This window comes from Pseudoalteromonas sp. Ps84H-4, from assembly GCF_024124645.1.
GTDB classification, from domain to species: Bacteria; Pseudomonadota; Gammaproteobacteria; order Enterobacterales; family Alteromonadaceae; genus Pseudoalteromonas; species Pseudoalteromonas lipolytica_C.
Map to the genome: position 1 here is coordinate 229,900 of NZ_JAMXSK010000002.1, position 57,671 is coordinate 287,570.

General features: G+C 41.3%; 51 protein-coding genes and 1 pseudogene (2 of these 52 only partly in view). 28 read left to right on the forward strand and 24 right to left on the reverse strand.

The genetic code is table 11. The features are described 5' to 3' along the window. From NH454_RS03515 to NH454_RS03545, 7 genes are all read left to right on the forward strand, one after another. Positions 1 to 2,299 carry the 3' portion of an EAL domain-containing protein gene (locus NH454_RS03515; RefSeq protein ID WP_135926141.1) on the forward strand. The gene continues 17 nt to the left of window position 1, outside the view, so only the last 2,299 of its 2,316 coding nucleotides appear in the window; its start codon lies beyond the left edge, outside the window; the stop codon is at positions 2,297 to 2,299. Next, positions 2,286 to 3,119: a DUF3034 family protein gene (locus NH454_RS03520; RefSeq protein WP_138557024.1), complete on the forward strand. Its 834-nt coding sequence runs from the start codon at positions 2,286 to 2,288 to the stop codon at positions 3,117 to 3,119. Before NH454_RS03515 ends, NH454_RS03520 begins: the two co-directional genes overlap by 14 nt. Before the next feature lie 2 nt (positions 3,120 to 3,121). After that, complete coding sequence (locus NH454_RS03525) at positions 3,122 to 3,538, forward strand: group 1 truncated hemoglobin (RefSeq protein WP_135926319.1); 417 nt, start codon at positions 3,122 to 3,124, stop codon at positions 3,536 to 3,538. Between the two features lie 86 nt (positions 3,539 to 3,624). Then, positions 3,625 to 4,692, forward strand: coding sequence for a CDP-glycerol glycerophosphotransferase family protein (locus NH454_RS03530; RefSeq protein WP_135926139.1), 1,068 nt, complete (start codon positions 3,625 to 3,627; stop codon positions 4,690 to 4,692). Then, on the forward strand, positions 4,689 to 5,081 hold the full coding sequence (locus tag NH454_RS03535; protein WP_135926138.1) for an adenylyltransferase/cytidyltransferase family protein: 393 nt from the start codon (positions 4,689 to 4,691) through the stop codon (positions 5,079 to 5,081). Before NH454_RS03530 ends, NH454_RS03535 begins: the two co-directional genes overlap by 4 nt. Before the next feature lie 77 nt (positions 5,082 to 5,158). After that, the gene (locus NH454_RS03540; protein ID WP_199527356.1) at positions 5,159 to 6,322 is read left to right on the forward strand and encodes a capsular biosynthesis protein; all 1,164 of its coding nucleotides are present in this window, start codon (positions 5,159 to 5,161) and stop codon (positions 6,320 to 6,322) included. Beyond that, a complete protein-coding gene (locus tag NH454_RS03545) occupies positions 6,322 to 7,161 on the forward strand; it encodes a sulfurtransferase (RefSeq protein ID WP_253038227.1) in 840 nt (279 codons plus the stop codon). Before NH454_RS03540 ends, NH454_RS03545 begins: the two co-directional genes overlap by 1 nt. Here NH454_RS03545 and NH454_RS03550 read toward each other — a convergent pair. From NH454_RS03550 to NH454_RS03560, 3 genes and pseudogenes are all read right to left on the reverse strand, one after another. Further along, positions 7,136 to 8,674 carry a tetratricopeptide repeat-containing sulfotransferase family protein gene (locus NH454_RS03550; RefSeq protein WP_253038228.1) on the reverse strand — a complete coding sequence of 513 codons (1,539 nt, stop codon included), beginning with the start codon at positions 8,672 to 8,674 and terminating at the stop codon, positions 7,136 to 7,138. The two genes, NH454_RS03545 and NH454_RS03550, sit on opposite strands and share 26 nt — an antisense overlap. 108 nt (positions 8,675 to 8,782) lie before the next feature. After that, positions 8,783 to 11,216, reverse strand: a pseudogene (locus NH454_RS03555) (TonB-dependent receptor). 184 nt (positions 11,217 to 11,400) lie between these two features. After that, on the reverse strand, positions 11,401 to 11,751 hold the full coding sequence (locus tag NH454_RS03560) for a DUF5522 domain-containing protein (protein ID WP_135926133.1): 351 nt from the start codon (positions 11,749 to 11,751) through the stop codon (positions 11,401 to 11,403). A gap of 44 nt (positions 11,752 to 11,795) precedes the next feature. Between NH454_RS03560 and NH454_RS03565 the strand changes: the two genes are divergently transcribed. The 6 genes from NH454_RS03565 to NH454_RS03590 all read left to right on the forward strand — a co-directional run bounded on the left by NH454_RS03565 (position 11,796) and on the right by NH454_RS03590 (position 18,436). Beyond that, positions 11,796 to 12,113, forward strand: a complete 318-nt coding sequence (locus NH454_RS03565; RefSeq protein WP_138557018.1) for a hypothetical protein — start codon at positions 11,796 to 11,798, stop codon at positions 12,111 to 12,113. 131 nt (positions 12,114 to 12,244) lie between these two features. After that, entirely contained in the window at positions 12,245 to 12,886 is a 642-nt protein-coding gene (locus NH454_RS03570; protein WP_135926318.1) for a tRNA-uridine aminocarboxypropyltransferase, read from the forward strand. 838 nt (positions 12,887 to 13,724) lie between these two features. Continuing rightward, positions 13,725 to 14,729: a Fe(3+) ABC transporter substrate-binding protein gene (locus tag NH454_RS03575; RefSeq protein WP_253038229.1), complete on the forward strand. Its 1,005-nt coding sequence runs from the start codon at positions 13,725 to 13,727 to the stop codon at positions 14,727 to 14,729. A 71-nt stretch (positions 14,730 to 14,800) separates the two neighbouring features. Further along, on the forward strand, positions 14,801 to 16,435 hold the full coding sequence (locus NH454_RS03580; RefSeq protein ID WP_253038230.1) for an iron ABC transporter permease: 1,635 nt from the start codon (positions 14,801 to 14,803) through the stop codon (positions 16,433 to 16,435). Continuing rightward, on the forward strand, positions 16,432 to 17,475 hold the full coding sequence (locus tag NH454_RS03585; RefSeq protein WP_253038231.1) for an ABC transporter ATP-binding protein: 1,044 nt from the start codon (positions 16,432 to 16,434) through the stop codon (positions 17,473 to 17,475). Before NH454_RS03580 ends, NH454_RS03585 begins: the two co-directional genes overlap by 4 nt. A 61-nt stretch (positions 17,476 to 17,536) precedes the next feature. Continuing rightward, positions 17,537 to 18,436 (forward strand): Dyp-type peroxidase, encoded by a 900-nt coding sequence (locus tag NH454_RS03590; RefSeq protein WP_135926128.1) that lies wholly within the window; start codon positions 17,537 to 17,539, stop codon positions 18,434 to 18,436. Here the strand turns inward: NH454_RS03590 and argR are convergent. After that, positions 18,433 to 18,900 carry a transcriptional regulator ArgR gene (argR, locus tag NH454_RS03595; protein WP_138557014.1) on the reverse strand — a complete coding sequence of 156 codons (468 nt, stop codon included), beginning with the start codon at positions 18,898 to 18,900 and terminating at the stop codon, positions 18,433 to 18,435. The genes NH454_RS03590 and argR overlap by 4 nt on opposite strands. Positions 18,901 to 19,126: 226 nt before the next feature. On the opposite strand from argR, the gene mdh reads away from it, so the two are divergent. Next, a complete protein-coding gene (mdh, locus tag NH454_RS03600; RefSeq protein WP_135926127.1) occupies positions 19,127 to 20,062 on the forward strand; it encodes a malate dehydrogenase in 936 nt (311 codons plus the stop codon). Positions 20,063 to 20,149: 87 nt separating this feature from the next. Here the strand turns inward: mdh and ispB are convergent, their stop codons facing one another. Further along, positions 20,150 to 21,121, reverse strand: a complete 972-nt coding sequence (ispB, locus tag NH454_RS03605) for an octaprenyl diphosphate synthase (RefSeq protein WP_135926126.1) — start codon at positions 21,119 to 21,121, stop codon at positions 20,150 to 20,152. A 410-nt stretch (positions 21,122 to 21,531) separates the two neighbouring features. On the opposite strand from ispB, the gene rplU reads away from it, so the two are divergent. The 5 genes from rplU to NH454_RS03630 all read left to right on the forward strand — a co-directional run bounded on the left by rplU (position 21,532) and on the right by NH454_RS03630 (position 24,442). Next, the gene (gene rplU, locus NH454_RS03610; protein WP_036965957.1) at positions 21,532 to 21,843 is read left to right on the forward strand and encodes a 50S ribosomal protein L21; all 312 of its coding nucleotides are present in this window, start codon (positions 21,532 to 21,534) and stop codon (positions 21,841 to 21,843) included. Positions 21,844 to 21,859: 16 nt separating this feature from the next. Beyond that, complete coding sequence (gene rpmA / locus NH454_RS03615) at positions 21,860 to 22,117, forward strand: 50S ribosomal protein L27 (RefSeq protein WP_054551015.1); 258 nt, start codon at positions 21,860 to 21,862, stop codon at positions 22,115 to 22,117. A 154-nt stretch (positions 22,118 to 22,271) separates the two neighbouring features. Continuing rightward, the gene (cgtA, locus tag NH454_RS03620; RefSeq protein WP_135926125.1) at positions 22,272 to 23,426 is read left to right on the forward strand and encodes an Obg family GTPase CgtA; all 1,155 of its coding nucleotides are present in this window, start codon (positions 22,272 to 22,274) and stop codon (positions 23,424 to 23,426) included. 67 nt (positions 23,427 to 23,493) lie between these two features. After that, entirely contained in the window at positions 23,494 to 23,985 is a 492-nt protein-coding gene (gene folA, locus NH454_RS03625) for a type 3 dihydrofolate reductase (RefSeq protein ID WP_253038232.1), read from the forward strand. A 79-nt stretch (positions 23,986 to 24,064) separates the two neighbouring features. Continuing rightward, a complete protein-coding gene (locus NH454_RS03630) occupies positions 24,065 to 24,442 on the forward strand; it encodes a DUF3718 domain-containing protein (protein ID WP_135926124.1) in 378 nt (125 codons plus the stop codon). 155 nt (positions 24,443 to 24,597) lie between these two features. Here NH454_RS03630 and NH454_RS03635 read toward each other — a convergent pair whose 3' ends face one another. Together NH454_RS03635 and rsuA are read right to left on the reverse strand one after the other, a co-directional pair. Then, positions 24,598 to 26,172 (reverse strand): methyl-accepting chemotaxis protein, encoded by a 1,575-nt coding sequence (locus NH454_RS03635; RefSeq protein WP_253038349.1) that lies wholly within the window; start codon positions 26,170 to 26,172, stop codon positions 24,598 to 24,600. Between the two features lie 154 nt (positions 26,173 to 26,326). Continuing rightward, positions 26,327 to 27,025: a 16S rRNA pseudouridine(516) synthase RsuA gene (gene rsuA / locus NH454_RS03640; RefSeq protein WP_235383326.1), complete on the reverse strand. Its 699-nt coding sequence runs from the start codon at positions 27,023 to 27,025 to the stop codon at positions 26,327 to 26,329. 58 nt (positions 27,026 to 27,083) lie between these two features. On the opposite strand from rsuA, the gene zapE reads away from it, so the two are divergent. Further along, on the forward strand, positions 27,084 to 28,196 hold the full coding sequence (gene zapE, locus NH454_RS03645) for a cell division protein ZapE (RefSeq protein ID WP_253038235.1): 1,113 nt from the start codon (positions 27,084 to 27,086) through the stop codon (positions 28,194 to 28,196). A gap of 60 nt (positions 28,197 to 28,256) precedes the next feature. Here the strand turns inward: zapE and NH454_RS03650 are convergent, their stop codons facing one another. After that, positions 28,257 to 31,277, reverse strand: a complete 3,021-nt coding sequence (locus tag NH454_RS03650; protein WP_253038237.1) for a TonB-dependent receptor — start codon at positions 31,275 to 31,277, stop codon at positions 28,257 to 28,259. A gap of 330 nt (positions 31,278 to 31,607) precedes the next feature. Here NH454_RS03650 and NH454_RS03655 point away from each other — a divergent pair, with 330 nt between their 5' ends. Beyond that, on the forward strand, positions 31,608 to 33,737 hold the full coding sequence (locus NH454_RS03655; protein WP_168246749.1) for a winged helix-turn-helix domain-containing protein: 2,130 nt from the start codon (positions 31,608 to 31,610) through the stop codon (positions 33,735 to 33,737). Here the strand turns inward: NH454_RS03655 and NH454_RS03660 are convergent, their stop codons facing one another. Together NH454_RS03660 and NH454_RS03665 are read right to left on the reverse strand one after the other, a co-directional pair. After that, positions 33,738 to 34,067: a 5-carboxymethyl-2-hydroxymuconate Delta-isomerase gene (locus NH454_RS03660; protein ID WP_054560998.1), complete on the reverse strand. Its 330-nt coding sequence runs from the start codon at positions 34,065 to 34,067 to the stop codon at positions 33,738 to 33,740. A gap of 10 nt (positions 34,068 to 34,077) precedes the next feature. After that, entirely contained in the window at positions 34,078 to 34,665 is a 588-nt protein-coding gene (locus tag NH454_RS03665) for an outer membrane beta-barrel protein (protein WP_135926119.1), read from the reverse strand. Positions 34,666 to 34,768: 103 nt separating this feature from the next. Between NH454_RS03665 and NH454_RS03670 the strand changes: the two genes are divergently transcribed. From NH454_RS03670 to NH454_RS03695, 6 genes are all read left to right on the forward strand, one after another. Then, on the forward strand, positions 34,769 to 35,239 hold the full coding sequence (locus NH454_RS03670) for a CreA family protein (RefSeq protein ID WP_135926118.1): 471 nt from the start codon (positions 34,769 to 34,771) through the stop codon (positions 35,237 to 35,239). Between the two features lie 3 nt (positions 35,240 to 35,242). Further along, positions 35,243 to 36,025, forward strand: coding sequence for a hypothetical protein (locus NH454_RS03675; protein ID WP_253038239.1), 783 nt, complete (start codon positions 35,243 to 35,245; stop codon positions 36,023 to 36,025). A 6-nt stretch (positions 36,026 to 36,031) separates the two neighbouring features. Beyond that, positions 36,032 to 36,652: a LysE family transporter gene (locus NH454_RS03680; protein WP_138557008.1), complete on the forward strand. Its 621-nt coding sequence runs from the start codon at positions 36,032 to 36,034 to the stop codon at positions 36,650 to 36,652. 7 nt (positions 36,653 to 36,659) lie between these two features. After that, positions 36,660 to 37,175: a gamma-glutamylcyclotransferase family protein gene (locus NH454_RS03685; protein ID WP_253038241.1), complete on the forward strand. Its 516-nt coding sequence runs from the start codon at positions 36,660 to 36,662 to the stop codon at positions 37,173 to 37,175. Next, positions 37,172 to 38,719, forward strand: coding sequence for a serine hydrolase (locus NH454_RS03690; protein ID WP_199527367.1), 1,548 nt, complete (start codon positions 37,172 to 37,174; stop codon positions 38,717 to 38,719). The genes NH454_RS03685 and NH454_RS03690 overlap by 4 nt, the downstream gene beginning before the upstream one ends. Before the next feature lie 68 nt (positions 38,720 to 38,787). Next, positions 38,788 to 39,708, forward strand: a complete 921-nt coding sequence (locus NH454_RS03695; protein ID WP_253038243.1) for a histone deacetylase family protein — start codon at positions 38,788 to 38,790, stop codon at positions 39,706 to 39,708. On the opposite strand, the gene NH454_RS03700 is transcribed toward NH454_RS03695, so the two are convergent. Continuing rightward, the gene (locus NH454_RS03700) at positions 39,705 to 39,998 is read right to left on the reverse strand and encodes a DUF4144 domain-containing protein (RefSeq protein WP_253038245.1); all 294 of its coding nucleotides are present in this window, start codon (positions 39,996 to 39,998) and stop codon (positions 39,705 to 39,707) included. The genes NH454_RS03695 and NH454_RS03700 overlap by 4 nt on opposite strands. Before the next feature lie 78 nt (positions 39,999 to 40,076). On the opposite strand from NH454_RS03700, the gene NH454_RS03705 reads away from it, so the two are divergent. Further along, positions 40,077 to 42,581, forward strand: a complete 2,505-nt coding sequence (locus NH454_RS03705; protein WP_135926111.1) for an EAL domain-containing protein — start codon at positions 40,077 to 40,079, stop codon at positions 42,579 to 42,581. Here NH454_RS03705 and NH454_RS03710 read toward each other — a convergent pair. The 13 genes from NH454_RS03710 to rsmD all read right to left on the reverse strand — a co-directional run. Next, positions 42,578 to 43,387 (reverse strand): DUF2797 domain-containing protein, encoded by an 810-nt coding sequence (locus tag NH454_RS03710; protein ID WP_135926110.1) that lies wholly within the window; start codon positions 43,385 to 43,387, stop codon positions 42,578 to 42,580. The genes NH454_RS03705 and NH454_RS03710 overlap by 4 nt on opposite strands. Positions 43,388 to 43,434: 47 nt before the next feature. Next, positions 43,435 to 45,936 carry an EAL domain-containing protein gene (locus tag NH454_RS03715; RefSeq protein WP_253038248.1) on the reverse strand — a complete coding sequence of 834 codons (2,502 nt, stop codon included), beginning with the start codon at positions 45,934 to 45,936 and terminating at the stop codon, positions 43,435 to 43,437. A 94-nt stretch (positions 45,937 to 46,030) separates the two neighbouring features. Continuing rightward, positions 46,031 to 47,317 carry a phosphoribosylamine--glycine ligase gene (gene purD, locus NH454_RS03720; RefSeq protein WP_253038250.1) on the reverse strand — a complete coding sequence of 429 codons (1,287 nt, stop codon included), beginning with the start codon at positions 47,315 to 47,317 and terminating at the stop codon, positions 46,031 to 46,033. Positions 47,318 to 47,332: 15 nt separating this feature from the next. Next, positions 47,333 to 48,154 carry a methyltransferase gene (locus NH454_RS03725; protein ID WP_253038253.1) on the reverse strand — a complete coding sequence of 274 codons (822 nt, stop codon included), beginning with the start codon at positions 48,152 to 48,154 and terminating at the stop codon, positions 47,333 to 47,335. 102 nt (positions 48,155 to 48,256) lie between these two features. After that, positions 48,257 to 49,843 carry a bifunctional phosphoribosylaminoimidazolecarboxamide formyltransferase/IMP cyclohydrolase gene (gene purH / locus NH454_RS03730; RefSeq protein ID WP_135926106.1) on the reverse strand — a complete coding sequence of 529 codons (1,587 nt, stop codon included), beginning with the start codon at positions 49,841 to 49,843 and terminating at the stop codon, positions 48,257 to 48,259. A 234-nt stretch (positions 49,844 to 50,077) separates the two neighbouring features. Continuing rightward, the gene (gene fis, locus NH454_RS03735; protein ID WP_002957804.1) at positions 50,078 to 50,368 is read right to left on the reverse strand and encodes a DNA-binding transcriptional regulator Fis; all 291 of its coding nucleotides are present in this window, start codon (positions 50,366 to 50,368) and stop codon (positions 50,078 to 50,080) included. A gap of 21 nt (positions 50,369 to 50,389) precedes the next feature. Next, a complete protein-coding gene (dusB, locus tag NH454_RS03740) occupies positions 50,390 to 51,361 on the reverse strand; it encodes a tRNA dihydrouridine synthase DusB (RefSeq protein WP_171040393.1) in 972 nt (323 codons plus the stop codon). 269 nt (positions 51,362 to 51,630) lie between these two features. Continuing rightward, complete coding sequence (gene prmA, locus NH454_RS03745) at positions 51,631 to 52,512, reverse strand: 50S ribosomal protein L11 methyltransferase (protein WP_135926104.1); 882 nt, start codon at positions 52,510 to 52,512, stop codon at positions 51,631 to 51,633. 65 nt (positions 52,513 to 52,577) lie between these two features. Further along, positions 52,578 to 54,434, reverse strand: coding sequence for an RNA polymerase sigma factor RpoD (rpoD, locus tag NH454_RS03750; RefSeq protein ID WP_135926103.1), 1,857 nt, complete (start codon positions 54,432 to 54,434; stop codon positions 52,578 to 52,580). 123 nt (positions 54,435 to 54,557) lie between these two features. Further along, positions 54,558 to 56,309: a DNA primase gene (gene dnaG / locus NH454_RS03755; RefSeq protein ID WP_135926102.1), complete on the reverse strand. Its 1,752-nt coding sequence runs from the start codon at positions 56,307 to 56,309 to the stop codon at positions 54,558 to 54,560. Positions 56,310 to 56,445: 136 nt separating this feature from the next. Then, positions 56,446 to 56,892: a GatB/YqeY domain-containing protein gene (locus NH454_RS03760; RefSeq protein WP_062568695.1), complete on the reverse strand. Its 447-nt coding sequence runs from the start codon at positions 56,890 to 56,892 to the stop codon at positions 56,446 to 56,448. A gap of 21 nt (positions 56,893 to 56,913) precedes the next feature. Further along, the gene (rpsU, locus tag NH454_RS03765; protein ID WP_002957797.1) at positions 56,914 to 57,129 is read right to left on the reverse strand and encodes a 30S ribosomal protein S21; all 216 of its coding nucleotides are present in this window, start codon (positions 57,127 to 57,129) and stop codon (positions 56,914 to 56,916) included. A gap of 145 nt (positions 57,130 to 57,274) precedes the next feature. Next, positions 57,275 to 57,671: the 3' portion of a 16S rRNA (guanine(966)-N(2))-methyltransferase RsmD gene (rsmD, locus tag NH454_RS03770; RefSeq protein WP_253038255.1), read on the reverse strand. 221 nt of this gene lie beyond the right edge of the window; only the last 397 of its 618 coding nucleotides appear in the window; its start codon lies beyond the right edge, outside the window — the gene reads right to left on this strand; its stop codon occupies positions 57,275 to 57,277.

Genomic DNA, 57,671 nt, shown 5'->3' on the forward strand with positions numbered 1-57,671 from the left:
AGGGCGCATCATTGCATTGTGTGTGAGCCTAGTCCTTTTGACTAGCTTAGTTAGCTTGGTAAGTTCCTGGTGGTCAGCGAATCGCTTTAATGATCAAAAGTTACTTGAAGACATTAATGTTGCTGAAAATGTTTTTAAACAGTATCTAAGTGCTAAAGAAAGTTTATTACTTACAGCTGCAAAAGTGTTGACCGCTGATTTTGGGTTTAAGCAAGCGGTTGCTACTCAAGACGCAGACACAATTAGTAGTGTGTTGAATAATCACAGTCGTCGCATAAATGCTGATGTGATGATGCTAATTGATTTATCTGGGCAATTAATTTCCGCAAATACTGATTTTAATCATACGCCTAGTGAATTTACCCCATTAATGAATCAGCTTATGGTCAATGCTGATCAATCGAACTTCATTGTGTTAGATAAAACGCTTTATCAGGTCATTTTATTGCCAGTTCGAGCTCCTCGTACTGTGGCATATAGTTTAGTGGGATTTGAAATCACGGACCTTGTGGCTGAAGAGCTAAAAAATCTCACCACGATGGATGTTAGTTTTATTGGCGAAGATGATGGTGTGGTTGAAACATCACTGGCAGAGCAGCCAAAAAATAACTCAGTATTAGCGCATTTTAATACGCAAACAACACAACGTATTTTTGGTGAAAAGCCCGTTTATCGTAATCGACTTGTGCAGTTACCTTCTCTACCAGGACATTTAGTTTCTGTATTGTTAAGTGCAGATCTTACTCATAGTTACCGAGAATTTGAGCAGCTGTTTTTTACTATTATTATTCTTGCTGCCATAACGGTTGTAATAGGTGTGCTTACTAGTGGCATATTAGCAAAAAACCTTACCACTCCCTTATCAAAGCTCACCTCACTGGCACAACAATTTGCGCTTGGAAACTATAAAGCTGAGTTTGTAGGTAATAAGCAAAGTACAGAAATCATTACCTTAGTTGATGCATTTAATAACATGGGTAATGACATAAAAGAGCGTGAGCGGCAAATAAGTTTTCAAGCAAGTCATGACTCTTTAACGGGCTTTTTAACCCGCTCTGCGATGTTAGAAGCAATGGAGTCATTATTTGAAGAAGGTGCAGAATACACGCTGGTTGCAATCGATATACGTGGCTTACGTCATATCAATGATAAGTTAGGACCACGTATTGGCGATGATTGTTTAAAAGCGGTTGCACAACGTATTGCCGAATTTGCAGCGCACTCAAAAGGAATGAACGCACGTATTGGGGGGGATGAGTTTTTAACCATTCTACCAGCAAGAGATACCGGGCAGTTTAAAGATGCTGTCATGAAGATGCTTGCACAATTACAAGCGGGTTATTTAATTCAAAGCTTAAACATCACGTTACGCTTTAGTGTAGGAGTTGTGCATTGCTTTTCACAAAGTGTCAGTCCTGAAGATCTAATGAGACGAGCATTGATTGCGGTTGACACCGCTTCTTGTGAGCACAAAGCCATTCATTATTACCAAGAAGGCGAAGATGAAGAACACCTTGAGCGTTTAGCGATTATTGATGAATTAAAGCAGGCATTATTGGATGATGACGGTCAGTTGTTTATGACTTATCAACCTAAGCTAAATATTAAAACACAGCGTATTGATAAAGTTGAATCGCTGATCCGTTGGCAGCGAAAAGACGGTCAATGGGTGTCTCCAGAGTTGTTTATCGACTTAGCAGAACAGTCGGGTGTTATTGTTGAGCTGACATCATGGGTTGTGAAGACCGTGGTTTCGCAAGTTGCACAGTGGCAACAGCAAGGGATTACGATGCAAGCTGCTATTAATGTTTCTGCACAAGATATTGCCTATCCTCACTTTTATTCGCACCTAGCAAAACAGCTAGAACAACATAATTTAAGTGGCCATTTGATCACGATAGAGCTAACAGAGCGCGACATGATCGAAAATGAAGAGCAAGGCATTAAAGCGCTAGAAAACTTAAAAACATTAGGTGTAAAAATATCACTTGATGACTATGGCGTTGGGCAAACCTCATTGGGGCGCTTGAAGCTACTACCTATTGATGAGTTAAAGCTGGATAAGTGTTTTATTTTACAACTCGATCAATCGAAGCAAGATCAATTTATTGTTGAGTCAACGGTGAACTTAGGCCACCAGTTAGGTTTTTCTGTTGTAGCTGAAGGTGTTGAAAATAAACCATCGCTAGACTTATTGATAGACATGAAGTGTGATTATGCACAAGGTTACTATTTGAGTAGACCACTAAAATCAGAGCAATTTTTGCAGTGGTTAGAGGTATACAATGAAGCATCTTAATGGGTTTTTTAGCTTAGTTCTTTTAGCCTTTGCAAGTACGGGACACGCAGCTTCAGGAAAATTATTAGCAACACCAGGCGTATCGCAAGTTGAAGGCAGCGCTGGCGGCGGTATCGTACCTTGGGCGCAACTTGCGGGCTATGCAAGCGATAACGAAATAGCCATCAATGGTTTTTGTAGCCGTGCAGATGTGAGTGATTACAGCTTAGATGTATGTGGTGCACAAGTTAACTTTTATGATCGTGTGGAGCTTAGCTACGCGGAGCAGCGCTTTGAAGTTCCAGCATTAAATACCGATATTGAGCAATCAATTACTAGCGCAAAAGTACGTGTCTATGGCGATATTGTTTACAGTAAATGGCCACAGTTGAGCGTGGGTGTACAACATAAATCATTGGATGATGGGAGTATTGCAAACCTATTAGGTGCAAAAGACACCAGCGGTACTGATATCTACTTAGCTGCCAGCAAGTTGCACTTGGGCGCTCTTGCAGGTTACAACTGGTTTTGGAATACCACCTTTCGCTACAGCGATGCGAATCAACTAGGTTTGTTAGGCTTTGGCGGTGCTGATAGCGATAAAGAGGTATTATTTGAAGCATCGACAGCGGTGTTTTTAACGCACCAATTAGCTGTAGGGGTTGAGTATCGTGAAAAATCCAACAACCTTGGCTTAGGGGAGCAAGATTGGCAGGATGTGTTTATTGCCTGGTTTCCTAATAAACATGTAAGTGTAACAGCTGCGTGGCTCGATTTAGGGCGTATAGCTGGTGCTGACGACCAAACTGGTTGGTATCTTTCTGTAACAGGGTATTGGTAATGATGAAACGTCTTTTTATTCTAGTGTGTTGTATTACTTTTCTTGGTTGTGCAGGCAAAAGTAATAACACCGTTTATCAGCAGATAGGCGGCCAACAAGGTATTGAAAGTCTGGTCGATAGTTTTATCAATCAAATAGGCCGTGATGCTGATATTTTGCCTTATTTTAAGCAAACGAATGTTGCACACTTTCGTCAAGGATTCATTATCCACTTGTGCAGTGTTACCAATGGCCCATGTGAGTATCAAGGTGATAGCATGGTCGATATCCATACTGGCATGCATATCACTGAAAAAGACTTTAATCGAGTTGTTGAACTATTAATAAACGCGATGGATGAGCAACAGATCCCGCAAACAGTGCAAAACAAGATTTTAAGCCGTTTAGCACCCCTTCGCCCTGAAGTCATTAATATTTAGCTTTTAACAAACTTTTTATTGATGGCTGAAACAAAAATGTAATTTATGTACAATGGCCGGCATTATCAACTATAAAGCTGTAAAAAATGCAACTATACTTTGATGTTCAACATCTTTATTACATTCCGCAGTACACCCCTGTATTAAAGGAGTTGTTATCAAATGGTCACCAAGTGTCGATGGTTTTCTATGAAAATCAAGATGCACGCAGTTTGGCTGCATGTAAAAGGTTTATAGAAGAACAGGGTATTAATGCGTTTTGGTTAACAAATAAAGAGGAAACCTTCTCTTTCTATCAAAACTCAGACGCAGATTGGGTTATTTTTGGTAATACCTTTGCCGGGGCTGAGCAGCTCAATAAGAAAACGGCGTTGATGCAACATGGTATTGGCCCCAAGCAGTGTTATTATGATGTATCGCATAATAAAACAACGGTACGTTTTGTTGAGGGAGAGCACAGGTTGCAGCGCCTCCAAGCGTTATACCCAGACGGTAACTTTGTTGATAGTGGCTACGCCAAATTAGATCCTATTTTCAACCAAACAATGAGTCATATTGATCTCAGTCGCTTAGGGTTAGACCCTAGTAAAAAAACACTTTTATATGCCCCTACTTTTTATCCAAGCTCGATAGAGTGTATGAGTGACAGTTTTCCTGCACACTGTGAGAAGTTTAATATCATCATTAAGCCGCACTTCTTTAGCTTGTTTAAACAAAAGTACAAAAAGCAGCGAACAAAACTTCAGCGATGGTCAGAGTTTAAAAATGTTTATGTAGCGAACGAGCATGACTTTGATCTAACGCCTTTTTTAGCAATCGCTGATATTATGGTATCTGATGCTTCATCAGCCATATTTGAATTTGCAGCACTTGAAAAGCCTGTCGTATGGTGTGATTTTTATAAGTTACGCTGGTCATATCGTGGTATTTTTTCATTCCGACTTAAATCTCGATTAGATGAAGATATTAAATACTTCAACAAGCTTTGCTCACGGGCAGGAGACTATAACGAGTTGCAAACTATACTTAACTCCGATTTTTGTGAGACAGCAGAGTTTAAAGAGTCAAGAAAACACATTATTAATAAACTAGCGGGTAAAACGGACGGTCGCTCAGCTAAAAGAATAGTATCTTATTTAGAGGAGCATAAATGAAACGTGTAATAACGTTTGGAACATTTGATATTTTCCATGTGGGTCATATTAATATTTTGGAACGGGCAAAAGCTTTGGGCGATTATTTAATCGTTGGAGTATCTTCTGATGAACTAAATCAAACTAAAAAGGGTCGTAAGCCTGTATATAGTGAATCAGACAGACTGAAAATTATTAGTTCTCTAAAGTGTGTTGATGAAGTGTTTGTCGAACACTCTCTTGAACTAAAAGGCGAATATATTAAAAATCATCAAGCTCACCTACTTGTTATGGGCGATGATTGGGCAGGACGCTTCGATCAATTTAAACATCTATGCGATGTGACTTATTTAACGCGAACCCCTTCTATATCGACTACAGAAATAATTGAGGTCGTAAGGCAGCCATAATACTGTCATCTAAAATTAACATAATAGCTATATGCACATTTATCTTCTTTCTAATTTAGGTTTTAAGATTTTCTCATATGGCTTTTATTTTTATCTCTCGCAGCAATGTACATGCACGCTATTATAAAAAATTAATTAAACAACTATCCTTCAATTGCACACTGCATATTATGGGCGTACCGCGATTAGGCGCTTTAAAATACCTAAAAATAGCGTCGCAAGTTGACTTTAATAAAGTTATTGCAAATCAACTATTACGCAAGCAGGCACGAAATAGCTTGTGGAGTAATGCAGTAATCATAAAAGTTTATACGATGTTTATGTTATGTGTAGAGCGCTGCCGCTTTGCTAAGTACTATGATTTACTTAAATCAGAGTCACCCGAAGCACTGGTGATTTGGAATGGTAATAAGCTGCCAAATATCACAGTATGTATGGCTGCTAAACAGCTAGGACTGACTACTTATTTTTATGAAAATGGGCTGCTACCGGGCACGACTAGTTTAGATCCGAGTGGTATTAACTATGCTGCATCTTTGCCAAGAAACAGTCAGTTTTATTTGAATTTCGACAAAGCTAACCAGCTACCATTTTCAGCTCCTGAGTTAATCCCTCGTATAAATCATAAAAAGCGTTGTCAATTTGATGCTATTGAGCTGCCTGAAAGGTATCTTTTTGTGCCTTTCCAAGTGCCTCATGATACACAGATAGCATGTTATTCACCTTGGTTAAAATCAATGGAAGCGTTATATGATGCAGTTGTGGCCTCAGTGAGAGAATTAGCAGATCCAAACCTTAAAGTTGTATTTAAAGAACACCCATCTTGGCATAAGCATTATGCGCACTTGTACGACAAAGACGACGTTGCAATTTTTGCAAATGGCAACTGTACTCGAGAACTCATTAATGGCGCTGAAGCAGTGATTACAATTAACTCGACAGTTGGCTTAGAGTCCTTATTACTAGATAAACAAGTGATTGCCTTGGGGCTTGCTTGTTACAACATTGATGAGCTTGTACTACACGCCAGTGATCAAGCTACTTTGATTAAGTGCTTAGAAAAACTACAAAATGGCTGGCAAGCAAATAGTATTGTAAGAGATAAATTTTTTACCTACTTAAAGCATGTGTATTGCTTGCCCGGTGTTTGGAAAGAATGTACAACTGAGCATGTTGAAGCGGTCGAAAAGCGCTTAACTCAGCAAGATACATTTGCACAGCTATCGCAAAAGGAAAGTTAATGAAAAACATTGTCTCGCCAGAATGGCTTAACGAGCATTTAAACAACGATAATTTGGTTATTTTTGATGCCGGAATGGTGCGTCCTGGCCTGTCTGGGGAATATGCGCCTAAAGCAATGCTACCTAATGCACAGCGTTTTGATTTTAAAAATACGCTGGCAGATAGCACTAACCCTGTACCAAGTATGATGTGCAGTAGCGAGCAATTTGAAGAGCAAATGCAGCTTGCGGGGGTTAACCAAGATTCACTGGTTGTAATTTATGAAGACCAAGGCTTATTCAGTTCAGCGCGTGCATGGTGGATGTTTAAAGCCATGGGGTTTGATAACGTAAAAGTTTTAAGTGGCGGTTTAGCTAAGTGGCAGGCACTTGGCTTTGCAACACAAGCAAGCTATTCAGCTGCTTCTGGGCAAGGCAATTTTGTTGCAAGCCCGCGCGCTGATTACTTTATTAGTGCTGAGCAAGTGCTTAACTCACTTGATGAGCAAAGCACACTAACACTCGATGCACGCCCTTATGCTCGATTTACAGGAGAGCAAGCTGAGCCGCGTGAAGGTATGCGCAGTGGTCATATTCCTAATAGTCGTTGTTTATCGCTGTCAACTGTATTGAATGATGGTGAGCTTAAACCGCTCAGCGAGTTGCAGGCATTATTTGATCAACATATAGCGCCGCATCATACCCAGTTGCAATTTAGCTGTGGTTCGGGTGTGACCGCTTGTGCAATAGCATTGTGTGCCGATGAATGCGGTTACGTTAACTTACGTGTTTATGATGGCTCTTGGAGTGAATGGGGCGCTCGTCACGACCTACCTATTGAAACAGGCCCGCATCAATAAACTCAGCGTAATTTTGCCAGCTGCCGATACTGTTTTTATTCAGTGGCTGGCGAATTTGCTTTTTACTCGCGGTGGCCGATGCTGCATTGTTTTTATAAAAAGTTAGGCAGTTTTCCTGCCAGCTTAAATCACAAAAAGCATAGAGCTTCTGAGTTTGTTGGGTTGGCTCGGCCACTAATTGCTCATAGCTTTGTAAAAAAACGTTTTCAGGATACTTGTTGGCAAAATGACTTACTAAAGCCAAGTAATCTTGATGGAATGAGGCTATATCTTCAAGTTTAAAGCTGTAGTGATGAAACACACTTTGCGGGCTATACATCTGCCTAAAATTGGCAATGCTGCAATCACGCCACTCCCGTTGCATACAAACGATTTTAGCATTAGGAAATGCCGCTAAAATAAAATCAATATAGTAAAAGTTAAATGGCTGTTTATCACAACTTATAAGGCCATCACTCAGCAGCTGTGCTCTTTGCTGATAGCTAGCGAGTGCTTTAGTTACAGCGGTTGATGAATAAGCTTTATCAAGCATTTCACTATCAATCACACGAGCTGATTGCGTGGCGTGTTGTATGTGTTGCGCAATATCATTTAATTCCCCAATACCTCGTAGCTGTGTACTTTGATTAAGGATTTTTTCAACTAAGGTTGTGCCAGAGCGGGGCATACCAACAACAAAAACAGGCGAGAACTCAGAGTCACTTCTTGCAAGTACTTGCTGCTTACTTTGCGTAATGAGCTTTTGACAAAAGCGGTGGTGTTGGCTTGCTTGATAGTTAAGTTTACTTGCTATGACTTGCTTACTTAGTGCAAAGTACTTAAATGCATTTTTGTAGTCATTGAGGTGCTCATAATTAAGAGCAAGACTATGAAAATACACTTGTTGTTCAACAATGCTTTTTTCTTTATCCGCCAAAGTTTGTAGTTTTTGAATATGTTGCTCTGCATCTAGAACAGTATTGAGTTCAGCCTGCGAATAGTGGGCTTGATAAAAGCGAGGTTGCTTTGTAGTTAGTTGCTGTAACAAGCTTTTAGCTTCATCGAACAGTCCGTGAATTTTATAACACACCGCCAAATTATAGCTAATTTGTAGGTTATCCTTGTTGCGTTGGTAGGCTGCTTTTTGCAAGTTAAGAGCGTCGTCATAATGCCCTAAACGGGTGGCAATATTAGCTAATGTATCAAAGTCAGCGGCGCTAAAGTCAGCTGTTTGCAACGCGCTTTGATAGTGCACAGCTGCATTACTTACTTTGCCTAATAGTACGTATAACTTGGCAAGGGCTAAATGGTAAATCGCAAAGGAGGCTAGGCTTAGCGCTTTTTCAAGGAGTTTAATCGCTTTGTTGATATCACCAGCTGCGGTGTTAACTTCGCTGAGTAAAAAGTAACAAACGTGGTCTTCAGGATTTTGCTTTAGGCGCTGCACAAGTAGGTGATGTGCATCGTTGAGTTGCTTGTTGCTTAACAACTGTTGGATATGAGCGCGAAGCGCTTGTTGGGTATCATTTAGCATAAGCGCATAGTATACCAATTCGCCATAATACTTAATTATTTTCAGGCTTATACCAATCCCAATAAAAGCCCTGCCTAAAAGTGGCAAGGCTTTTATGGGTATGTTTAATTACAGCTCAAAGTTGTAGCTAAACTTCATACCGATAGTGCGAGGCGCTGTGGTGTAGTGGCCATAAACACGCTGTAGCTCAGGTAGCTCTTTATTAAGCTCAGCATATTGCGACATACCAGCCCAAGACTTATCACGACGTACAGAAGTGAATGCATATTTATCGAATAAGTTGTCTACGTAAAGCGTTGCAGACCACATATCGCCAGTAATTTTGGCAGATAAGTTACTTAGTGCATAACCCGGTAATACTTCGCCGTCAGCTTTTAAGCCTACTTTGGTGATCACATCGCTTTGCGCTGTAATTCCGTAGTTTACGCTTAATAGTTTATCGCCTAGGATATCTTGCTCGTAACGAAGACCAAATGAGAATTGATGCTCAGGAGCACCCGGTAAACGGTCGCCTTTGGCACCATCATAGTAGCTTTGGTATTGCGCTAGGTCGTCGCCTAATACACCAAATAAGTAAGGCGCATCTTCGGTTAATTCAGCTTTTGCATACGCGTATGTCGCATATGCAGCCCAGTTATCACCAATCATTGCGCGAGTAGAAAGTTCAACACCTTTAGAATTAGCAGAGCCTGCGTTCGAGGTAATTAATTCTTGGCCATTTACAGTGCTGCTACCAACCTGCGCATCTTTCCAATCAACATTAAATAGCGCTGCATTGAAGTGTAGGCGGTTACGTAACCATGACGACTTAAAGCCTAGCTCATAGTTGACTGTTGTATCTGGCTTGTAATCTTCTTCGTTTGGTAGAGCGCAAACAATTTGTTGTTCAGGTAGTACATCAGGGCAAGGGGCAATACCGTTACCACCACCAATACGGAAACCCTCACTCACGGTAAAGTAAGCAAGCACACCATTATCGAATGTATAGTTAGCATTAAACTTAAATAAGTTTCCGTTATCGCTGGCGCTTACATTTTCCATAACTAGATTATCGAGTGAATCAAAATCCCCTGAGTAAAGCGGTGTTGCAGAACCTGATGTTGTTGATACATCGTATTCGTAAAAACGAGCACCCAAAGTTACATCAAACTGATCTGTGATGCTGTAGCCGATTTCACCAAAAAGTGCTTTTTCAGTGGTTTCACTATCTGAAATTAGAATGTACTCAAGGTCTTGTTCAACATTTGGAATGCCGCCACCCCAGTACTCAGTCAGACCCGGCGTGTACTCACGATCATCTGAGTAGCTTTCTACTTTGTTATAGAAGCCACCTACAATCCAGTTAAAAGCACTACTGCTATTTGAAACTAAACGAAGTTCTTGCGTAAACGTATCACGGTCTGAGGTGTCGTGTGTATAGCCAACAAAAGAAGGGAAGTCGGCATAACCTGACCAAATATCGTAAAGAAGATCAGTTTGATCGCGCTGACCAGACTGTTCATAGCTAGACCAACCAGATGCAGATACCAGCTCAGCAAAACCAAGATCTGCTTTTTACTTCTAAGCTTAATAAATCGTTTTCTTCTTCGCCAGGCTCAAGTACACGAGCTACGTTTTCGTACTTTCCTGGGATGCCTTGTAGCGCACTGCTATCAGCAAGTGAGCCGTATTGCGATGTTGAGTTACCGCCATTTTCTTGCTTTTGATAAAAGTAGTTAAGTGTTGCATCAACATCTTCGGTTGCAAGCCAACGCAGTGATAAACGTGCTGTGGTAATTTGCTCGTCGTTAACATCGCTTACTCTTTTTAAGTTGGCGTTTACATCGCTGCTGTCTGAAAAGTCAGGGTTCGGGTTTGACACTCCAGGCTCTTGAACAACGTGCGTATAGTCAATGTAACCAGGGTTATCGTAATAGTTTAAGCTGGCACGAAATGCGAGTTTTTCTTCAATAAGCGGAGTGTTGAATACCACGCCAAACTCACCGCCGGTGCCGTCGCTTTCGTTGATACTAAATACATCGCCTGTAACCTGACCTTCTGTTAGATCTAGATCGGGCTGCTTAAGTAAGTAACGGATCGCACCGCCTAAAGTTCCCGCGCCATAAAGTGTACCTTGTGGACCAATTAACACCTCTACACGGTCAACATCAGTTAAACGTAAGTCGATGCTAAGTGGAATTTCACCAACATAAGTGGCCACTGTGCCACTATCAGAAATACGATCAGAGGTATTTGTGTTTAAACCACGAACGATTATCGGAGAACCTTCACGGCCACCTTGATCAGAAATTGTTAAGCCTGGTACCCAGCGCGCGACATCTTCAAGATCACCAATGTTTTGGTCGCTAATTACATCGCCATTTAGGGCTGTGATATTAAGCGGTGCATCTTGCACTGAACCTGCACGTCGTGTTGCAGTGATTTGAATAGTTTCAATTGATTTATCAACTTCTATTGCATCTTCAGCTGCAAACGCCATATTGCTATTGATTAAAACCGCAGAAATTGCACTTGCAAGTAGAGCAGGCTTAAAGGTGTTCATGATTGATTCCGATTATGTTGTAGTAAATTTATGCTCAAAAATTAAACAAAGGTAATAATTTAAGCGTAATTCTAGAGTGAATTAGTGAATTTATATCCAATTATAATGTATTTTTATTCTTTTCGTCATGTCTTATTTGCAAAAAAATTCACGTTATTTGAATAAATACTCTAGTGAGGAGTCGTTAGTCATTGAAGGGACAATGAGTACACCCGTTGGTGCAGCACTTACCACGCTTTAAAAAGAACCAGCGGCTAAACACCATATAGTTGTTTTCTAATGTGTAATCGAGGTTTTCAATCAAATTACCATGCTGGTAAAAGGGTTTCGCAAAGGCTATTTGCTCAGCCAGGGGCTGTTCATATAGTTTTGATAAAAAGATATTTATCTGTTTTATAGTACACTCACGACATAAGCAGGATGTTGCATTATTAATAGGTAAGATTGCAGGCAGTTCGTTACACCAGCAGGCATTTATATCATCAGCACGACATGTTAATGAGGCACCGCAGTGTGAGCAGGTAAGGGTTGTCATTGAGTCAAGGATTAACCGGTCAGTTTAAAAGGTAAGCATAGCAAATGGATAAATTACACGCATTAAGTCAGTTCGCTTGTTTTGGGGAGCTTTGGGATGAGGCTATCACTGTAATTGCTGCCTGCCCAGATAGCCAAGAGGGTGAATATATATTGACCAAGACAGTATTTCGCCAAGTTCTAGAGCGAGCTATTAATGGTGAAATTGATTTTGATGATCTGGTGCTTTGGGCCAGTGTTTTAGAGTCTCGTCAAGATATAGATGAGAGCGCCGTTGAAGGTGCTGTGTATGCTTTAAGTAATCATGAACAAATGGGTGAACTTACAAAGATGACATTAGTAAGGTTGTTAGCCTTGGTATAAAAATAACTCATCATTAGATGGTAGATTTCTATTACCATTAATTTTAGCTACAATATGCGCCGTTTAATTTTTCGGTAATCACAGTGGCTAATATTTTTAATAACGCAGTTTTAGCGCTTCGCGCACAGCAAATGAGCGAATCAAGGCGCGAATTTAAAGCACGAGGTGCAAAGCTTACTCGTTGTGAGCGTTGTTTATTAGCTGAAAACTATTGCATTTGTGAAGGTGTTGAACAAGCGCAGTGTAATGCCGCAGTGTGTTTACTGATGTATCATAATGAAAGCTTTAAACCATCGAATACAGGGCGTTTGATTGCTGAAATTATTCCTGAAAACTATGCATTTAAGTGGGACAGAACAGAACCTGATCACGCATTATTAGCCTTATTACAAGACCCACAATATCAGCCAATGGTGATTTTTCCGGCGAGTGATGTTGAAGATGAAACGCGAGTAATCGATGAAGTATCGCCACAGCAAGGTAAGCGCCCATTGTTTATCTTTTTAGATGGTACTTGGCGTGAAGCAAAAAAGATGATTCGCAAAAGCCCTTATTTAGATAACTTACCTGTATTGTCTATTACCCCAGAAAAGCTTTCAGATTATCGTTTACGAGTTGCTCCACATGAGCATCAACTTGGTACAGCTGAGGTCGCTATAATGGTGCTTGCGCTTGCTGGTGAAGTAGATGCTACACAAAAGCTCGAAACGCACTTTATAAAGTTTAGGGATGCATATTTACTAGGAAAGCGAAATAAAGGACGCCCAGAGTAATACTACTTTGCTTAATTAATCCCTCAAAATGATTAAGTATTGTTGCGGATTGGAATAACTATTTTTAGGCAAAAGAAAAGCGCGAACTATTGCTAGTCGCGCTTGCGGAATCTTCTTAATTTTTTGCATCCTGCAATTGAATCTAATCAACTCCCTAAACTTTGCCTATCCATGCGATTGCACTTTACTTTTTGGTTCTATGCAATGTAAGGCTTTCCAGCCTTGTTTCCTTGTCACTCCTTTACATCCATGCGGGTAATTTCTTTACCTATCCTTTACGCGTCGTCCTGACACTATCCATATGTTAGCAATTCCATTGCGATACCTTTCGGCCTGTCCTTTAATCCACTTTTTAAACATCCTGTATAACAACGTCCTGTTGTTATGCCATTTCACATCATCCTGATGTTGTCCTTAGTGTGTCATTCCATTGCGATACTCTTCCTGAGCCTGTCCTTGGTTCCTTTTTATCCTAATGAACCTTATTCCGCGGTTTTATGAGTAATACTTCCATATCCGTTTACTCATTAAGCTTCTTGCTTAGTTGTTGTATGTAAGTATAGGGAATTAGTGAGCATCGAATAGGTCAAAATCGCAATTAAAATAACGGTTACATTATTGTAATTAATAATAAATCACTATTTATCAATGTTTTAAGCTTTTTTAGGGACCGTTTTTCGAGTTTTTTTACTCAATAACTGCCATTTAGGTGAGATATATCTTACAAGTAAGTTCTCAAATGGCAGTACGTAAACTTATAGGGGGAATATAAACGGGTGCACTTTTAGCAGAGTATAGGTAAAATATTTTGATAATTGTTATTATTTAGGTGCCAACAATGAAAAAAACAGCCTTACTGATTTTGACTACTTTAATGAGTACGTCAGCACTTTCTGCCGATGTGGTTAATATTTATTCGTTTCGTCAACCATTCTTAATTCAGCCAATTTTAGATGACTTCACCAAGCAGACTGGTATTAAAACCAATGTGGTGTTTGCGAAAAAAGGTTTAATTGAACGTGTGAAACGTGAAGGTAAGCACAGCAAAGCTGATTTGGTGCTTACTTCAAACTTTAGCGCACTTATTCAATTAGAAGATCTTGGCTTAACTCAATCAATAAAAAGCGATGTTATAGATGCAAATGTTCCTAGCACATTTCGTGATGCTGATGGCCAATGGATCGCTTTAACGAAACGAGTTCGTAATGTTTACTCTTCAAAAGAGCGTGTTGGCGCACTCGCTGATTTAAGTTATGAAGACTTGGCTGATCCCAAATATAAAGGCAAAATCTGTACTCGCTCAGGTAAGCATCCATACAATTTAGGTTTAGTTGCTTCTATGGTTGCGCATCATGGCGAAGCAAAAACTAAACAATGGTTAGAGGGCGTTAAAACCAATTTAGCACGTAAGCCACAAGGTAACGACAGAGCGCAAGTCAAAGCTGTGAAAGAAGGATTATGTGATCTGGCATTAGGCAACAGCTACTATTTTGGTAAAATGATGCAAGATGAGCAGCAAAAGTCATGGGCTGAAGCGGTTAATATTAACTTTCCAAACCAAACCAATCGTGGCTCACATATTAATGTTTCGGGTGTTGTTATGACGCGATACGCTAAAAATCCGGAAAATGCCTTGAAACTGATTGAGTATATGACCGACAATAAAGCGCAAAATATGTATGCTTCGGTCAATATGGAATACCCTGTAAAGCAAGGGGTTGCATTGTCTGAGATGGTTGCGTCATGGGGTGAGTTTAAAGAAGATAGTCTTGCTCTTGATGAAATAAGTAAATACCGTCCTGTTGCGTTAAAGCTTATTGACGAAGTAAAGTTTGACTTATAACGAGGTTTTTCCTCGTCTTTTATAAAAGCTGTTTTTTAACAGCTTTTATTTTATCTGGTATTAATCCACTTATGCATGTGAAGTTTTCGTTGTCGCGTTGGCAAGTATTGGCTTGGCTAATCGGTTTGCTACTTGTTACGCCGCTAGGTTTTTTATTGTTTGAATCTCTGCAAGGTGGTTCGGATGTCTTTCAGCATTTATTCGATACTGTTTTGTGGGACTACACGCGTAATACCCTTGCACTCATAGCTGGGGTTGGGCTATTGAGCTGTGTTATTGCGCTGCCGCTTGCGTGGTTGACTGCGTACTGTGAATTTCCTGGTCGAAAACACTTTGAATGGGCACTGATGCTGCCTTTGGCAATGCCAACTTATCTCATTGCTTATGTTTATACGGACTTACTTGATTATGCTGGGCCTGTGCAAATTGCGCTCAGGGACTGGTTTGATTGGCAGTCACCCGATGATTATTGGTTTTTTGATATTCGAACTTTGCCGGGTGCAATTATTATGATTGCATTAGTGCTGTATCCGTATCTTTATCTTATTTTTAAAACGGCCTTAAGAGAGCAATCTTTTAAATTAGTGCAAGCTAGTCAGTTAATGGGGTTATCGCCATTACAAAGCTTTTTACGGGTAAGTTTACCGCTTGGTCGAGGGGCAATTGTGGCAGGAGTTACGTTAATCAGTATGGAAGCTATGGCTGATTTTGCCACTGTTAATTACTTTGCAGTGAGCACACTAACGACCGCTGTTTACGATACCTGGCTTGGCTATTATTCATTAACCGCTGCGGCAAAAATATCAGGCATTATGCTGCTTATTTTGTTTCTCACTATTATGGTTGAGCGCTTTAGTCGTCGTAATCAAGCTGTGTATGAACGCCAGTCGAGCATTAACAGCGCAACTTTATATCGCTTTAAAGGTAGCACAGCATGGGCTGCAAGTTTAGTCTGCACAGTTGTGTTGGTACTTGCTTTTGTCTTGCCAGTTGGAGTGCTTGTTAAATACGCCATTGTTTATGCGGATGAAGCATGGAATGGGGCATTTTTTAATTATGCTTGGCAGAGCTTTAAAGTCGCCATTGCTGTCAGCCTAGTGACAATCCTTCTTAGCTTGTTGGTACTGTTTTATCAGCGTATTGCTAAACAAGCGTATCCACTCATTCCGGGGCGTTTAGCAAGTACGGGTTATGCGCTACCGGGTACGGTACTGGCGATTGCGGTATTGTTACCACTAACACAAATTGATGATGCACTTAATCAATGGCTTGAACCAATAGGTTTATCGCCGGGTTTACTTCTGAGTGGGACATTATTTGCGATGATTTTTGCGTATATTGTGCGCTTTTACGCGATTGCACATGGCGCCCTTGAAAGCAGCTTTTTACGTATTAGCCCTTCTCTTGATATGGCAAGTCAATCTATGGGTAAAAGTGCATTTCAAACCTTGTATAAAGTACATCTGCCTTTACTTAAACGCGGCATTTTAACCGCTGGGCTTCTGGTATTTATTGAATGTATGAAAGAGCTACCCGCGGCCTTGTTATTACGACCGTTTAATTTTGAAACTCTTGCAACTCATGTTTTTCAATATGTTAGTGATGAGCAGTTAGAGTTAGCGTCTATCTCAGCCCTGTTTATTGTGTTAGTCGGGCTTATTCCTTTGTATTTCGTTAATCGTTCGATGGAGCAAAATCATTCATGAGTCATTTGATAATTAAAAATTTAGCTTATCAATACAATGGCACTAAGGTATTGGATGCGCTTAATTTGAATGTTGAACAAGACGAAATCGTTTGCCTGCTTGGGGCAAGTGGTTGCGGTAAAACAACGACTTTAAAAGCGATTGCCGGAATTATTGAGCCCTCACAAGGTTTTATGAGCATTGATTCGCTTGTCGTTAATGACGACAAGCATTTTGTTGCACCAGAAAAACGTAATATTGGCATGATGTTTCAAGATTACGCGTTATTTCCTCACTTATCGGTGAGCGACAATATTGCATTTGGTTTAACCAATATGAGTAAGTCGCAAAAGCGTGAGCGCGTGGATGAAATGCTGAGCTTAGTTAAGTTAACTGGCTGTGCAGAACGTTATCCGCATCAATTATCAGGTGGTCAACAACAGCGTGTTGCAATTGCTCGTGCGCTTGCTTATAAACCCAGCTTGTTATTACTTGATGAGCCATTTTCTAATATCGATACGCAGGTTCGCTTTGAGTTAATTGCCGACATCCGCCGTATCATTAAAGCTCAGCAAGTATCTGCAGTGTTTGTTACCCATTCGAAGGAAGAGGCGTTTGCGTTTGCTGACACCTTGGCTGTAATGTATGGTGGAAAAATAGCCCAACAAGGCTCATCAGAACAGTTATTTAGCCAACCTAACTCAAAGGAGGTTGCAGAGTTTCTTGGTACAGGCATATACTTAACGGCGAAAGTCTTAACGCCAACTGAATACGAAACGGCGTTTGGTGTAATACATTCACTCACAGTAAATAACAGTGCTCACAAACAAGGGCAAGTTTATGTACGGCCTCATTATATTCAGTTATGTGAAGCTGATCAGAGTGATGAAAATAGCCTGACAATTTTGCACAGACGCTTTATAGGCACACGTTATGTTTATCGTGTGAATATAGCGGGGCAGGAGTGTGAAGTCGCTGCAGAGCAAGACCGCGTGTTTGCCGTTGAGCAGCCTGTAAAAATAAAAATAATGCCGCACACAGTCAATTTTTTTCATGATTAGTACTGCTTAACAATCTTGAATTCTTGGCTAGGTGCAAATAACGAGAAGCTAAGGATTCACTATGGCGCAAGCGCAATCTGGGATTTGTGCTGAAGCAAACTTACATGGTTTGCACCTGTTTTTTAATGTTTATGATGGCCATGACGAGTCATTACGTAAAAAGCTAAAACGCGTGAGCGTCATTCAAGATGAGTTTGCGGATCAGTTCTCAGAAGCCATGCTGTCGTGCGTGGTTGCGCTTGGTGCGCAATATTGGCCGCATATTTTGCCTGAGTTTATTCCAAGTCAATTACAAAGCTTTCCTAATGTGACTCATAGTGAACATGTTATGAGTGCACAGCCATTTGATTTATTTGTACAAATTCGTTCAGACCGTGAAGATGTTAATCATCTTTTTGCCCTACAGATCCTGAAATTATTTACGCCAGATGTAGAGCTTGTGGAGCAAGTGCGTAACTTTCGTTTTTTAGATGGCCGCGACTTTAACGGCTTTATTTATGCGGGTGACACCCCTCATGGTAGACAAAAACGCAGTACGGCATTGATAGACAGACCGGGGCATTTTGAAGATCAAGGCAGCTACATTCATGTTCAGCGCTTTGTGCACGATTTAAGTGTTTGGCAACATTTGTCGTTATCAGAGCAAGAGCAAATTATGGGGCGTACTCGGCTTGATAACACCTTAATTATGCCTGCACTCGAAACTAGTCATGCAGTTCGTAGTGAACTAAAAGATGAAAATGGCCAGCCGTTGATACTTAATCAGAGCATGCCGTTTGGTGATGTTCATAAGCAGGGTATTTTAATGGTGTCATGTGCCGCGCAAGGTGATGCGTTTGAGCAGGTATTAAAGAGTCGCTTGGGGCAGGGCGATTGCTACGACCATTGGCTTGATTTTACTCAAGCCGATATGGGGTCGGCGTTTTTCGCCCCGTCAGTAAACTTTTTGAAGCAGCTTTAAACTGTATCGAATAAAGTGCGCACGCGATCAAGCGTGACATCTATTTCAGAAATCTTTGCAGGAGCGATAAAAATTGTGTCGTCACCTGCAATTGTACCAAGTACCCCATCAGCTTTACCTAATGAGTCTAGTAAGCGCGCGATAAGTTGTGCTGCACCTGGGCTGGTACGAATAATAATCATCATTTCGTTATGCATAATATCGATAACGAGTTGACGCAATGGGCTTTTCGCTGTTGGTACTCCCATTTCAGCGGGTAAGCAATACACCATTTCTTGTTTTGCATTACGGGTGCGTACCGCGCCAAACTTACTTAACATGCGAGAGACTTTACTTTGGCTTATGTTGTCGAAGCCTTGATCTTTTAATGCTTCGACAATCTCACCTTGTGAGCCGAAGTTTTCTTCTTTTAATAGCGCTTTGAACGCTTTGATTAGTGCTTCTTGTTTGTCTTGTGGTTGCATGTTGCCGTATCTGTAGTCATAAAACGTGAAGTAATTCTACACAACTCTGCATACTTATGCAGTACTAGTTTACATTTCTCGCCCTAAATGCTGTGTGTTTACAGTATAGTTTACAACTATGGTCGAAATTATACGCGAAATAAGCAGGATAAATTTGTTTTTAGTCGCTAATTTCATTATCTTTAGGGCCACAAATATTTCCTACCTCAAATTACGGAGAATTCCAATGAAAGTTGCTGTTTTAGGCGCAGCTGGCGGTATCGGCCAAGCATTGTCTTTATTATTAAAAACAAGTTTACCTGCAGGTTCTGAATTATCATTATACGATGTTGCCCCTGTTGTTCCTGGTGTAGCGGTTGATCTTTCTCACATCCCAACAGACGTTAAAGTTGAAGGTTTCGGTGCTGATAACCTAGACGATGCTTTAGCTGGTTGTGATATCGTTCTTATCCCAGCGGGTATGCCGCGTAAGCCGGGTATGGACCGTGCGGACCTTTTCAACGTAAACGCAGGTATCATCAAAACATTAGCTGAAGGCATCGTTAAAAACTGTCCTAAAGCGTTAGTTGGTATCATTACTAACCCAGTAAACGGCACTGTGCCAATCGTTGCTGAAGTATTCAAAAAAGCGGGTACTTACGATGCTGGCCGTGTATTCGGTATCACAACACTTGACGTGATCCGTTCAGAAGCATTTGTTGCTGAACTTAAAGGTTTAAGCGCTACTGACGTTAAAGTTCCAGTGATCGGTGGCCACTCAGGCACTACAATCCTTCCTCTTCTATCTCAAGTTGAAGGTGTTACTTTCACTGACGAAGAAGTCGCAGCATTAACTCCACGTATCCAAAACGCAGGTACTGAAGTTGTTAACGCTAAAGCGGGTGGCGGTTCAGCGACTCTTTCAATGGGTGCAGCAGCAGCACGTTTCTGTATGTCTTTAGTTAAAGGCTTACAAGGTGAAGAAGTGGTTGATTACGCATACGTTGCAGTTGAAAACGGTGACGCAGCATACTTTGCACACCCAGTACGTTTAGGTAAGAACGGTGTTGAAGAAATTCTTTCTTACGGTGAATTAAGCGCTTTCGAAGAGCAAGCTAAAAACGACATGCTTGAAACGCTTAATAAAGACATCCAAGAAGGTGTTGATTTCATCAATGGTTAATTTCGATAGATGATAGGTGCTATTAAAGCACCTAAAACAAAAAAGCCTGCATATGCAGGCTTTTTTAATGGCTCGAATAAATAGAGTTTAATGATCGCGGGCAACGGCGATGCGTGCCAAGCTCTCTAATGCTTGCTTGTATGGCGTTTCTGGTAAAAATGCAATACAGGCGATGGCTTTATCTGCCTCTTGCTCTGCCTTTTGCATTGTAAACTCAAGTGCTTTGGTATCAGCTAACGCCTCAAGAATACTGTCTAGGTGATCCATACCATTGCCAAGTTCAATTGCTTCACGAACGAGCTTGATTTGCTCTGGCGTGCCTTTTTGCATGGCATAAATAAGCGGTAAGGTAGGTTTACCCTCGGCTAAATCATCACCAATATTTTTACCAAGTTGCTCAGCATCGGCGTTGTAATCAAGCACATCATCAACAAGCTGAAAGGCTGTTCCTAAATGCATGCCATAAAGGTTTAATGCCTCAAGCGTTTTATCATCTTGTTCAGTGATAATTGCTGCAAGGCCAGTTGCTGCTTCAAATAACTTAGCTGTTTTGCTGTAAATGACCTGCATATAGCTTTGTTCTGTGGTGTCAGGATCGTTACAGTTCATTAGCTGTAATACTTCACCTTCAGCAATGACATTCGTTGCATCAGCTAAAATTTCCATGATTGGCATTTTACCAAGACCAACCATCAACTGAAATGAGCGTGTGTAAATAAAATCACCAACTAGCACGCTAGCGGCATTGCCAAACTCAGCATTTGCTGTAGGCGTACCACGACGTAAATGTGACTCATCAACAACATCATCATGCAGTAAAGTTGCAGTGTGAATAAATTCGATGATAGTGGCCAGTGTAATGTGGTCTTTACCTTCATAGCCTAAAGCTTTTGCTGCTAAAATGGCCAACATAGGGCGAACACGCTTACCACCGCTGTTTACTATATATAAACCGAGTTGATTGACCAATGCGACATCTGAGCGCATTTGGGCATGTATAAGTTGATTGACGTCATTCATCTCATGATCGATTAACGTCTGGATAGCTTTTATATCCATTGATCTCCGAGCCAATATTTATGGGTATACGAGGCTGATTGTACAACAAAAAAAGCACTTGCTCGATATTTTGTGCTGATTCAGTAAAAAAACACTGTAAAGTTTTTTATTTTAAATCAAATTTGAACAGTTAATTGTAGTTGTTTGGTTGAATAGTAAACATGCTTGCATTTATTTAACGGCGCTTTTGACGTGTTAATTTAATTGTCATGAGATCGTAAAAACCGCTTGGCATACGTTGTTTTTAGGATAGAATAAGGAAAAATATTGAATTGCTCTCAATGCAGCTATTTTTTATTCATTTTATAGCAAAAGAGGCTTGCTAGTTTTTGCGCATTAGCGTAAACTTCGCGCCCTATTGAAGAATATTTTAGTTGCGTCGATTTGAGGGCGCACAGACGGAGTTAATTATGTACGCGGTTTTCCAAAGTGGTGGTAAACAGCACCGTGTGACTGAAGGTCAAACAATTCGTCTTGAAAAATTAGACGTTGAAACTGGTGCAGCAGTTGAATTTGATTCAGTACTTTTAGTTGCTGATGGTGAGAAAATCGAGATCGGTGTACCGTTCGTAAACGGTGGTAAAGTAACAGCTGAGGTTGTTTCACACGGTCGCGGTGAGAAAGTGAAGATTGTTAAATTTAGACGTCGTAAGCATTCTCGTAAGCAAATGGGCCATCGTCAATGGTTCACTGAAGTTAAAATCACTGGCATTAGCGCTTAATTAGAGGTACTGAGAAATGGCACATAAAAAAGCAGCTGGTAGTACTCGTAACGGTCGCGATTCAGAAAGCAAACGCCTAGGTGTTAAGCGTTTTGGTGGCGAATCAGTTCTAGCGGGTAGCATCATTGTTCGTCAACGTGGTACTCGTTTCCACGCTGGCGCAAACGTAGGTATCGGTAAAGACCACACTATCTTCGCAAAAGCAGATGGTAAAGTTCAATTCGAACAGAAAGGTCCTTTAAACCGTAAATACGTAAATATCGTAGCTGAGTAATCATCTCGATATTTGAAAAACCCCGCCTTTGCGGGGTTTTTTGTTTTAAGGCAAATAATAAGGCGTGTAAATATATATCTAAGCTAAGCCTGCAATCAGAAGGGCTTAGGTATATAATAGAGTTATTAACAAGCCAATCTTAAAGTGAGTAATCATGAAGTTTGTAGATGAAGTAGAAATTCGTTGTGACGCGGGTGATGGCGGCAGCGGTGTCGTATCTTTCCGACGTGAAAAATATGTACCAGACGGCGGTCCTGATGGCGGCGATGGCGGCGATGGCGGCAGCGTTTATCTACAAGCCGATGAAAACTTAAATACCTTAATTGACTATCAATTTGAGCGTTTTCATAAAGCAGAGCGCGGCACAAATGGCCAAAGCCGTAACATGACAGGTAAAAAGGGCGCTGATTTGACGCTTAAAGTACCTGTAGGTACGCGTATCACTGACGTTGACACTGAAGAGTCACTAGGTGATTTAACTAAACATGGTCAAAAAATTGTAGTTGCGAAAGGTGGTTTCCATGGCTTGGGAAATGCACGTTTTAAATCAAGTACTAACCGTGCACCACGTCAAAAGACACTAGGTACACCTGGTGAAGTTCGCAGCCTACGTTTAGAGTTAATGTTACTTGCAGATGTTGGCTTACTTGGCTTACCAAATGCCGGAAAATCAACGTTTATTCGCAGTGTTTCAGCAGCGAAACCAAAAGTGGCGGATTATCCGTTTACGACGCTAATTCCTAACTTAGGCGTGGTTCGTCCTGATGCAAATAAATCATTTGTGATTGCTGATATTCCAGGTCTTATTGAAGGGGCTTCAGAAGGTGCAGGGCTTGGTATTCGCTTCTTAAAGCACTTAGAGCGTTGTCGTGTATTACTACACATTATTGATATTATGCCAGTTGATGGCACCAACCCTGTTGATAATGCCTTTGCAATTATTAACGAGCTGCACCAATACAGCCCTAAACTTGCAGAAAAGCCGCGTTGGTTAGTTTTCAATAAGATTGATTTATTGCCGGAAGATGAAGCCGAAGCGCTATGTAATGAGATTGCTCAAGAGCTAGGTGAAGAAACTAATGTTTACCGCATCTCTGCAGCAAATAAGCAAAATACCCAAGCATTATGTCATGACATCATGGCGCTGCTTGATAGTATGCCGAAAGAAAAATTCGCTGAAGAAGAGAAAGAAGAAGTTGAATTTAAGTGGGATACTTACCATCAGAAAGCAACATCTCAAGACGATGATGATTGGGATGACGACTGGGACGATGATGACTACGATGTAGAAGTTATCTACCAACGATAAAATTTGAAACTGAAAAGGAGCCATGCGCTCCTTTTTTATTAATAAGAAAAAAGTATTAAGGTTTAGTGTGAAAATTTCAATGATTGCTGCTATGGCAAATAACCGAGTAATAGGTCAAGACAACCAAATGCCATGGCATTTACCTGCCGATCTGCAACACTTTAAAAAAGTAACCATGGCAAAGCCGGTGATCATGGGGCGTAAAACGTTTGAATCAATTGGTCGTCCATTACCTGGCCGTCAAAACATTATTATTACTCGTAATGCAGATTATAGTGCACAAGGCATTGAGGTAGTCACTTCGCCTGAGGCAGCGTTGGCATTAGTCGTTGATGTTGAAGAAGTCATGATTATTGGTGGCGGAAATATCTACGAACAGTTTTTACCGCAGGCTGAGCGATTATATTTAACGTTCATCGATCTTGAAGTTGAAGGTGACACTCAGTTTCCAGATTACGAAAGTGTTGCTAATTGGACGGTTGCTGAGCAAGAACAGCATCAGCCTGATAACAAAAACCCTTATTCGTATACCTTTGTAACCCTGTATAAAAATTCGTAACATTATTGCGGTAAAACTAATTGGTTGGTATAATAATGTCCGATATTTCTACGAAGAAAGTATTGCATAAGGGCAAAATATGATGAAGTTATCTAACTTATTACTCGTGGCGGCAGTTGTTTCGGCTTCGGTTGCGTATACCGCACCAGCGAAAGCTGATGACCAATTAGCTGTATCTATCTGTGAATATATCGCGGCAGATGATAAAAACCGTTTACGTGATAAGCTTAAGAGCTCACGTGTTAAAATTCGTAACATTTTTGACGCTGTAAAATGTAATGGTAATAATATGCTTCGTCATGCTATCGAGAGCGGTGCTGCTGATACTGGTGAGTACATTGTTAAGAACTTATCAAAAAGCTCTTTAGAAGATGGTGCTGACATCGCATGGGCTGAAGCAAATGGCCATGGTGGTTCACCACTAATCGCTGTTATTAAGGACCGCGCAGGTCTTTAATACTAAAAGTAAACAGATTTTGAAAAAACCGCACAGTGTGCGGTTTTTTTATTTGTATTATGCCAATACGTAATAATGCTTAATCATGCTGAGACAATAAAAAGAGTAAGCCCAGCGATAGGCTAGGCTTTAGTCAACATTCGTGTTTTTAATCGTTAACTAAACTTATCAGTTTCCTTTTCTAAATCAGTTGTTAGACCTTTAATTAGATCAGTTGCTGTGTGCGCTTGATTAGAAACATCTGCCGTTTGTGATGCTGTATCAGAGATGATAACGATACGTTTGGCTGTGTCTTCGCCTGCATCGAGTTGTTCTTTAGCGGCAATTGCGATTTGGTCGCTCATTTGTGCTATGGCACTTAGTGAGCTGGCAACACGCTTTAGCTCATCATTGGCTTTTGTGGATTTTTGCACTGTTTGTTCACTGGTTGAAATACTTAGCGAGACAGCAGACTTGGCATCCTGAGTTGCTGCTTGTAACTTGCCAATCATATTACGTATTTCTTCTGTGCTGGTTTGTGTGCGCTGAGCAAGTCCGCGAACTTCGTCGGCAACCACAGCAAAGCCTCGCCCTTGTTCGCCGGCGCGCGCAGCTTCTATTGCCGCATTAAGCGCAAGTAAGTTAGTTTGCTCAGCAATACCTTGAATAACGCTGAGCACATTTGCGATGTTATTTACTTCATCATCAAGCACTTGAATATTATTACCAGCGCTGTCAATTTGTTGCTCTAAAAGCGCGATAGTGTCAGCAGCCTCGCTGGTTAAGTGGCTGGCACTTTGACCTTGTTGCTCCGCCTCTTGCACTGAGTAGGCCGCTTGTTCTGCATGTTCAACAACTGTTTGCGCCGAAGCTGTTAACTCAGTGATAGCAGAAGCAACCATTTGAGTTTCTTCGTTGAGGCTACGAGTAAGTTTATCGAGCTCAACAGAGCGTGATTCGTTATCAACACTTTGGTTCTTTAGGCTATCTGTAACGCCTTTTATACCGTCCACAACGCCACGTAAGCCTTGCTGCATGTAATGCATAGCAGCAATAATGCTTTCAGGTGGGGCATCTTGGCGAATATGTGAGTTTAAGTTGCCGCGAGAAACGTTTTTAACAATACCAATTACTTCGTCAATTTCGCCGCCTAAGGCATTGGTGAGTGATGAGCCAAAGCGAGCAATAGCAAAAGTAAGTGCAATAGTGATGAGCATTGATAAACCCAGCAACCACTTTGCGGTATTCCAATAACGCTCATCAACTTCCTTGGCGCTAATGCCTGTACCAACATACCAGCCAAATAGCGGTGTTTTTTGTACTACAGAGGTTAAATCAACGGTCTCTCCATCTCGCACTGAATCCCAGTGATAGGTGATGATTTTATTGGTTGTATTACCCACGAGGTTTTCGACCATACGGCCGATGCTGTTGCCACTGGCATCTTTAAAATCGTTAAAGCTGGTGCCGTGCAGTTCAGGGTCGTGAGGAGTCGCAACAAAATCTAAGTTGTTGTCGACAACATAAACATATTCTGATTCGTGGTATTTATTTTCACGAAGCACCTGAATAGCAAGCTTCTTTGCTTGTGCTTCTTCGAGTTGATTGTTTTTAACCATCAACTCAAATTGCTCAACAATATTGGTGGTGCTCTTCATGAGCTGGTTGATACGCGCGATGTTGTCGCTTTCGCTGGCATGGCGTAAAGATTGTAAGCCAAGTAAAGCTATCGCAGATAACGCAATAAACATAGCGATAGCAAATAAGGTGATTTTTGTTTTTAAAGCTAATCCTGATAACACAGCCAGCCTCCTTTATTATTTCCCCTTATTACTTCTACCACGTTTGTATTATTTTATTAAGTAAAAATGACAGCGTTATCATGATATTTGCTCAAGTACCTATTTAGAGCTTCAGTTCGGCTTCTGTAAGCGCTCGATATTCACCGCTTGCAAGGCTTTCGTCGAGGGTGATGTCAGCTATTTTTTCACGATGTAATTCAACAACTTTATTACCTACAGCAGCAAGCATTCGCTTAACTTGATGGTATTTACCTTCGCAAATTGAAAGGCGTAAGCTGTAGCTTGCAAGTTTTTCAACAATAGCAGGGCGAGTTAGCTCTTTCTCGTTGTGCAATTGCACCCCTTGCTCTAACGCTGCAATTGCCTCGTCTTCAATAGGTTCTTGAGTTTCAACTAAATACGTTTTGAATTTGTTATGCTTTGGTGCGGTAATTTTATGCGACCAGTCACCGTCATTAGTGATCAGCACTAAACCTGTGGTATCGATATCTAATCGACCTGCAACATGAAAGTCGCTCATGTTTGGCTCATCGATTAAATCAAATACAGTCGGGTGAAGGTCATCTTTATTAGCGCATACATAACCTGCAGGCTTATGTAGCATGTAGTAGCGTTTACCTAAAAATACTAGTGGCTCACCTTGCCAGCGAATATCATCATCTTGTGTTACAGACAAATCGAATGAGGTAATCACCTCACCATTAACAGTGGCGTATTTGCGTTTAATACCAGCTCTGGTCTTACTGCGCGGTAACTCAGCAATATGGCTAATAAATTTATCTAAACGGCATGGAAATTTCATTGGGATCACATTTTTAGTCAGCTACAATGGCGGCGAGTATAGCGGATACTAGTTACCTATGACAGTACAGCAAGGACAAATATTACAGCACTACCAAACAGAGATAGCGAATGGCAACTTAACTGAGGATGTCGCTCAAAGAGCAGCTATAACCGCACTGGATCAGTTATCACAATTGCTAACTACGCCAAGTCATTGGTGGCAAAGAGCAAAGCCGATTAAAGGTGTGTATTTGTATGGCCCTGTTGGTCGCGGTAAATCAATGCTAATGGATATATTTTATCAACGAGTTAGCATTGAGGGTAAAATCCGTTTGCATTTTCACCATTTTATGAAGCAAGTGCATGAGCGTTTAAGTGAGTTGCAAGGGCAAAAAAATCCGCTAAATGTGATTGCTAAAGAATGGGCAGAGCACATTCGCTTGATTTGTTTTGATGAGTTTTTTGTGTCTGATATTGGCGATGCCATGATCTTAGGTGGCTTATTTAAAGCCTTGTTTGCGCAGCAAGTCGTGTTAGTGGCAACGTCGAACTGCCAACCGGAACAGTTGTATCGTAATGGTTTACAGCGAGCTCGCTTTTTACCCACTATCGATTTATTAAATGATCATTGCCATATTCTAAGTGTTGAAGGCCATACAGATCATCGCTTTCGCTTTGGTAAACAAACCGAACATTACTTTATTGATAATAAAGAGGCGCTAACAGAGCGCTTTTTAAAACAAGAGCAAGCAATACAGAGGCAAACAACGATAGCGGTTTGCCATCGCAAGCTTAGCTGTGTAATGCAAGCTCAACACGCCATTATGTTTGATTTTATGACACTTTGCTCAGGACCCAGAAGCACCGCGGATTATATTTATTTGGCAGAGTGTTTTCAGCGGGTGTATTTACTCAATGTGCCAGTAATGGGGCGTGGAGCAACGGGAAAACAAATTGTGCATGGCATTGAAGATAGTTATCAGCGAGAAAAACAGGATTTACAAGAACACTTTTTAGATGATGAAGCACGGCGCTTTATTGCTTTGGTTGATGAGTTTTATGATCGCAACCGATTACTGGTGATCTCGGCCGATGTGGGTATTAGCGATTTATATCAAGGACAAAAGCTGGCATTTGAGTATGCGCGTACCGAGTCTCGACTAGTTGAGATGCAAAGCTGGAAAAGATAAAAGGCGCATTTTAAATGCGCCTTTGTTATCAGCCTAGCTGGGGATCTTCATATGAAACGGTTAAAAGCTATATTGAGCACCTACATACACGTAGCGACCAGCACCACCGCCGTATGCGCTATAGTAGTTACCACGGCCATATGGATAAAAGTCACCTTTATTATCAAACACGTTATTTACACCACCGAATACGCGCAGTTGGCTCTGTTCACCAAGTGACATGGTGTAAGACGCTGAAAGGCTGTGCTTTAAGAACGAGCCATAATCTTGGTAGGCAAGTTTTTCTGGGTTACTGATACAAGTATCTTCACCAGCCTCACAGCGGGCATCGTTTTCGGCAATATACTCTTGATAGTCTTCTTCAAGACTCTGGCTTGCTTTAAACGAGCCTAAGTAATTTGTGCGCCAGCGAATACGTAAGTTATCGTTACGCCATGTAACTGACATTGATGCTTTATCTTTGCTGCTGCCATAACCTGCGTAGTGACTGGTTACCAAGCTGCCATCAAGGCCTTCATAAGTTTGCGAGTTTTCGATTACATGGTTGTAATCTAGTTTAAACGACAACTGACCCAGGTTATCTAAGTCTAATTTGTACTGTGCAACCACGTCATAACCGCGCGCTGTTAGCTCATCGAGGTTATATTGACGTTGTAAGATTTTAATAATATTACCTTCGCTGTTACGGGTAATGTCATTACAAAATACGTTGTCTTCGCCCCATGCTGCTTCTGAGTTGTAGCACTCACGCATGATGTTTTCATTACTGATCTGCGAAATCGCATCAACAATGGCGATATCATAGTAATCAACGGCAAGATTAAAGTTTTCTAAAAAGGTTGGAGCCACTGTAACCCCAAAGGTATAGGTATCAGCGGTTTCTTCTTTTAGGTTTTCGTTACCAGTACCCGGTGAATAGCTGTTGTTCTCATCGCTAAACTCAAAGTTAGGATCAGCAGCAAGTTGTGCAGCTAATGTAGGCTCCTTACGGCAGTTATCGTGACCTGGTTTAGTCGATGTTGCTGTTAAACCGTCACAAATATCGTCATAGCTGTCGTAATCGCCACGTGGTGGTGACATAAGCTCGGTGATCGTTGGCGCACGTTGAGCTCGGGCGTAGTTTGCTCTAAATGCATAGCCCTCGATTGGCTCCCAAAATACACCTAGCTTGTAGCTGGCAACAGTATTGACATTTTCCATGCTGTAGTTAGCTAAACGTAATGAAGTTTCTGCGCTTAAGCTTTTTGCTAAAGGAGCATCTTTTAACAGCGGGATCGCAAGCTCTGCAAAGGCTTCGTAGACTTCAACTTCACCATAAAAATTTGGTACATAGTTAAAGGTAATACCGCCAGCTTTCATGTCGTCGCTGGTTGATAAGTCTTGGCTGTCTTTACGGTATTCGCCACCAAATACTGCGGATACTGAGCCTGCTGGTAATTCAAATAAATCACCCGTTATGTAGCCAACCACACCGTATTGCTTTATTTCGGTATCAATAATTGGGTTAGTGCGGATCCAAGCCGCCATCTCTTCGGTGATAGAGCCTTCACCAAATAAGTTAATTGGCACACAGCCTTCAGCACGAGCTGCTTCATCAATACATTGAATGGTGCCATCCGCTAACTGTTCAGCTTGCAAAGCTTGATTAAGTTTTACGGTATTTAATTCATTGCTGCGAATTTGGTGCTGGGTAAAACGACCATAACTTGCAGATAGATCCCAGTCCCACTCGTCGTTAAATAACGTGCCTTGAAGACCTGCCCAGCTGCGAATCGTTTTACGGGTATTATCTGTGCTGATATTACCGACTTCGCTGAAGCGGCGATCCCAATAAATGCGATCTTTATATGGGTTGGCATCGAGGATTTCTTGCGGCACATACGGGTTGTCGATTGGGATATAGCCCGGTGCTACATCTGCAAGGGGCTCGCCAGTAGTAGGGTCGTAACGTGGTACATACGCACCTTCGTATTCATCTTCAGGCGACTTATTGTTAAACGAGCCACTTTCGCTGTATTGAACTTGTGCGTAAAACATCACATCGTCAGTTAAGTCATAATCAATTTTAACTGCCGCAGACACGTTATCGCTTGGAACATCAAGCATTACGTATTGATTTGAGTTAATACCGTAAATTTCTTCATTGCCTTTCCAGTCATCACGTAGAGTTTGACCGTCATACCAAAACTGCGTGTCGTTGCGGCTGTTTTCTAAGAATACACCGCCCGGAATACCATCACTTTTGCTAACCCAGTCAGCTTGTGTGATGTCACGCATACATTGATCGCCATCTGCTGTTTGCATTACATTACACATGCGATCTGGATCGTAATCGTAACTATCTTCAATTTGTGCGCGTTTACGATCGTAAAAAGTCATACCAAAATCACGGTCCCAGTTGGCACTGAAATAAGCGTAGCCACGCTCATTAGCAAACGAGGTACCGTAGTTTAAATCAAGGGTAAATTCTTTACCGCCGCCATCAGTGGTTTCACCTGTGTTCGCTTTAAAATCAAAGCCTTCTTTTTTTGATTGGGTGATAATATTCACCACACCTGCTACGGCATCAGCACCATAGGTTGCCGATGCACCGCCACTGATTATCTCCACGCGCTCTACCATGCCGCTTGGAATGGTATTTAAACTAACATAGTTGCCGCTGTAGCTATTTGATACAACACGACGGCCATCAATCAGTGTTAGAGTGCGGTTAGCACCTAAATCTCGTAGTTCGACGGTAGATAACCCCGTTGCTGAAACACTTGATTGGCTGGTGGTGTTACCTATGCTCTCACTTAGAGCAGGCATGTTATCAACAAGAATATCTGATAAATTGGTTAAACCGGTATCGGCAATGGCTTCACGGTCCATTGTGACCAGCGGTGTAGGAATTGAAAAGCTATCACGCTTAATACGCGAACCCGTTACAACAATTTTTTCAGGCTCTTCAGTTTGTTCATTAGCTGTTGGGGTGGTGTTGGCGGTGCGGGCAATCTCAGCTTCATTGGCAAATGCATGTTGGCTAAAACCACTGGCAACAGCAAGTGCAATAGCACAGGGTTTGGTTAGTAGATTTCTCACAGGTGTTCCTAGTTGTTTTATTTTTAATTTTTAGAACCAGAGTGATGCTCTTTTTAAGGGCAGTTAAAATTTACAGTGAGCAACACTCTGGCTGGTCGGTATTGACGTAAAAATATTTATAGAAATGTGAACTTAACTACAATCTTAGGTGGCTCGTTTATGTCTCTATTTTATATCTACTGAATATCTATTCATTTAAAATCAGCGAGTTAAGAAATGTTCATTGTTAACTGTTTTGCAACGTTAAAGCTGGTGAAAGAAACGCTTTTAAGATAAATTGATAGGGCTTTATACTGCTGTACTTCTAAAATGGGGTTTTATTTAGAGTTAATGGAAACATCTAATCGCGCGTATCGGCTGGGTTCTTGTGTTATTAACCCACTCGAAAACAAACTTAACTGTAATGGTACTGAACAGATACTACAGCCTAAGTTTGTTGAACTATTAGGGTGTTTAGTCGCACGGTATCCTGAGCCCATCACACGCGAAGAGCTCATTAATCATGTCTGGGATGGTAACTTTTATGTTGGTGAAAAAGCCTTAACAAATGCTATTTGGCATCTACGAAAAGCATTTAAAGAACTCGACCCAGAACAAACTTACATAGAGACACTACGTAAAACGGGCTATCGTGTTTTGTTAAAGCCTGAGCCAATAGATACAGCTGATAAAGAAAAGTCAGTGGGTATTAGCATCACTACTGCGCAAATTCGTCAGCTGTTTGTGGCAATGTGTGTAATTAGTCTTGTGGTAATGTATTGGCTGTTCTCTTCGCCTTCGGAACAAATAAAGTCAAGCTTTGTGTTACCGCTTAATAGCATCGAAAGTGTTACTGCAAGCCCAGGTCGCGAGATTTACCCTTCAATTTCTAATGATCAGCACTATTTGGTGTATTCATGGCGACAGCTCGGTAAACCAAATAACTTATATTTACGCGATTTACATTTTCCTGAGCATCCAGCCAAGCAACTAACTGACTCTCCTTATACAGAAGGGCGCTCTGTGTTCAGCCCAGATGCAAATACTTTGTACTATTACCGCATGGGGTCTGATGTCTGTGAAATTGTTAAGTTGTCTTTGATTAATGCCACCAGTGTCGTATTAGGGGAGTGTAGTAATAAATATCCGACTGATCTCGATATTAGTAGTGATGGTAAAACCTTAGTCTATATTGCTGATCACACCACGCAATCAGGTGACTATGTCACTCGTATCAAACTGCTCGATTTACAGGCAAAACAAACAAATGAAACGTTTATTCCTTGTAATGATGACTGCGAAACTGTGTATGAGTCTGTGTCGTTTTCACCAGATGCACAGCGAGTTGTGGTTACGCGTAATGTTAAAAACAACCAAAAAGCGCTGTTTTTAATTGATGTAAAAACAGGGCAAAGCCAACGCCTAACTCATGATTTTGTTGATATTCATGGTGTAGATTGGCATCCATCTAAAGCGCAATTGGCGTTTAGTGCAGTTGAGGGTGGCAAACGTTATGGCTACTTCTACGATATTGATAATCAAACCCTAATCAACACGCAAATCGCTGGCATGAGCTCTCCTAACTACAGTAGCGATGGCAGTGTTTATTATCATCAGTGGGATTTAGATAAGGTGATCACGCGTCTGAAAATAGACGAACAAGTGGCCAGTTCACCGTTTTCTATGTTATCGACCAATTTTAGCTCGCTATTCCCAGAATATAATCAGCAGCAAAACAAACTGCTGTATGTGTCGAATGAATCGGGCAGTTCACAGCTTTGGATTGTTAACCCCGATAGCAGCTCGCGAAAGCAGCTTACTGACTTTGCACATAACACCGGGGAAATTCGTGACCCAACTTGGTCAGCCGATGGACGCTATATTTTGTTTTCATTGTATGACAATGGCAGTACCCGCTTATATTTTTATGATTTCAAAGTAGAGCAAAGCCAACAAATCAAACTGCCATTTAGCCATGCTGTTAAACCCAAGTTTAGTGCTGATAGCCAGCATATTTTAGTCTCTGATGGAGACTATCTTTACCGTTATGACTTAACAGCAAAAAGCTTCGGTAAAGCAGTTGAAGTGCCAGCGCAGTATGGTGTTGAAACACAAACAGGTGATATTTTATTTACTAACTCGCGCCATGCTATTTGGATTAAACATCATGATACGGGTGTAGAAGAAATGCTGGTGAATGATATTAAATTAGCGCGCAGCTATGCATGGTTGCTAGTGGCAAAGAATGCTTATCATGAGGGACGTATTTATTACTATAAAGAACGCTTAGGTGATTACCGTATTAGCTACTATGACTTAGCAAGTAAGCAGCATCATGATTTAATTGCTTTACCAGAGCGTGCTTATAGTCGCTCATCGGGCCTGACCTACATACCCAATGAGCGTTGGCTGGTTTACACTGCGTATTTATCGCCTGAGATAGAAATCAAACGCTTACCCGCAGCCTATTTACCAAAGTAATTAACACTTTCGGTAGATATCAGCATCCATATCGTAAATATTAACGCTTAGGCTATACGAGCGGCGACAGTATGTTCTTAAGCAACTTAGTAATTGCTCACTGAGCATTTGCTTTTGCTCTATGGTTCTTCCTGCCATGATTGATGCGCCGATGTGAATAAAGCCATCTTTGCCTTCACCTAATTCGTAATGCTGATAAGCAATTGCACGAGTCTTTATGGTCGAAAGCTCAAATAAGCCAGAGTCAAAAACGGCTTGGTGAACTTTTTCAACTAACACTTGTGGCAGAATTGGCAAATCTTCTGAGTGTTCTATAACAATGTGCGGCATGGGGTCTTCCTTAAAAGCGGTAACTAAAACCGATGTTTGTCTGAAATTGGTTTAACACATCACCATCAAAGTGCCATAGACATTGATTGTCTTCTGATGTTGGTAAAGTGCACGATACGTTACTTGCATTATTTACAATAGTTGCCAGCCAGCGAGTTTCAACATAAACCCGTGCTTGTTCAGTAAATAAATAATCGACGCCTGCATAAAGGCCCGAGGTAAAATACGTATCTGAGTCGGCAAAGTCAGTGCTGACGTGGTTTGCGCCAATTTGGGCGCCAACAAAGCTAACCACACGATTAGCCAGTGGCACTTCTATGGCACTTTGAAATAGCAGGTATTGCATCTCGACTTGCTTGTTGGTTTGGTCTTTCATATCAAGCTCGGTTGCCGAATAGAAGAAGCCATAGCGAGCATTATCAATGGTTCTATCGAAGCTGACAGTAAAATGGCTGTCATCCTCAAGCTCAATCTTTAGATTTTCTTCGGTTTGCACCGAGTTAGTAAAGTTTTTGCCGAAACCGGCGCTAATTGAGTAGCCAGCTTGAGCTGTACTACTTAAGAACATGAAACACAGTAAACCAAGCGATTTTTTCATTGTTTAGGTGCTCGTTGTTGAAGATATTTTGAGATAGTATTGAAACATAGCAAGCAAATCGTTGTAAACGGACAACTATCGCTTTTTAATAAGGAACACTAGGATGAAGTTACTAAAATTAGCTGGACTTACTGCGTCACTTATTTTGTTGAGTGGCTGCTCGGATGATGCTGCTTCGGTAAGCTTAGGGTTATTTACTACAAAAGACATTAAAGTAGTATCACAACAAGACCCAATTATTAGCGGTGTAACCTGTCACATCAGCCACATTGAAGCCAACCTAGACTTTGCTGATCCTTCTGATATGTCTATTGCCTGTCGTCAAACAGGGCCTATTACAGCGGAACAATTACAAAAAATAGATCGTAGTAAATCGGGTGAGGTGGTTTTTAAATCATCAAAAAGTATTTTATTTAAGTCGTTAAAAGTGCGCCGTATTTATGATGCGCCAACACGTACACTTTTATATTTGTCGTATTCAACAAAAGAATCAAGTGGCAGTCATCATCACGCTTTATCAACAGTGCCTTTGTATAACACTGATGCATGGCAATGGGCACAATCACAAGAGTAATTTATGTTAGCGTTATTTAAATCAAGTCCCCTTATTGATGAGCAAGAGCAGCAGTGGCTAATTGATACCTTTTTGTGGGCTGTTGAGCACTTTGATAGTGATTATTTTTTAAAGCATACGAAAATCATTTTACCTAATGGGCAGTTCTTTCCTGATAGGGTATCAAGTGTAGCCGAAATGGCTGAAAAGGTATTTAGTCGGGTGGTTGATTATGCGGGTATGCAGGCGTGGCCAATTAACTTGGTTGCACCTTCTGGGCTGACACCTCAGGTGTTTCCACACTTCGAATTTTTAGACGCAATACGCGGCGAAAATGTACAGTTGATCGTTCCTGCAAATCATCACGTGAATATTTCATATAACCCGAACCAAATAAATCAGCCACAAGATTTAGTCGCTAGTTTTGCAGGGACATTAGCGACGATTTTGATTCACCATGTGGGTGTGTTACCACCCGGCGGTAAAGAGTATTTACCGCAGGCAAGTGATGCGTTGGCATGCTATTTAGGCTTTGGGGTGATGATGAGCAATACGGTGTATCAATTTAAAGGAGGTTGTGGCTGCGGTTATAACCCATATGCTAATCGTCAAGCGGCGCTGACTGAGCCACAAACGCTGTTTATGCATGCGCTGGTTACACACTTTAAAGGGGGCAGTCAGTCGAAGACGTTTTTAAAGCCACATCTTCGCAGCCAATATAAAAAAGCGCAAAAACAAATTAAAGCTCTCATGCATGACAGTGCTAATCCTATGTTATTGGCATTAGATCAAAAAGCGATAGGGTAAGTAGTTGTGCAGTATCTAGATGAGTTTTTATTGATTGCCATTGCCCATTTTTTTGCGGTAGCCAGTCCTGGACCTGACTTTGCGATAGTGCTTAAGCAAAGTATTCAGCAAGGACGTAAAAATGCACTTTGGACTAGCGCTGGTGTTGGCGCAGCTATTTTGTTGCATATTGCTTATTGTGTATTAGGTGTAGCGTTAATTTTATCGCAGTCGCCTAGCTTATTTATGGCTTTAAAATACGTAGCGGGGGCTTATCTGGCTTACTTAGGCGTGCAAGCTTTACGCAGTGCCAAGCCGAGCGATAGTAAACAGCAGCCCCTTGCTCAGGCTGAGCCAGAATCGGTGTATAAAGCATTTCGACGCGGGTTTTTTACCAATGCACTTAACCCTAAAGCAACCCTGTTTTTTATGTCGTTATTTACCCTCGTAATTAGCCCTGAGACACCCGTTTTAGTTCAAGCTGGTTATGGCTTATATATGGCTATTGCAACTTGGCTATGGTTTTCATTTTTATCTTTGGTGCTATCAAAAGCATCGGTTCGTTCATTTTTCTTAAAAAGCGGGTACTGGTTTGATAGAGGCATAGGTATTGTGCTTATTGCGTTAGCTATTCGCGTTGTTGTGTGAGGTGACTATGACTATTTATAACTTTTCATTTGGGTCAAATATGTCTTCGAGCCGTTTGCTTGCAAGGCTTCCAGAAGCAAAGCGTATTGGCACAGCTATTTTAAAAGGCTATGAGCTTACGTTTGATATGGTCAGTACCGACGGCTCTGCAAAGTGTAGTATTCGCGAAACAGATAATACTGATGCCTTGGTGTATGGCGTGGTATATCAGCTCAATGAGATGGAAAAGTCGATTCTTGATGAAATTGAAGGCCCGCGTTATGACTGTGTAGATATCACCGTTGAGCTTATTGATGGCGAGCGTGTATCAGCTCATTGCTACATTGCCAATACCATTGATGACTCACTTTTACCATTCGACTGGTATCTTCAGCACGTTCATCGCGGAGCGCTTGAAGCGGGCGTACCAAATCATTACAGTGAAGCAATACTCGCAAGACAAAGTTGCGATGATCCAGATAAAACCCGGGCAGCGAGAGAATTCGCTATTCACAACAATAAAAATCACCAAGGGACATTATGATATTCCGTAAATTAGCCGTTGCAGCGGCATTGTTATCAAGCTGTTCATTTTACAGTTATGCCGACATTGATACTAAAAAAATAGAAGACGTTATCGAAACCTCAATGGCGCGTTTTGATGTGCCGGGTATGGCAGTGGCGATTGTTGAAAATGATAAAGTCGTGTTAGCAAAAGGCTTTGGTATCGCAAACCTTGATACTGGTAAAAAAGTGAATAAAGACACTTTATTTGGTATCGCGTCAAACACCAAAGCATTTACTGCCGCAGCGTTAGCTAAATTGATTGATGAAGGTAAGCTCAGTTGGGATGACAAAGTAATCGATCACTTACCTGAGTTTCGTTTATATGACCCTTATGTAACCCGTGAAATGACCATTCGCGATTTATTAAGCCATCGCAGCGGCTTAGGTTTAGGGCAAGGCGATTTAATGATTTGGCCTGATACTGACAAATCAATTGATGAAATTATTGCGGGCCTTAAGTATTTAAAACCGGCGAGTAGTTTTCGTAGTAAATATGCCTATAACAACTTAATGTTTGTAACCGCAGGTGAAGTGGTTGCGCGTGTATCTGGTATGAGCTGGAATGATTACATTGAGAAAAATATTCTCGAGCCACTCGATATGAAAAACTCACGTGCAGGGTTTTCACGCATTCCTAGTAGTAATAAAAACTGGGCGACGGGCCATATTCCAATGGATGGTCAATTACATCCATTTTTTGTGAACTACCTTGAAGATTTCCGTGGTGCAGGTGCAATCGCTTCTAGTGTGAGCGATATGAGCCAATGGCTACGCACGCAGCTTGCGCATGGTAAAATGCCAAATGGTCAGCAGTTATTCACTGAAAAGCAGCAACAACAAATGTGGCACCCGCACATTACCTCACTGGCATCAAAAAGCGCTTACGAAGCTTATCATCAACAATTTAGAGGTTATGGTTTAGGCTGGAGCATTGAAGACTTTCACGGTATTAAAAAACTGGGTCACGGTGGCGGCATCTTAGGCATGGTGTCTCAAGTGACGCTACTACCAGAGAAAAACCTTGGTATTGTTATTCTAAGTAACCAGCAAGCATTTAGTGCGCTATCTGCGGTGACCTATGAAGTGCTTGAAGATGCGTTAGATCTTGAAGACAAAGATTGGGTCGAAGAGTTGGCTAAAAAGCATTTCGAAAACAAAGAAAAAGCGTACGCAAATGCAAAACCAGAAACGCCAGCAGATTATCAACCAAAACTGCCAAACATCAACTACACAGGCACACTACATGACAACTGGTACGGTGATGTGGTCATTGAAGAATTAAATGGTCAGTTACGTATTGATTTTACTCATACAAAGCGTTTGAAAGGCCAGCTTGAGCATTACACCGGCAATACCTTTATTGTTAAGTGGGATGAAAAGTTACTTGAGGCCGATGCCTTTATTGAGTTTCAAATGAGCCCAGATAACCGTGTGAGTAGTGCGAAAATGCGGGCTGTCTCTACTGAAGTAACTGACTTTAGTTTTGATTTTAGAAATCTAGATTTACACGCTAAAAAGTAAACAAAAGTCGCAAAGCCACCATCAGGTGGCTTTGTTATACTGGGGGAAAATAATCCAAGGAGTGTATTATGAGAACGGCTGTAATAACTCATCCATTTTGCCGTAAGCATAAAATGATTGACGATCACCCTGAATGTCCAGCACGCTTAGATGTGATCACAGACCGTTTACTCGCCAGTGGTGTTGATGTTGCAATTACTCACTTACAAGCTCCTAAAGCTGCCCGAGACGATTTTTTACGTGCTCATGACGAATCTCTCGTTAACCACGTCGAGCAGACTATTCCTGATGAAGGGCTCGCTGAATTAGACGGCGATACTTGGTTATGCCCAGATTCAATGAAAGCAATTGAACGCGCTGTAGGCGCTGGATTATTAGCGGTTGATGAAATTCTTGCTGATAATCTCGACGCGGCTTTTTGCTCCGTTAGACCGCCAGGCCATCATGCAAACCGCAGCACCTCTGCAGGGTTTTGCGTTTTTAATAATCTAGCCATTGCGGTGAAATACGCGCAAAGCAAAGGCGTTAAGCGCATTGCTATTTTGGATTTTGATGTACACCACGGTAATGGCACCCAAGATATCTTTTTAGATGACGACAATGTGTTGTTTTGCTCTTTGTTTCAACATCCGTTTTATCCTAATACTGCCGTAGAAAATAATGCGACTTTAGTTAATTCGCCGCTGCCGATAGCCAGTGATGGTAATGATCTTAAAGCTGTTTACCTTGAGCAGTGGCTACCAAAACTCAATGATTTTAAACCTGAACTGTTGTTTATTAGCGCCGGTTTTGATGCTCACTTAGAAGATGACATGGCAAGCCTCAAATTTGTTGAAGACGATTACGCATGGCTAACTACGCAACTTGCTGAGTTTTGTCAGCAGCAAGAATGCAAGGGGATTGTCTCGTTTTTAGAGGGGGGCTATGCCTTATCAGCCCTTGGTCGAAGTGCCGTGGCGCATATTAAAGCGCTGGTGGATGCACCTTAATCTGCCAGCATCGCAAAGGCTTGCGTTGCAGTAAGCCTAGTTATTTTACTTAAACAGCACACACCTTCTTGTGCTAGATGCTCAGTCACTTTATTAGCAAGCTCCACGTCAGTTAACGCTTTAACGCTTTCTCCCTGCAAGTTGACATAGTGCCCTGTTGCTAAAAGTATCCTCGCTTCTTGTTGCTGCTCTTCACTTAAACCATAAATAAAGCTTTCTATATCGGCTTCATCTTCAACTAATGCTAATTCATTAGATGAAAAAATTATTTTAGGAAAAGATGTGTGCATTTATTGTCCTGCGTCAAAGTTGCCAAGGATGAAATGATTATAATTGTCAGTCCATGCAAGAACTAGGATTATTTACCTATGAATCAACCAAGACGACATCAAAAGGTGTGCGATGTGTTTTCGCAAAAGCTCGTTTCATGTCCTGCGCATACGCCTTTGGTTGATGCCGTAAGGTTGATGCATGTGCATGGTGTAACCGCCATTTTTATTAAACATGAAAAGTCGATTGTTGGTATCTGGACTGAAGCTGATTGCTTAAAGGTAGATATAACTAATCCCACTTACAAGAATCTTGCAATTCACGAAGTGATGTCGGCACCGGTTATCTCAGTGCCAAGTCAGTATCCAGTAAGTGATGCAACATTACGTTTTCAACAACACGGTATTCGTCATTTATTGGTAATTGACGATAATAGCCAGCCTTTAGGGATGTTGAACCTTTCTGATATCGTTCACAACCAAGGTTTAGACCACTATCTGCAGTTTAGGCCCATTCATGAACAGTATTGTACAGAATTAGAAGTGGTTGATGCCGATACGCCTATTGAGAAAGTGGTTGAACTGATGCGCATGAAACACCTTGAAAGTGTATTGGTTTATAATCAATCACTTGAAATTTATGGCATCATTACCCAGCGTGACATTGTTGAGTTAATTTTACAAACTGAGTGGTTAAACCCGTGCTGGGAATACGCGAGTTATCCACTTATTGAAATTGATAATAAAAGTAGTCTTTTTGATGCTTATCGAGTCATGACAGAACGCAATGTGCGTCATTTGGTGGTCAGAGACACCGCTATTTGTGGAGTGATTTCATTTGCTGATTTAATAACAGAGATTGAGTCGGCTTATTGCTGCGAGCTTGAGCGAGCAATTGAACAGCGTGATATTGCTTTGCAAAAATCACAGCGAAACCTTTTTCTTGCAAATAAAATTATTGATGCCTCACTCGATGGCATTATGTTAACCCGTAAAGACGGCACTATTATTCAAGTTAACCCTGCTTTTACTAAACTGACTGGCTTTGCTGAGCATGAAGTTATTGGCAAGCGGCCCAACATTTTAAGTTCAGCAAAACATAGCCGTTCCTTTTATCAAAAAATGTGGCACGCCATTGAATACGAAGGGGTTTGGCAAGGAGAGATCTGTAATCGTAGAAAAGATGGCGAAGAGTATGTTGAGTGGCTAACGATCATTCAGATCAAAGATCCCAATTTTGACGAAGTGCTCTATGCCGCTATTTTTAGTGATATTACAGAGCGCAAACGTGCCGAAGAAAAGATTGCCCAACTTGCCTATTACGATGAGCTGACTGGTCTGCCTAATCGGCGTTTGTTTCATGATAGGTTATCAATTGCATTGAGTGCTGCAAAACGAAATCATGACCTACTGGCGGTGATGTTTATTGACTTAGATCGCTTTAAAGAAGTGAATGATAGTTTAGGACACGATGCTGGTGATAACTTGCTTGAGCAAGTTGCTGAGCGAATTTTATCGATCCTTCCGGATGGAGATACCTTGGCGCGGTTAGGTGGTGATGAGTTTGTTTTACTATGTGAAGTAAATCGTATTGAAGACTTGCTAAACTTTGCTGAGCAAGTACTTCAACAAGTTAGTATGCCTTTGGCTATTAACGAGCATGTTGTGGCCATTACGGCATCGATTGGCGCAGCGGTTTACCCTGATGATGGTGTAGATAGCGCTACCTTGCTGAAGCACGCCGATATTGCGATGTACCGTGCTAAAGAAGTCGGACGTAATTCATTTCAATTATTCAAACCTGCGATGAATGCGCGCTCTTTAGAGAGGCTTGCAATGATGAGCCGGTTACAAAATGCAATTGAGAGTGATGAGTTTGAGCTGTATTTCCAACCTAAGCAGCAGTTAACTTCAGGGAAAATTTTAGGTGTAGAAGCACTCCTTCGTTGGCACGAACCAAGTTTAGGGGTGATTTCTCCAGCAAAGTTTATTCCCTTGGCTGAAGAGTTAGGCCTTATTGTAAAGCTAGACTTGTGGGTGATAGAAGAGGCTTGCAAAGAGTTAGTTAATTGGCAGCAACAAGGCATTGAAGCAGGGCGCTTAGCCATTAATATTTCGGCGAATCATTTACGTCAGGGGCAACTTGCGTCGAATGTAGAGCGGTTACTTGAGCACTATGAGGTTAACCCCTACCAGTTAGAGATAGAGCTCACCGAAAGCTGTTTTATTAGTCACTTTAGTGAAGCGAAACAAGAACTCATGGCACTGAAAAAACTCGGTGTGCATATAACTCTTGATGACTTTGGTACGGGTTACTCTGCGCTTAGCTATTTGACTAAATTGCCAATCGACACACTAAAAATTGATGCCAGTTTTATCGCTAAAGTGCCTGATGAATACGGCAATAGTGAAATTGTAACGGCAATCGTCACATTAGCTAAAAGCCTTAATATGCATGTGGTTGCAGAAGGGGTTGAGAAAATAGAGCAGTTAAATTACTTACGTTCACTTAACTGCGATACTATTCAAGGTTATTACTATTGCCGCCCAATTACGAAGCAGCAATGGTATGCCTTTTACCTCAATACCGAAAAAAGTGCCTAAGCTAGGCTAATTTCGTAAGAAGTAAACTTACGAATATTAATGACGCCAGTATCAAAAATTAAGTACTGGCCTTTAATACCTTTTAAAATGCCCGATACTTCTGGCGCTTTATCAAAATTGAAAGAGCTGATTTTGCTAGGGTATTCACTCACGGGATACTCTAGCTCAACAACATCTTCATCTAGTTTTTCAATGGCTGTGGCCCCAAATAGCTCAGCGAGTTCACTGAGTTTTTCATCAATTTGTGGGATAAGCTCTTTGGCAGCGGCTTTCAAATCAATTGCTTCTGATGGGCCTTTTAGCATGTTTCGCCAATTCGTTTTATCAGCAATAAACTTGGCTAGTGCAACTTCAACTAATCCTGATTGCAAGCGAGTTTGTACTTTAAAAATAGGCAGTGCTTGTGTTGCACCTTGGTCAATCCAACGCGTTGGAATTTGTGTATGGCGAGTAATCCCTACCTTTAACCCTGATGTATTCGCTAAGTATACATAGTGTGGGATCATACAGTTTTCTTCGCCCCATTGTGGCTCGCGGCAGGTACCTTTATCGAAGTGGCAGGTTTCAGGCTTCATAATACACATATCACAGCTAGCTAATTTGCGCATACATACAAAGCAGTGTCCTTGTGAGTAACTCTTTTTGGTTTTTTTCCCACAGTTACAACAAAAAATATTGCCCGTAAAAGTAAGTGTTAGTGGCTTACCAATATAGTCATTTAATGAAACTAGCTCATCACCAATAGGTAATTGATATTCGACTGGAGAGGTGAGGGTCGACTTTAATTTTCTGAGCGTACCTTGCATCTTCACTTGGCCCCTAAAGATGTTAAAAGAGGCAAGTGTAACATGGTCTATTTAAATTGTGTGGCAATAAACGTTAGATACTCACTTAATGGTATCGCTTTGCTGTAATAATAGCCTTGGCCTTGATCTGCGCCCATTTTTATAAGCATCTGTTCTGTTTCTTGATCTTCTATGCCTTCAATAGTGATATTCATATCGAGGTTATGGGCCATATCAATGGCTGTTTTCACGATAACTTGGTTGTTGTCGTTAGTTGTTAAATCAAGGGTAAATGATTTATCTACCTTGATAGTGCTAAATGAATAATTAACCAGATAATTGAGCGATGAGTAACCTGTACCAAAGTCATCTAAAACCACTTGGCTACCTAGTTTATTGAGCTCATTAATGAAAGATACCATTTCATTATGGTTTTTAATTAGCGCGAACTCGGTAAGCTCAAACTTTAATTGGCTGGCCATAATGCCATGCTTCATGATGGTATTTTCAACTTTTTCAATAAGCTTTGGAATGGTGAGATTTTTGGCACTTAAATTAACACTGATTGTATGGTCACGATAACCATGCTGATTAAGGCTTGCAACACTTTGACAGGCTTGATCAATTACCCATAAGGTAAGCTCGTTTATTAGCCCTATACGCTCAGCTAATAGGATCAGCTGCTCAATATGGATCTCTTTATCGGCGCAAGGCCAGCGTAATAAAGCTTCTGCGCCTGCCACTTTGCCTGTATTTAAGTTGATAATTGGTTGCAGGTAGATAGCTAAATTATTGTTTCGAATAGCGTGTTGCAGTGCAGCAGCTAAACTTAGATTCATATCTACATGAGGTTTTGCATGTTCAATATTATATTGAGGTCGTTGAGACAAGCTTAAGTAACCACGCTGTAACCAGGCATCAAATCCGTCGTCAGCAATCGGTTCTGCGACACTGCAGCGATAGTTAAGTTGTAGATCAAGACCCAAAATGCTGTATTGTTTTGGCAACTGTTTCAATAAGTCGTTAAGCTCTGCATAGAGCTCCTCTGGTGGCTGAATCTTTGTAGAGATAAATGCCAGTATTCCGTTTCCTAAATCTGCTATTTTAGGGCTGTTATCGAGGGCTGATTCAAGGTTAATGAATTGCCTATGTTTACTTACTTGACGTTCTAGTGAATCAGCAACTGTGATGATGATATGACTGCTTTGTGTTGAATTTAGAATATTCATCAGTGCAGTGAATTGCTCTATCTTTATAAGGCACAGATTAGCTGATCTTTGTTGTTTTCTCAGAACCATATAAGCTTGTTTGAGCATGGCCTGATTTAGAAGTTGTGTTTGTTGAGTATGAGTTGCGTGATAGAGAGCTTTCTCTCTTTGATAGCGCACTCTATCTGCTAGAGCCATAGCCATTAATACAATCTCGCATAAAATAGCGACTAAAAATATATGCCTAACGGTAAAGCTATAAGGGATAAAGCCGGTAAGTTCTAACGGTTGAATTGCTGCGCCAACAATCAGAGGGACCCATGACATCACATAAAATTTTGCCCACCGAAAGCCACTCACTAATTTTTTATAAATCATGCAAATACATAAAATGTACAGCGGCACCATAATGGCAAAGAAAATTTTTGATGAGTGGTATTCGAGCATAAAAAAGCTAATTAAGCTTAAGCTGAACAGTAGGGCTAAAAAGCTGAGACTAAGTTTATATAAGCGGCAATTGTCTTTGTGGTAGCGTAAAAACATGGTGCAAAAAGCAACGGTAAAAAAGGCAATAGCGTAGTTACTAAATACCACCTGTTTATTTAAAAATAACTGCCACGATAATGGCCAGAGATAAAAGCCAAAGCCGAGCACTGAGCCCATTAATAACAGCACCGAAATAATATAGCCAATGTAAATTAGGTATACACGATCTCGTATGCCAAAAAATAACACTAGGTTATAGAGCGCAGCCATGATCAGCACACCAATAAAAATTCCCCATACACCCACTTGTGCGCGAACTAAATCTTGAAATTCATTTTTACCATAGATGTTAATAGGCGTTTTACTGATCCCCACGGTATCAACTTTAATGATGATGGATGTTTGCTCATTACCATTAAGAGTGAAAGACGTATGTGGGGTACTGTATTTAAATAGGCTTAGATCAGGTACTTTATCGCCTAACACTGTTTTTTTAATAAGCTGTTGTTGTGTGTTTACACGGTAAACAGTGAGGTAATCAACCATAGGGTTATCAAAGTGAATAATGAGATCAATCGGCTTCGTTTGACGGTTTTCTAAGTCAAGTTTTAACCAGTAATCTTGAGCGCCTAAATACCACTCAATTTGCGAGAATGGCTTTTTTATAAGTTGTTCTGGCTCTGCAAGAAATTGGTTAAGGGTGAGAGATTTGCTTTGGTCAATACGATAAGCCATTTGAGAATACACTGGCGCTGTCTTATCAATTGTATAGCGAGTTGGACTGGCCAGATGCGCGCACAAATTGGCGATGATAAAAAACAAAGTAGCAAGAATAAAAAAAGAAACAAAATTATATTTCAATGCTTTATTATTCAAAACGCGTTCTTTATCTAGTTAATTATTCTTAATAGTGTAGCATTAAAAAAGCGCAGATAAACTGCGCTTTTAAGAGAAATAAGTTTTAACTTACTTACTTTTGTTCGCGAGCAATAGCGCGGTAAGCGATATCAGTACGATATTCCATGCCTTCCCAGCTGATTTGATCAACGAGTTTATAGGCACGTTGTTGCGCTTCAGTTACAGTGTTACCAAGTGCCGTTGCACAAAGAACACGACCGCCAGCCGTTACTACGTTATCACCGTCTTGCTTAGTACCTGCGTGGAATACTTTCTCACCTTCAGGGTAAGTAACTTGTAAGCCGTTGATAGTGTCACCTTTCGGGTAGCTATCAGGGTAGCCTTTAGCTGCTAATACAACACCTACAGCTGCGCGCGGGTCGAACTCGATATCTGTTTTATCTAGCTCTTCACGGTTAGCTGCTTCGATTAGCTCAACAAGATCAGACTTAAGACGAAGCATCATAGGCTGTGTTTCTGGGTCACCAAAACGACAGTTGTATTCAATCACTTTTGGCGTGCCATCAGCGGTGATCATTAAACCTGCATATAAGAAACCAGTGTATGGGTGGCCTTCTTTTGCCATACCTTCAACCGTTGGGTTGATCACTTCGTTCATAATGCGTTGGTGAATTTCATCAGTCACTACTGGTGCCGGTGAGTATGCGCCCATGCCGCCAGTATTCGGACCTTGGTCACCATTGTAAGCGCGTTTGTGGTCTTGGCTGGTTGCAAATGGTAGTACGTTTTTGCCATCAACCATGACGATGAAAGAGGCTTCTTCACCTTCTAAGAACTCTTCGATAACTACACGGCTACCCGCTTCACCGAAGCTGTTGCCTGCTAGCATATCGCGAATAGCTTCTTCAGCTTCAAGCTCAGTCATCGCAACGATAACGCCTTTACCTGCTGCTAAGCCGTCAGCTTTAACAACAATTGGCGCACCTTTTTCTTTCAGGTAAGCAAGCGCAGGTTCGATTTGTTCAAACGTTTGGTAATCAGCTGTTGGAATATCGTGGCGTGCTAAGAAGTCTTTGGTGAACGACTTAGAGCCTTCTAACTGTGCTGCACCAGCCGTTGGGCCGAAGATAGCCAGACCGTTTTCACGGAATGTATCAACGACACCTAAAACCAGCGGTACTTCAGGGCCAACAATGGTTAATTCAACGTTGTTTTCTTTTGCAAAAGTAACTAAACCAGCTAGGTCTTCAACATTGATAGCTACGTTTTCGAGTTTTGGCTCAAGTGCAGTACCAGCATTACCTGGAGCGACGAAAACGGTGTTTACTTTACTATTTTGTGCAGCCTTAAACGCAAGAGCGTGTTCGCGGCCGCCACTGCCGATGACAAGTACATTCATGGCGTATAATCCTATTTAAAGCGGTTTTTTAAACTTCAGCGTCATACGATCACTTTCACCAATCGCTTTATACTTCGCGGCATCTTGCTCGCCTAAACGAAGGCTTGGTGGTAGTGTCCACACCCCTTTAGGGTGATCTGCTGTATCAAGAGGGTTTGCATTAATGTCACTGCTTGCCACTAGTTCAAAGCCAGCTTGTTTTGCAATATCAATTACATAGCTTTGCTTCATATAACCTGATGATTTCTGATCTTCATCGCTGCGCGACTCAGGAAGGCGGTGTTCAACTACGCCTAATGTGCCGCCCGGCTTAAGGGCTTTGTAAAATGCTTTAAATGCACTCAACGCGCCTTCTTTATCTTTACCCATGTACCAGTTATGAACATTTCTAAAGGTTAAAACAAGATCTGCGCTACCCGCTGGTGCAATATCAAGATGTGTTACTGGCGCAAATTCAGTCAGTTTAACTTCACTGAAGCGCGCGTCTTCGCTCATCTTTTTCTTAAAGCCAGCTAATGAACGTTGGTAATAACCTACTTCAGAATCTGCTGGGAAATGTGCCGCGTAGTAAACACCATGGCCTTTTACAGCTGGCGCAAGGATTTCGCTGTACCAACCACCGCCTGGTGCAATTTCAACGACTGTCATATTTGGCTTAAAGCCAAAGAAATCAAGTGTTTCAACTGGGTGGCGGTATTGATCGCGAGCGCTATTTTTAGCATCACGTTCGCTTGATTGTACAGCATTTGTAAGCGCTGATTCATGGCTGTGGCTTAAAGCCTGTGCTGATGTTAGTGCAAGGCCTGCAACTAGCAGTGTTTTTACGGCAAATTTCATCATCTATTCCTTCATTATATGGGTCATTATTATTAGTAATCAGAATACGTGAATTTGTGGCAAACAAAAAGGGCTAAACTTTTCGCTTAACCCTTTGTGTTATTAGTGACGGAAATGGCGCATACCTGTAAATACCATTGCCATACCAGCTTCATCAGCTGCAGCGATAACTTCCTCATCGCGCATTGAACCACCTGGTTGAATAACTGCTGTGATGCCAGCCTCTGCTGCTGCATCAATACCGTCACGGAATGGGAAGAATGCATCAGATGCCATAACAGAACCTTTCACTTCAAGGTTTTCGTCAGCGGCTTTGATACCTGCAATTTTCGCCGAGTAAACACGGCTCATTTGGCCTGCACCAACACCGATAGTCATACCGTCACGTGCATACACAATCGCGTTAGACTTAACGAATTTAGCGACTTTCCAGCAGAATAATAAATCTTTTAATTCTTGCTCAGTTGGTTGACGCTTAGATACAACTTTAAGATCGCTCTGCGTTACCATACCTAAGTCGCGGTCTTGAACCAAGATACCGCCATTAACACGTTTAATGTCGTGACCTGTTGCATTACCAGACCATTCACCACATTCTAATAAACGTACGTTTTGTTTTGCAGAAACGATCTGTGCAGCGGCTTCAGAAACTTTAGGCGCGATGATAACTTCAACGAATTGACGAGAAACAATTGCTTCAGCTGTGTCTGCATCAAGTTCTTTGTTGAATGCGATGATGCCACCAAATGCTGATGTAGGGTCAGTTTTGAATGCACGGTCATACGCTTCAAGAATGTTGTCACCAATTGACACACCACAAGGGTTTGCATGTTTTACGATAACACACGCTGGTACGTCGAATTCTTTTACACATTCTAATGCTGCGTCAGTGTCAGCAATGTTGTTGTAAGAAAGTGCTTTACCTTGCAGTTGAACCGCAGTTGCAACAGATGCTTCTGTTAGGTCGTTTTCAACATAAAAAGCGGCGTCTTGGTGTGAGTTTTCACCGTAGCGCATATCTTGCTTTTTAGTAAACTGCATGTTGATAGTGCGTGGGAACTTAGTCTCTTCAGCAGCTTCTTCTGTGTAATCAGGAACCATTTTGCCGAAGTAGTTTGCAATCATGCCATCGTACTGAGCAGTGTGCTCGTAAGCTGCAATTGCAAGGTCAAAACGTGTTTTATACGTTGTTGAACCGTTGTTGTTTTGCATTTCGCTGATTACACGGTCGTAATCTTTTGCATTTACTACGATAGTTACGTCTTTATGGTTTTTCGCCGCAGCGCGAACCATAGTAGGACCACCAATATCAATGTTTTCAATTGCATCTTCTAGGCTGCAGTCTTCTTTCGCAACAGTGTTTGCGAAGGGGTATAAGTTAACTACAACGATATCGATAGCAGAGATGTTGTGATCCTCCATTACGTCTTCATCTTGACCGCGACGCGCTAGGATGCCGCCGTGAATTTTTGGATGAAGTGTTTTTACGCGACCATCCATGATCTCAGGGTGACCAGTATGGTCAGATACTTCAGTGACTTTAATGCCGTTATCAGCAAGTAATTTGCAAGTACCGCCAGTTGATAAAATATCTACGCCTTGAGCTTCAAGAGCGCGAGCAAATTCAACGATACCGGTTTTATCTGACACACTTAATAGTGCGCGACGAATTGGACGATGTGTATCCATTGTAGTTTTGATTACCTCAATGTTTGAGCTAGCTTAGAAAGGCGGTATTTTAACTGAATATTGCTGAGAAAACGATGTTTAAAGCGTGAGGATTTTGCATAGTTTTTAACAGCAATAAAAAAAGCACCCTAAGGTGCTTTTTATTCAAAACTTTTATACCAGTTGTAATGGGGGAGTAAGCGTTTATTAGCACAATGAATATGCAGGCTTACTATCAGTCCATTAAGACGGGTATCAGTTCATGCCGTATTTTTTAAGCTTTTTACGTAAAGTACCACGGTTGATACCTAGTAAGATTGCTGCACGAGTTTGGTTACCACGCGTGTACGTCATTACTTCTTCAAGTAATGGTGCTTCTAGCTCAGAAAGAACAAGGTCGTACACGTCTTGAACGTCTTGACCATTAAGTTGCTTTAAGTAGTGATGAACAGCTTTTTTCACTGCATCACGCAACGGCTGTGGTTTCTCGTGTGACTGTACATGAGGGTTTGTGATAAATGGAGAAGTCACGTTTTGTTCGAACATCGTTATATGTCTCTTTCTTTCTTAGTTAGCTGCTAGTGTTTTAAAGTATTCTTCTAATGCGTCGACTTGTGCCTGTGGGTTATCTAACGCATTAAATACTCGCCTAAACTGACCGTCACTGTCATGGGTTTGCAAATACCAAGATACATGCTTTCGAGCGATACGCGCTCCCATTGGCTCCCCGTAAAACTGATGAAGATTATCTAAATGCTCCATCAAAATGCTACGCACCTCTGCAATTTCAGGTGCTGGCAAATGTTCTCCAGTTCGCAAATAGTGGTCTATCTCCCTGAATATCCAAGGGCGACCTTGGGCGGCTCGACCAATCATAATGGCATCTGCACCCGTATAATCCAAAACCTGCTTTGCTTTTTCTGGTGAAGTAATATCACCATTGGCAACCACAGGGATAGACACTGAACGTTTAATATCCTTAATTGTGGCGTACTCAGCTTCACCTTTATACATACATGCGCGTGTACGCCCATGTACGGCCAATGATGCTATGCCATAACGTTCAGCGATTCTCGCAATCTCGACACCATTACGGTTTTCCTGATCCCATCCGGTACGGATTTTTAATGTGACAGGAACATCTACGGCATTGACTACCGCATCAAGTATCTCTTCCACTAATTCAGGAAACTGTAATAAGGCAGAGCCTGCAAGTTTCTTATTCACTTTTTTAGCTGGGCACCCCATATTGATATCTATGATCTGTGCGCCATTGCTGACATTGAATTGTGCTGCCTGCGCCATAAGCTCAGGATCGGCTCCGGCGATTTGCACCGAGCGAATTCCCGACTCACCGCTGTGATCCATACGGTTCATCGATTTTTCGGTTTTCCATACTTTCGGGTTTGACGAGAGCATTTCAGAAACAGCAAGGCCAGCACCTAAGCGACGGCAAAGTTGTCTAAATGGTCTGTCTGTAATGCCTGCCATTGGCGCGACAATTACGTTGTTCTCAAGTTGGTATGAACCGATACGCACGTTATTCAATTGGCCTCTTTTCAAGGGGCGCTAAGTTTACGGTTTTTTTTGCAAAAATCAAAGGCTATAAATTGAACAAAAGTGACTTTTTTTTGCCCTTTTCGTATTGACTTTTGATAACAGTTTGACGAGTAGGTTGATTTGTTTGTTATTTGAACAAAAATAATTTTGCTTGTACAAAGGCGAGAAACTGCTGACTGTAAAAATAAGGTAAAGCCTGTTAAATACTGGCTTTACCTATTAGCTTAGAGTTAATGCTCTAGAGAGGGTTAAGCCTTCTTCGTGCCACTAACTCGGGTCCATTCACCTTCAATAGCAATCTCATCAAGTGCTAAAAACGGGGCATAAACGTCCGCTACAGACTGAGCTTGCTCTTCTAAAATACCTGACATAGCAATTTTACCATTCGGTTTTAAAAGACCTAAGATCACTTCATGTAGTTCGCGAAGAGGCTGAGCTAAAATATTTGCAACGACTATATCGGCAGTAAACTCTGGTTGATCTTCTGGTAAATAGACTTCAAGTTTATCTGCGACACCGTTACGCTGTGCATTATCACGGCTTGCTTCAAGTGCTTGAGGATCAATATCGATGCCGATCATACGCTCAGCGCCAAGTTTGATCGCGGCTATTCCTAAAATACCCGATCCACAACCAAAATCGACTACGGTTTTACCTGTTAAATCTTGGCTTTCAAGCCATTTTAGGCAAAGAGCCGTGGTTGCGTGCGTCCCTGTACCAAAAGCAAGGCCTGGGTCGAGTAATACATTAACAGCATTAGGATCGGGAATATCACGCCAGCTTGGACAGATCCATAAGCGCTCACCAAATTGGATAGGGTGGAAGTTATCCATCCATTCACGTTCCCAATCTTTATCTTCAAGCTGTTCTATTTTATAAACGAGCTTATCGGCAAGGGTTGCTTCAGCTTTTAGAGTTTCTACCACGCTGTCCATGTCATGGTTAGCGTCATAAAGACCAATTACAGTCGTATCGGCCCATAGTTGAACAGTGCCAAGCTTAGGTTCATAAATAGGGGTATCTTTGGCGTCAACATAAGTTACTGACGCGCTGCCAGTGTCCATTAATAAGTCGCTGATTAATTCTGCGTTGTCAGCGTTTGCATTGATGCGAATTTGGATCCAAGCCATGAATATCTCTCGAATAGAAAAAAAGGCCGCAACAGCGGCCTTTTAGTTAATAATGCGATACTAAGTTACTTAGCATCTAAGAAGCTTTTCAGTAAGTCTGAGCGAGAAGGGTGACGTAATTTACGTAACGCTTTCGCTTCGATTTGACGAATACGCTCACGTGTTACGTCAAACTGTTTACCTACTTCTTCTAATGTATGGTCAGTGTTCATATCGATACCAAAACGCATACGTAGTACTTTAGCTTCACGTGCTGTTAAGCCCGCTAGTACATCGTTTGTTGCGCCACGTAATGATTCCATTGTTGCAGAATCAATAGGCGAATCGATTGTGGTATCTTCAATGAAGTCACCTAAGTGCGAATCTTCATCATCACCGATTGGTGTTTCCATCGAAATTGGCTCTTTCGCGATTTTAAGTACCTTACGGATCTTATCTTCAGGCATTAACATACGCTCAGCTAATTCTTCTGGGCTCGGCTCACGACCCATCTCTTGTAGCATTTGACGAGAGATACGATTTAGTTTGTTGATCGTCTCAATCATATGCACAGGGATACGGATGGTACGTGCTTGGTCAGCAATCGAACGTGTAATTGCTTGACGGATCCACCATGTTGCATAAGTTGAAAACTTATAACCACGGCGGTATTCGAACTTATCAACCGCTTTCATTAGACCAATGTTACCCTCTTGGATAAGGTCTAAGAATTGTAAACCACGGTTGGTGTATTTTTTCGCAATCGAGATTACAAGACGTAAGTTCGCTTCAACCATTTCTTTTTTCGCACGGCGAGCTTTCGCTTCACCAATACTCATACGACGGTTGATGTCTTTAATTCGCTCGATACTTAAACCCGTGCTTTCTTCAATTGCACGTAACTTGCTAATGCAACGGATGATTTCTGGTTTAACTTCTTCAAGTGCAACCGAGTATTTCTCGTTTGCAGCAATTTCAAGGTCAATCCAGCTAGTATCTGTTTCGTTGTTAGCAAAATGCTTGATGAAATTCTTTTTCGGTAACTTCGCAATTTGTACAGCTTGTTTCATGATGATACGTTCTTGTACGCGAACGCGGTCCATCATTTCACGCATGTTGTTTACCATGCGGTCAAACTGTTTTGGCACTAATTTAAATGTTTTAAATAGTTCGCCAATTTCTGCAATAGCTGCTTGTGAATCTGGGTGAGCACGGCCTTTTGCTTCAAACGTATCACGTGCTTTGTTGTAAAGCTCACGTAAGTTTTCGAAGTGAATACGTGCTTCTTCAGGATCTGGACCTGTATCACCATCGCTATCATCATCGCTATCGTCATCATCGTCTTCATCATCAGCTTCGTCGTCTTCGTCGTCAAGCTGCTCTTCGTTTAGTTCTGAACCGATGTGTGTAGCAGAAATTTGTGATTCGTCTTCATTATTAGGATCAAAGAAACCAGAGATAATGTCGCTTAAGCGCATTTCTTCGGCTTCAAATTTATCCCATTGCTCTAGTAGATAAGTAATTGCTTCTGGGTATTCAGCAACAGAAATCTGAACTTGGTTGATACCTTCTTCAATACGCTTAGCGATAACAATTTCGCCTTCACGTGTAAGGAGTTCAACAGTACCCATTTCACGCATATACATGCGCACAGGGTCGGTTGTTCGACCGATCTCTTTTTCTACAGTCGCAAGTGCAGCGGCCGCGGCTTCTGCTGCGTCTTCGTCTGTCGTTGTTTCTTGCATCATTAATTCATCAGCATCAGGCGCATTTTCGCTAACCTTGATACCCATGTCATTAATCATGCTAATGATATCTTCTACCTGATCTGAGTCGATAATGTCTTGTGGAAGGTGATCATTAACTTCTGCAAAAGTTAAATAACCTTGCTCTTTACCTTTTTGAATCAGAAGCTTTAATTGTGACTGAGGAGTTGGATCCATAGAGATTTATTCTTCCACTCTGAAAGTTGATACAACAGGCGCCAGCTCGCTTACTAAATAAGCGACACGAAAACTAACTAGACGCAGTGAATAGCACAGTATAACAGAATTATTCAGTTCTGACTAGCTGTTGCTACCTTTTAACGCTTGTGTTAGTAACAGACATTCTAGCCTTTCTTCGCTGCTTAAGCCTTGGGTCTTGTCTTTTATTAATAGGGTCTCTAGTCGATAATTTAAACACTGGTCTTCAATAAATTTAAAAGTATTTTTAAAAACTGTCTCTAAACGATCGTCATTTATTTGGTGCTGCCAAGTCGCTAATTTAATCAACGCATCGTACTCTTGGCTACCTCGGAACGATTCTAAAATTTGTGCCGTGGTGATACCTTGTCGCTCAAGCGCTAAGTGCTGAATGCGTAAAAATAACTCAATACCGGCAATTTTCATTTCAGCAAGTTCTGGCATATAAGCAATGCTTGTCGCGAGATTTGGATGCTGTAATAAAATTCCGATAGCTTGGCGCATTGGCGTTATTTTAAATTTACGCTCAATAGCATGCTGTTGCTTTGGAGTCTTAACACGGTTGTTTAATTGTTCTCTTGTTCGACCAATTAAACGGCCTAAATGTTCCAAAATATTTTCTTGATAAAAATCACTTGGGATTTTTTCAATTAATGGTAAGGCATCACTGAGTAGCTTTGCTTTACCTGCATCTTGAGTTAGGTCAACTTCTTGGCTGAGCTTATTAAATAATACTTTACTAAAGTCGTCGGCATCGCTCAATCTTGCTTCAAAGGCATCTTTACCTTCTTTTTGTACCAGTGAATCTGGGTCTTCACCGTCAGGTAAAAATACAAATTTTAATGATTTACCATCGCCAAGATAAGGTAGTGCATTCTCAAGTGCACGCCATGCTGCATCACGACCAGCACGGTCACCATCGTAACAACAAATCACTTTATCTGTGGTTCTAAATAAAGTGTGCATATGTTCTGCGGTTGTTGCTGTACCAAGTGCTGCAACGGCATATTCGATACCTTGCTCAGCCAAAGCAACCACATCCATATAACCTTCAACAATCAAAATATGGTCAAGTTTTTTATGTGCTTGCTTTGCTTCGTATAAACCATAAAGTTCAAAGCCTTTATGGAAGATACGTGTTTCTGGTGAGTTGAGGTATTTAGGCCCTTGATCGGCTTGCATGACTCGGCCACCAAAGGCGATAACCCGACCGCGTTTATCGCGAATAGGAAACATGAGTCGATCACGGAAAAAGTCAAATTGGCGACCAGGCGACTTTTCAGAAGCAAGCTTCAGCTCTACTAACTGCTCTTTTTGTTCTTTGTTACGGCCTAGTTGCTGGCATAACGCCTCCCATTCACTAGGCGCATAACCAATCATGAATTTTTTCGCTGTTTCACCGCTTAAACCACGCCCTTTGATATAGTCGATGACCATTTTAGAATTAGCATGATGTTTTAATTGATGTTGATAAAAGCGAGCAGCGTGTAACATTAAATCGTAATCAGAGCGCTTTTGTTCGGCAGTGCGTTGAGGACCTGAGCTGCCACCTTGTTCACGAGGCACGTCTAAGTTGAGCATACTCGCTAGCTCTTCAATGGCATCAACAAATTCTAGTTTGTCGTATTCCATAACAAACGAAATAGCATTGCCATTAGCGCCACAACCAAAGCAGTGATAAAACTGTTTATCTTGGGAGACAGTAAAAGAAGGGGTCTTCTCGTTATGAAAAGGACAACATGCTTGGTAGTCTTTTCCCGCTTTTTTTAAGCCAACTTTTGAATCAATTAGCTCCACAATATCTGTACGAGCGAGTAAATCATCAATAAATTGTCTAGGGATTTTTCCGGCCATAGCTGTTGTTTTTTCCTGCGCTATCTATGCGTTTTAAAATAAGATTTGAACACAAATACGGTGTTTATGAAAGACTAAAAGCAAGAAACCGAGCACTAGGCTCGGTTTGCTTGAATCATACATCTGTATGTGGGGGTTAGGCAGTTAATCGTTGCTTGATTAAGCCAGAAATCTTACCTAAATCGGCACGACCTTCAGCTTTGCTTTTGATAACTCCCATTACCTTACCCATGTCTTGCATACCCGCTGCATTTGTATCAGCAATAGCCGAGTCAATAAGAGCAATGATTTCTTCTTCACTCAATTGTTGAGGCAAGAATTCTTCAAGTGCTTTAATCTCATTGGCTTCAATTTCAGCTAAATCTTCACGACCCGCATCAATGTACTGGGTGTAAGAATCGCGACGTTGTTTTACAAGCTTTACTAAGACAGCGGTGATACCGTCGTCATCAAGTGTAATTTGCTCGTCAATTTCACGTTGCTTGATTGCTGCAAGTACCATGCGGATTGGCTTAAGACGTTCTTTGTCTTTTGCCTTCATCGCATCTTTTTGCGCATCTTTTAGCGTTAATAAAAGGCTCATTTATACAAGACCAAATACTGATTAGTATAATTTAACGCGACGTGCGTTATCGCGAGAAAGCTTCTTCATGTGACGCTTTACTGCAGCAGCTTTTTTACGCTTACGCTCAGCTGTTGGTTTTTCATAGTGCTCGCGACGACGAACTTCTGAAAGGATACCTGCTTTTTCACATGAACGCTTGAAGCGACGAAGTGCTACGTCAAACGGTTCGTTCTCTCTTACTTTAATTACTGGCATTAAAAATTCACCTACCTAAATAATGAGCGTTGCTCAAGTTGATCGAATAACGATCAAGTGGTTCAAAAATGGTGCGGTATTGTAATCCGAAGCAACACCACATGTAAAGGATAATATTAACAGAATCTGAGTCGGCAAAACAGTGCTAATTTGTTTCGCGTTGATACAATCTACAAATGACTTGGCCTGCAGTTTTTTCTTTTAAAAGCAGCCAGTTATCAGGAGTGTCTAAATTACTAAGCTCACTTTCAACCTCTACATAGATAAGAGCTTGCTCAGTTAACCAGTGATTTGATTCGAGCAAAAAACAACTTTTTTCGGCTAAATTCTGACGGAATGGTGGGTCAACAAAAACCAAATCAAATTTATCGTTCTCAGCATTATTATTTAAGAGTGTTAGGCTGTCCCCATGCTTTACTGTGGCATTTTTAAGTTGCAAAGTAGCGATATTGCTATTCAACTGCGCCGTTGCGCTTTTGTCGAGTTCGAAAAATACCGCGCTGGCAGCAAAACGAGAAAGAGCCTCAAAACCAAGCCCTCCA

Bases quoted from the DNA above. Each gene is read 5' to 3' on its own strand.
- NH454_RS03520 (WP_138557024.1), top strand. From the start codon at position 2,286: ATGAAGCATCTTAATGGGTTTTTTAGCTTAGTTCTTTTAGCCTTTGCA.
- NH454_RS03525 (WP_135926319.1), top strand. From the start codon at position 3,122: ATGAAACGTCTTTTTATTCTAGTGTGTTGTATTACTTTTCTTGGTTGT.
- NH454_RS03530 (WP_135926139.1), top strand. From the start codon at position 3,625: ATGCAACTATACTTTGATGTTCAACATCTTTATTACATTCCGCAGTAC.
- NH454_RS03535 (WP_135926138.1), top strand. From the start codon at position 4,689: ATGAAACGTGTAATAACGTTTGGAACATTTGATATTTTCCATGTGGGT.
- NH454_RS03540 (WP_199527356.1), top strand. From the start codon at position 5,159: ATGGCTTTTATTTTTATCTCTCGCAGCAATGTACATGCACGCTATTAT.
- NH454_RS03545 (WP_253038227.1), top strand. From the start codon at position 6,322: ATGAAAAACATTGTCTCGCCAGAATGGCTTAACGAGCATTTAAACAAC.
- NH454_RS03550 (WP_253038228.1), bottom strand. From the start codon at position 8,674: ATGCTAAATGATACCCAACAAGCGCTTCGCGCTCATATCCAACAGTTG.
- NH454_RS03560 (WP_135926133.1), bottom strand. From the start codon at position 11,751: ATGACAACCCTTACCTGCTCACACTGCGGTGCCTCATTAACATGTCGT.
- NH454_RS03565 (WP_138557018.1), top strand. From the start codon at position 11,796: ATGGATAAATTACACGCATTAAGTCAGTTCGCTTGTTTTGGGGAGCTT.
- NH454_RS03570 (WP_135926318.1), top strand. From the start codon at position 12,245: ATGAGCGAATCAAGGCGCGAATTTAAAGCACGAGGTGCAAAGCTTACT.
- NH454_RS03575 (WP_253038229.1), top strand. From the start codon at position 13,725: ATGAAAAAAACAGCCTTACTGATTTTGACTACTTTAATGAGTACGTCA.
- NH454_RS03580 (WP_253038230.1), top strand. From the start codon at position 14,801: ATGCATGTGAAGTTTTCGTTGTCGCGTTGGCAAGTATTGGCTTGGCTA.
- NH454_RS03585 (WP_253038231.1), top strand. From the start codon at position 16,432: ATGAGTCATTTGATAATTAAAAATTTAGCTTATCAATACAATGGCACT.
- NH454_RS03590 (WP_135926128.1), top strand. From the start codon at position 17,537: ATGGCGCAAGCGCAATCTGGGATTTGTGCTGAAGCAAACTTACATGGT.
- argR (WP_138557014.1), bottom strand. From the start codon at position 18,900: ATGCAACCACAAGACAAACAAGAAGCACTAATCAAAGCGTTCAAAGCG.
- mdh (WP_135926127.1), top strand. From the start codon at position 19,127: ATGAAAGTTGCTGTTTTAGGCGCAGCTGGCGGTATCGGCCAAGCATTG.
- ispB (WP_135926126.1), bottom strand. From the start codon at position 21,121: ATGGATATAAAAGCTATCCAGACGTTAATCGATCATGAGATGAATGAC.
- rplU (WP_036965957.1), top strand. From the start codon at position 21,532: ATGTACGCGGTTTTCCAAAGTGGTGGTAAACAGCACCGTGTGACTGAA.
- rpmA (WP_054551015.1), top strand. From the start codon at position 21,860: ATGGCACATAAAAAAGCAGCTGGTAGTACTCGTAACGGTCGCGATTCA.
- cgtA (WP_135926125.1), top strand. From the start codon at position 22,272: ATGAAGTTTGTAGATGAAGTAGAAATTCGTTGTGACGCGGGTGATGGC.
- NH454_RS03630 (WP_135926124.1), top strand. From the start codon at position 24,065: ATGATGAAGTTATCTAACTTATTACTCGTGGCGGCAGTTGTTTCGGCT.
- NH454_RS03635 (WP_253038349.1), bottom strand. From the start codon at position 26,172: ATGTTTATTGCGTTATCTGCGATAGCTTTACTTGGCTTACAATCTTTA.
- rsuA (WP_235383326.1), bottom strand. From the start codon at position 27,025: ATGAAATTTCCATGCCGTTTAGATAAATTTATTAGCCATATTGCTGAG.
- zapE (WP_253038235.1), top strand. From the start codon at position 27,084: ATGACAGTACAGCAAGGACAAATATTACAGCACTACCAAACAGAGATA.
- NH454_RS03655 (WP_168246749.1), top strand. From the start codon at position 31,608: ATGGAAACATCTAATCGCGCGTATCGGCTGGGTTCTTGTGTTATTAAC.
- NH454_RS03660 (WP_054560998.1), bottom strand. From the start codon at position 34,067: ATGCCGCACATTGTTATAGAACACTCAGAAGATTTGCCAATTCTGCCA.
- NH454_RS03665 (WP_135926119.1), bottom strand. From the start codon at position 34,665: ATGAAAAAATCGCTTGGTTTACTGTGTTTCATGTTCTTAAGTAGTACA.
- NH454_RS03670 (WP_135926118.1), top strand. From the start codon at position 34,769: ATGAAGTTACTAAAATTAGCTGGACTTACTGCGTCACTTATTTTGTTG.
- NH454_RS03675 (WP_253038239.1), top strand. From the start codon at position 35,243: ATGTTAGCGTTATTTAAATCAAGTCCCCTTATTGATGAGCAAGAGCAG.
- NH454_RS03685 (WP_253038241.1), top strand. From the start codon at position 36,660: ATGACTATTTATAACTTTTCATTTGGGTCAAATATGTCTTCGAGCCGT.
- NH454_RS03690 (WP_199527367.1), top strand. From the start codon at position 37,172: ATGATATTCCGTAAATTAGCCGTTGCAGCGGCATTGTTATCAAGCTGT.
- NH454_RS03695 (WP_253038243.1), top strand. From the start codon at position 38,788: ATGAGAACGGCTGTAATAACTCATCCATTTTGCCGTAAGCATAAAATG.
- NH454_RS03700 (WP_253038245.1), bottom strand. From the start codon at position 39,998: ATGCACACATCTTTTCCTAAAATAATTTTTTCATCTAATGAATTAGCA.
- NH454_RS03705 (WP_135926111.1), top strand. From the start codon at position 40,077: ATGAATCAACCAAGACGACATCAAAAGGTGTGCGATGTGTTTTCGCAA.
- NH454_RS03710 (WP_135926110.1), bottom strand. From the start codon at position 43,387: ATGCAAGGTACGCTCAGAAAATTAAAGTCGACCCTCACCTCTCCAGTC.
- purD (WP_253038250.1), bottom strand. From the start codon at position 47,317: ATGAATGTACTTGTCATCGGCAGTGGCGGCCGCGAACACGCTCTTGCG.
- NH454_RS03725 (WP_253038253.1), bottom strand. From the start codon at position 48,154: ATGAAATTTGCCGTAAAAACACTGCTAGTTGCAGGCCTTGCACTAACA.
- purH (WP_135926106.1), bottom strand. From the start codon at position 49,843: ATGGATACACATCGTCCAATTCGTCGCGCACTATTAAGTGTGTCAGAT.
- fis (WP_002957804.1), bottom strand. From the start codon at position 50,368: ATGTTCGAACAAAACGTGACTTCTCCATTTATCACAAACCCTCATGTA.
- prmA (WP_135926104.1), bottom strand. From the start codon at position 52,512: ATGGCTTGGATCCAAATTCGCATCAATGCAAACGCTGACAACGCAGAA.
- rpoD (WP_135926103.1), bottom strand. From the start codon at position 54,434: ATGGATCCAACTCCTCAGTCACAATTAAAGCTTCTGATTCAAAAAGGT.
- dnaG (WP_135926102.1), bottom strand. From the start codon at position 56,309: ATGGCCGGAAAAATCCCTAGACAATTTATTGATGATTTACTCGCTCGT.
- NH454_RS03760 (WP_062568695.1), bottom strand. From the start codon at position 56,892: ATGAGCCTTTTATTAACGCTAAAAGATGCGCAAAAAGATGCGATGAAG.
- rpsU (WP_002957797.1), bottom strand. From the start codon at position 57,129: ATGCCAGTAATTAAAGTAAGAGAGAACGAACCGTTTGACGTAGCACTT.